This is a genomic window from Parasphingorhabdus sp. (genome assembly GCF_036964565.1).
GTDB lineage: Bacteria > Pseudomonadota > Alphaproteobacteria > Sphingomonadales > Sphingomonadaceae > Parasphingorhabdus.
The window spans coordinates 1-57,041 of record NZ_JBALTN010000014.1 but is presented as its reverse complement, the minus strand read 5'-3'; the positions used below and the strand labels follow the sequence as shown (position 1 = coordinate 57,041).

Genomic DNA, 57,041 nt, shown 5'->3' with positions numbered 1-57,041 from the left:
GATCCCGAACTGCCTGATGACCTCAATCTATTTCAGCGCGAGTGGCTGATTCAATTCCTAATTTCGGCATTGCTCGCAGATGCCTCGGCCAACGATCGTCCGCTGGCTGAATCCATCTCCGACCTGCTAGACGATGATCGGATTGAGGCGGTGTTTAGCGCCGTCATGGATGACGTATTTGGCGCCACGCCGCCGACGCCGCCCGATATCGACGACACACAAAACAGCGATGCCGACGATGACGGTTTCAGCGATGGTGTAAATCCCGCTGCCGGACTCGCCGGGGCGGGCCGTCCTGCTGGAGGGGGGCGGTTGCAGCAGGCCATGGTTCAGCAACTGGGCCGACCGATTGTTCGTGAGAGGCTTCGCGCGTTGGCAGCCCAATTGCTTGACGTCGATACTGAGGCATTCAGCGCCTGGCTTCGTCGCCTGATCTTAGAAACCCTCGGCGAGGCTATGCTTCAGGCATGTATCGCGGCGGCGCCCCGACAGGCAACTGTCGACACTTTGCTCGTCGATATTCGCGATGATGAGGAATCAGATGTCTCTAGCGTCTGGATCACGGAGACGACGCTTGGCGGCGCTGGTGTCCTTGAAGCCTTTGCCGATAGATTCGCTTCCGAGCCACGTCTGTTCTTCTCGGCGCTCGATGCGGCCCTGGCACCCAGCGATCTTGAGCTTGTTGATTGCGGGTTGCGCGAAATTCTTACGCTCACCATCAACGATGGCGAAATTGGCGAACAGATCGCGCGCCTCCGTGCCACCAATTCGCACAGTGAGCGCGCCATTTTGTGGCGCACATTGTCGCATAACCTCGCGCAGCGTGGCGGGATTGATCTCAGTCATGCGCTATCGATCTCGCTTAACAATCGATTGTTGCGTGCTGGCTCCGGACCACAACTCGACCAGTTGCTGCTCGATCTACAGAACCATTGGGACGCGACACAGGACCGGTTTGGCGTGGCAATCGGTTTGCGAGAATATGCCTACATCGCCAGCCGCGATGCTACGTTGTCGAACGCCGTTCGCGCGTTCTTAGCGGCAACGCTGCCAGCCGCCGCAATTGCTCAGGTCACAGTCTTATCAGCTATAACGAGCTTGTTGTGGCCGCGCGCCAACGAAGTACGCCAGCGCATCCTGCAATCTTACAACCCATTCCGTCAGACGCGGTCGACTGACCCTGCCGTAGTACGTCATCTGTTGCTCAGTCGGGCGATTGCCACGATCGCATTCAGCGATCCGGATTGGGAAAGACAACTTGCTCACGCCTTTGAAGCCCATGGAAGGGCGCGCCTGGTTGCTGCCGCGGGTGAAGCCGGACAGCTTCGAGCTGCGCTCGTCCAAATCTCAGCGACGCCGGCGAGCGTTGGCGTACTACAGTTCTTCCCGGCAATCGAGCGGGTCGAACGCTCGGACGGTAGAATCTTCGTGACTTTAACCTTGAGGGAGCAGGTCTGATGCCACATCCTTCGCGCGATCTCCATGGGCCAGCACAGTCGCGTGCGGTACGAGATCTGTTCCAGAGCCTGTTCGTCGCCGAACTCATCCATCCAAGCCCAAAGCTGTGGCTTTTCTTTGCCTGGATTAGTGATGTCGAAATCATCGACAATTCGTCGCGCGAATTTGCGGCACTGGAGCCTGATTGGCCAGCGGCTCCAATCCGACTGTCACAACTGCTGAGGGCACTTCTTGCGCGTGGCGTCCAGATCAGGCTGGTGATCCGCGAAGATGGCCACAATGACTATTTCATCGCGCGCTTGCAGACGCTTAAGTCGCGTTACGGCGATCAGATTAAATGGACCGTGGAGAAGAGCTTCCACGCCAAGGGACTGCTTGGCGCAGACTATTTCCTAAGCGGATCAATGAATCTCACGCTCAACGGCATTTCGATCAATGGTGAGCATCTTGTCCTGCGAACCGACCCGGCGGCGATCGCCGAGCAGTCGATCGAACTTGAATCGCGTTGGGAAGGCCAGATGACATGATGGGATCGAACCTCGATGCGGCCCGAGCAGTGTTAGGGGACCTCCTCGCCCTCCAACCATGCGCCGGCGTAGCTCCCGAAGTCGCGGCGCTATGCGCGGACGTCACCCAGACCGTGGTTGCCGAGGCATTTCCAGGCGCGCTCGTTCCCGTACTAGATAGCGCCGGGTCTATGCAAATTGATGTGTCGGCGCCGACCATTTCGGATTGGCGACGTCTAAAGCCCATCTTGTTGGCTTTCGCGGGGCCGACGCTTACCGGTTTCGATGGCGTGCCGGAGTCCTTCGACCCGGCTGATCTGGTAGGCGCCCGCCTCGTGCTTGGCGCGCCTGCGGTGACAGCGATCATGCGCTTGCCGATGGACGACCGCTCGCGCATCTCGGCATTGCGCGCGGTGCTCCGCGCGCGCGACACCCTCGCTCGCGCGCCTGAATTGCAGCGCTCGGCGCCGGTTCCGACCAGTTGGCTCCTCTCCCGTTTCCAGGACTATTTGAATGTCGGGCGGCGTGACGCAGCCACCGGCATCCTCGAGCGTCTCCGCAGTGAACTCCGTCTCGACGCACTTAACATCAAGTTTCTTGAAGTCCAGTTACTGGCTGCTTTCGACGATTGGTCTGGGATTGTTGCGCTTCCGGAGTTACCAAGCCTTTGCGTCGCGCGCAGGACGCCAGCGATTACTGTAATTCTCCTCGAGGCGCTGTATCGAACCCACATTGCGGGGCCATTCGACGCCGACAATGTAGAAGACACGCGTATTGCGTTCCAGGAATCGGTTCAGTCCTTCGTCCAGTCGATGCTGATCGCCGGTGCACCGGATTCGTTGCGTGAAGGCGGGTGGCGACTCCTTGGTCTTGAGGTGCTGTCAGATCCGAGCCGCCAGGACCTTGTCACGAATATTGCCGGGCGAGAGCAGGAATTGGGCTGGATCGCCGACATGCTGCCCGCGCCAGAGTCAGTGGCGCCGCAAGTACCTCATATTGTAGCACCACTCGATTCCGCACGCGAAGCATTGATACAGGCCGAAGCTATTGACAGTCTAGACCTGCTTGCTGAGGCGATGGCCGCAATGGCGCGCCTCGATCCGGACGAATTGGCGTTACTTCGCGAGACCATGCCCTTTCGCCCGATCGTGGAATCAACCGATGAATTTGCGAATGTTGTACCGCCGACAAACTGGATCGATTGGCTGGAGCGCGTCCCAGAACCAGCGTTTTCAAACGCTCTCGATGTCGCCAGCCGAGGCAAGGATGAATGGGAAATCAATGCGGCGGCGGGCGATCCGGTTGCGGTCCGGGCGCTCGTTGCAGCACTCGAAAAAGTTCAAACTGATGATCTCGCTGCCGAACGTTCCACCCAGGCGCTACCCTATATTGTTGCATGGTTGCAAAGGGACGTTGAATTCCCAAGAGCAGCACTGTCGCCGATATATGGCGGTCTGCTAACGCTTTTTGCTCTCGGTAGTGCGCGCGGCTCTAAGATCTATGAGTCCAGTCTGGTCCTTATTGAGGCGCTTCTGGGCTCCGGCCTGGACCAAAAAGCCTATGGCGAACTGATTGCCGACATCGACGAAATAGCCGGGGATGGCTTCGGTGTAGACATGATCTACTGGGTTGTCGAAATCGTCGAGAGTTTGATGAGCACAGCGGCGCCGGACGCAGGTGTCCGCGACGCCTTCCTTCACCGAATACTCGCTCGCATCGTTCCTATTTATGGCCGCCTGACACGCCTTCAGCGCATGGCCGTAAAGTTGTTATCGACCGAACTTGGCTGGTTGCTGCCGTCAACGACGGAAGCCGACGACGCACAGACGGATGATGGGCTTGATAACCGCTTGGCCGGCATGCGCATTGCAATCTATTCACTAACGGAGTCCTCAAGTAGGCACGCCAAAGCCGCTCTGGAAGAAATAACGGCAGACGTCATCGTTGATACCAATGCAGACCATGGTGGTAGCGCACGTCTGCGGGCACTTGCAGAAAATTCGGATCTCTTCGTCTTGACGTGGCTCTCGGCAAAACATGCCGCAACAGATTTCATCCGAGTTCATCGACGGGATCGACCGTTGATTTATGCTCAAGGTAAAGGATTCTCTAGTATCTTGAGGGCTATCGAAGATTATCTATTAGAAGCTGGCTAGCTTCTTACATCGATATTGGGCGCAAAGCTGCCGAAGCCTTCAACGCGGCACTAATAGTTTGCCATCACCCACATACCATTGGACTTTCCAGGCGCCGCAAGCATTGGTGTCGTCACTGAATCGCGGCCCCAATGCGCGGCCGATGCCCTGACCGGTGCCACCGGCAGGGCTATGGGTGGTGGGAGCAGCAAGGTGCTGTTCTGCCAAGGAGTACCACACCATGACCGATACAATTGAGAACAAGCCCGCCCCGAAGCTGTGGCGCGATATGGCACGCAGGCTGACACCAGCAGCAGAGGTGAAAGCTTCGACCTCCGCCCCCGATCCTAACGCCGAGTCTAAGCCAGTAAAGCCCGCCAGCAAGGCCAGCCTCATGCTCGGGATGCTTCAGCGAGCAGACGGAGCCACAATCTCTCAGCTCGTGGCTGCGACTGACTGGCTCCCACACACCACTCGGGCCGCGCTGACCGGTCTGAAAAAGAAGGGCTATCATGTTACCAGTATGAAAGCGGAGGGTGAGGAGCGCGTGTACCGCGTGGTGGCAGACTGATGGGACGACGCGCTTATGTCACGCTTGAGAGGCTTGCAGACATGCCGACCGAAGAACTGAGAGCCGAGTGGGCGCGGCGTTATGCCGTGCCTGCTCCAAATCTTTCACCAGATCAGTTGCGGCTCGGGATCGGCTACCGCCTGCAGGAGCAGAAGCTTGGGGGACTGAGACGTTCTACCCGGACGATGCTGCGGCGCATGGCGGCACGCTCGCAGGACGGCACCCCTATGGGCCCACCGCCCCGCAAGCTGACACCGGGCACACGGCTCGTTCGTGACTGGCACGGTGTTGGTCATAGTGTCACCGTGCTCGAGGATGGGTTCGAATATGATGGAAGGAGCTGGAGGTCGCTTACAGCAATCGCCAAGGCCATCACAGGTTCGCACTGGAACGGACCGCGGTTCTTTGGCCTGTCCGGCCCCAAGACATGAAACCGCTGCGCTGCGCGGTCTATACTCGCAAGTCGACCGAGGACGGGCTCGAGCAGGAGTTCAACAGCCTCGATGCCCAGCGGGAGGCCTGCGAGGCCTATATCCTAAGCCAGCGGCACGAGGGATGGTCGCTTGTCCCGGGCCGCTATGATGACGGCGGGTTCTCTGGCGGGAGCATGCTCCGTCCGGGACTCAAGGCGCTGCTCGCCGATATCGAAGCAGATCTCATTGATGTGATTGTCGTCTACAAGGTTGACCGCCTGACCCGCAGCCTCGCCGACTTTGCAAAGATCGTCGAACGGCTTGATGCCAAACAGGCAAGCTTCGTCTCGGTGACGCAGGCGTTTAACACTACCACCAGTATGGGAAGGCTGACGCTGAATGTCTTGCTGTCGTTCGCTCAGTTCGAGCGCGAGGTCACCGGCGAGCGAATACGCGACAAGATCGCTGCATCGAAAAAGAAGGGCATGTGGATGGGCGGGCCAGTACCGCTGGGATACCAGGTGATCGAACGCAAGCTGGTGCCCGTACCGGAAGAAGCAGAGCGTGTGCAAAGGATAATGCGGCACTATCTGCAGGTAGGAACAGTGCCCGCCCTGATCAAATGTCTGCGCCGCGAAGGCATTGTGACCAAGGTTCAGAACAGAACCAGCGGGCCGCATCGCGGCGGGATCCCCTTCGCACGCGGCAGTCTGTTCCATCTTCTGAAGAATCCGGTTTATCGCGGGAAGATCGTCCACAAGGGGCAAGTGTATGACGGCGAACACGAAGCGATCGTTGATGAGGAGTTGTGGGATGCGGTGCAGGCACAGCTCAGCCGAAAATCCCCGCCGCGCAGGCGCCCAACCAACGATCCGCAACAAGCACTGCTCCGCGGCCTGCTGATAGATCCCCACGGCCGGCCGATGGTACCAACCTATGCGACCCAGCGCACACGCCGATATGCGTATTATGAAACACGTAAAGACCTTGCTCGGCCCGAAAATCCATCAGCAACCCGGTTCGTGCAGGGGCAACTTGAGAGGCATCTTATCGTACACCTCACGGAGCTTCTGAAAGACGAGCATGCGCTCCGCCGACTGTCGGCTATCGAAGAAGCTGGGCAATTGCGGACGATGTTCGCGGCTGCCCAATTGCGTGCTAGCCGCCTCGCCCATAATAGTGAACGCGAAGCGATCATCAAAGACCTGATTGCGAGCTTGCAGGTAAGAGCTGGACATATCGATGTCACGCTGAAGGCCGAAGCCATCAGCGTGCAGACATGCGATCATCTTGCCTGGTGCATTCCCCTCCCGGAGCGAAAGCCGTTTCGCGAAGCGAAGCTCAGGATGGATGCAGAAGGCAATGGCTGCACACCCGATACAAAATTGATCCAGTTAGTCGCTGACGCATTTGATGCGCGGCAATTGATCATGAATAATCCGCAGCTCAGCATCAACCAGATCGCAAAGCAAGAAGGGCGCTGCCGCAAACAACTGACAAAGTTACTGAGCCTGAGCTGGCTCAGTCCCAGGATCATCGAATCGATGATGTCGGGCATCCAGCCGAAGACGCTCAATCGCACCATTCTACTCGAGATGACATTGCCCGCAGCATGGGTTGATCAGGAAGCCCTGCTCGGCTTCGATTCCTGAGCGCAGACATCCACTGCATCATCGTAACGCGGTGTGGGCGGGGAACTTCCAAACAGAGAATCTGGCACTTTTCAGCCACGCTCACAGCGAGGAAGCGGTGTCTCTCGCCCACGCTAGAGAGTTATGAAGCCGGAAAGGCCGCAGAACTGCGCGAGTTCAGCGATGTCGCATGCCCGAAGGCAAAGTTATAGGTGCTTGCCTGACTGTTTGGTGCGGTCGAGAAGACTCGAACTTCCACGGGATATTATCCCACAGCGACCTCAACGCTGCGCGTCTACCAATTCCGCCACGACCGCACTGTCTCTAGCTTGGGACAGCGTTGTCCCGGGTAGGCGCGTGCCCTTAGCAAAGGGGGTTCGCAGCCGCAACAGATATTCGTCTTCCCGCCATCTGCCCGTTAACCCGCGCCGCGCTTCTGTCCCGCAACCGCACAGCAGCGACGCCGGCCGGCCCTGTTTCGGCGAAAATGCAGATTGCTCCGGGTGTTAACCCTCTATTTACCTTGTTCGGCAGCCCCGGACCCGGCTTTGTTCCGAGCCATGGACAGCCTGCTTCCCATCCTGCTGCTGCTTGGCAGCGCGCCCGCCCCGCCGCCACCGGCCCCTTCTCCTGCACGGACCGAGGTGATGGCCAGCGCCCGGATCGTGCGCGCTGCGGTGGTCGATTTTGCAGCCCCGGGCCGCCGCGCCGCCGTCCGCATCATCCGCACGTCAGCGATCCACACCGATGCCGGCGGGCAGAAGCTGCAGCTGCAGGAATTTCACTGACCGCCCCGCCGGCGGCTTCAGTCCCGGTTTTCGTCGGCCCAGCCGACCTCGAGCTGGCTGGCGCCGCGCGGGACGTCCAGCTTGGCTTCGTTGAAGTTGATCTTCGCCCCTGGCGCCAGCGAGCCTGCCGGCGGCTTCATCTTCCAGCTGTAAACGATCCGGCCCCCGGCATCGCGCAGGATCACCAGCATCGGCGGCACCGACTGGTCGGTTATTGTCGGGTTAATGATCGTGCCGCTGGCGGCAAAATATTCGGTGCCGTCGGGCAGCGTCCGGCGGTCCTGCTTCTGGCTCAGCTCGATCAGCAGCGGGGTTTCCTCGGCTGCGGCAAATTGATAGCCGGACAGCCATTGCGGTGGCCCCAGCGTGTAGAGCGCGGCGCCCGCGGCCACCACCAGCAGGGCAAAGGCAACCGCTGCCATGGTCCACAGCTTGGCCGGATTGCGGCGCGGCTTGAACGGCGGCTCGTGCGCGAAACTGCTCGCTTCCGTGGCCCCGGCGGGGGCGACCGAAATCGGTGGCGGTGGCGGCGCGCGGGTGACCGGGGAGGCGGGCGCAGCCGGCGCCCAGTCGGAATCGACACCGGGCCGGTCCGCCGCCGGGAGCGGGGTCACCGCTTCGGCCGGCTGTTCTTCCGGCACCGGCGCTTCCTGATACCAGCTGTGGCGACAGGAGGCGCAGCGCACCGAACGACCGTTCGGCCCGATGGCGCTGTCGGGAACGAGATAGCGGGTTTTGCAAGCCGGACAGTTCAAAATCATGACACCCCTCTAAACACGGCATGGCGACAAACTGCAAGTGGCTGCATGACGGAATCGGGACCGGATCCGGTTTTTGCGCGTTTTCCTGCCGGAGCCCCCGGCGGCGCCCGACTGCGGAGTTGATTTGCAGGGTCTTCCCGGCCTATTGGTTCGGCGACCGGGCACGATTTCGCCGCGAATTGGGAATGTGAGAGCATGTTGGACGAAATTGTTCGATTTGAGAATGTCGGCCTGCGCTACGGCGCGGGGGCGGAAACGCTGGCCGATCTCAATTTCACGCTCTACCCCGGCAGCTTCTATTTCCTGACCGGTGCCTCGGGCGCGGGCAAGACCTCGCTGCTCAAGCTGCTCTACCTGTCGCAGCGCCCCAGCCGCGGCGTGATCCGGCTGTTCGGCGAGGATGCGGTGACCATGGCGCGCGAGCGGCTGCCCGGCTTCCGCCGCCGGATCGGCGTGGTTTTCCAGGATTTCCGCCTTGTTCCGCATCTCTCCGCCTTCGACAATATCGCGCTGCCGCTGCGCGTCGCCGGGGTCCGGGAAAAGGATCTCGAGGTGCCGGTGGCCGAGATGCTCGACTGGGTCGGGCTCGGGGACCGGTCCTCGGCGCGGCCGGCGACGCTGTCCGGCGGCGAACAGCAGCGCGTCGCCATTGCCCGCGCGGTGATCGGCCGCCCGGAGATTCTTGTCGCCGACGAACCGACCGGCAATGTCGATCCCGACATGGCGATCCGGCTGCTGCAATTGTTTGAGGCGCTGAACACGCTGGGCACGACGATCGTCGTCGCCACCCATGACATCCATCTGCTGAGCAAGGTTCCCGGCGCCCAGATGATGCGGCTGGAAAAGGGCCTGCTCGCCGACCCGACCGGTTCGCTGCGCTTTCCGCCGCAGCCCAAAGACCAGCGGCAATAGGCCGCCCGGCGCATGATCAAGCTGTTTGCCATCCCCGCCCATGACCGGCGCCTGATCCCCGAGGGCCGCCTGTCCGGTCCGATGCCATGGGTGATCGCGATCATGATCTTCCTCACCGTGCTCGCCGCCGGCGCCGGGCTCGCCATGACCCGGGCGATGGGCGATGTCTCGGACCAGCTGGCGAGCCGGGCGACGGTGCAGATCATCGAGGCCAATCCGCAAATCCGCGGCGATCAGGCCGCGGCGGCGGCGCAGCGCCTGCGCGCGATGCCGCTGGTCGACGAGGTCCGGGTGCTGCCGCCCGAGGAGATCGAGGCGCTGATCGAGCCTTGGCTGGGCAGCCGGGATCTGGCCGGCGACATCCCGCTGCCGGCGCTGATCGACCTGAAACTGGTCCGCGCGGGCAGCGAGTCCGACTATTCGGCGCTGCGCAGCGCGCTGGCGCCGGTCGCCCCGGACGCCCGGGTCGAGCCGAGCAGCGGCTATATCGCGCCGGTGATTTCGCTGGTCCGCTCCTTCCAGTGGATCGCCTTCGGGCTGGTCGCACTGCTTGCCCTGGCGACCGGCGCCGCGGTGATCATCTCCGCGCGCTCGGCCCTCAACACTCACAGCGAAACGATCGCCGTGGTGCATCTGCTCGGCGGCACCGACCAGCAGATCAGCCGCCTGTTCCAGCGGCGGATCGCGCTCGACGCCCTGCTTGGCGGCCTGATCGGCCTGGTCGGCGGTGCCGCGATCATCTGGCTGATCGGCACGCAGCTGACCGCGCTGGGCTCGGGACTGGTGGAATCGGTCGGCCTCGACTGGTGGAGCTGGTTGATAATTGCCGCGATTCCGATATTGGGGATGTTCCTTGCCATGATAACCGCCCGCTGGACGGTGATCGGCGCCCTGACGAAGATATTGTAACCCCGCTTCATGATCTTGCGCTTTTTCTCTTTCCTGCTGCTGCTGTGGATCATCGGCTTCGCCTGGTTTGCCATCGACCTGCCGCGCCCCGCGCCCGACGATTCCCATACCGGCTCGGTCGTGGTGCTAACCGGCGGCGCCGGCCGGATCGACCGCGCGCTCGACATCGTCACCGCCAAGAGCGCCGGCCGGCTGCTGATCTCCGGCGTCGATCGCGACGTCAAGCCGAAGGAACTCGCTGCCGAATATGACAGCGCCGGCGACCTGTTCGACTGCTGCATCGATCTCGGCTTTCAGGCCGTCGATACCCGCTCCAACGCGCTCGAGATTGCCCGCTGGGCGGCGCGGCGCGGCGACCGGTCGGTGCGGCTGGTAACCTCCGACTGGCACATGCGCCGCGCCCGGCTCGAGCTGGAGCGGGCGATGCCGCCCGATGTCCGGATCCTGTCCGACGCGGTGCAGACGCAGCCGTCGCTGGGCACGCTGTTTATCGAATATAACAAATATCTGATGCGCCGGCTGGCGGCGCTGGCAGGCGTCTGATGCTGGCCGTCATCCGCTCGCTGCTGTTCATGGCGATCTTCTACATCGGCTCGGTGCCGATCATCATCGCCACCTTCCTCGGCGCCTTCTTCTGGCCGCCGACCATCTATTACATGGCGCAATATTGGAGCCGCTATCATTATGTCTGCGCCCGCCTGATTCTCGGCATCCGCGTCGAGGTCAGGGGCGAGATCCGCAACGAGCCTCTGCTCTACGTGTTCAAGCATGAAAGCATGTTCGAGACGATCGACCTGCTGCGGCTGTTCGACAAGCCGGTGGTGATCGCCAAGAAGGAGCTGCTGGTCATTCCCCTGTGGGGCTGGATCGCCACCCGCCACGGCCTGCTCGGCATCGACCGCGACGGCGGCGGCGCGGCGATGCGCCAGATCATCAAGCAGGCGAGAAAGGCGGTCGCCGAGGGCCGCCCGATCGTGATCTTCGCCGAGGGCAGCCGCGCCCGCCACGGCGAACGGCCCGAGCTGCAGACCGGCTTTGCCGGCATCTACAAGATGATGGGCATCCCGCTGGTCCCGGTCGCGCTGAACAGCGGCATCGTTTCCCCGCGCGACACCTTCGTCCAGAAAAGCGGCGTCGTCACCTACGAGGTGCAGCCCGAGATCGAACCGGGCCTGGAACGCGACGACATCCGCGACCGGGTGCACAAGGCGATCAATGTGCTGAACGATTGAAGGGGCGCGGGGAAATTGTGCTAGCTTCCGGCCCTGTTATCTCTCCAATCCAACAAACCGGAACAGCGCCGTATATTCGCGCGCGTCGGCAGCGCGCAGGGCCAAGATATAGGCCGTCCGGCGGGCGCTGATGCTCTCCAGGTCGTGGCCCGCTTCCCAGTCAATGGGTGGATGATTGAAATGCCACCGGAGATACTGATCGGCAGCGATGCGGGCGTGGCGGCCATTTCCGTTGGCGAACAAATGGATCTTGACCAGCCGGTGATGGAAGCGAGCGCCCGCCTCTAGAGGAGCGTAGGTCGCATTTTCTGCCCAGAAGCGGGCGTCATCCAATAGCGCTCGCAACTGGACCGATATCTGGATCGGATCGACTCCGATATTTTTCTCCGTTAGCCGGAACGAGCCCGCCCATCGCCAGACGCCGCCAAAAAGTTGTCGATGCAATTCGCGGATGAATGCTTCGGTCAAGCTGTCTGTCATTCTTCTGCGGTTCAGCCACGCCAGCCCGCTTTGAACATTGACCTGTTCCAGATGATTGAGGTCGGCGCGGGTTGTGACATGCCTGAAGCGCAAGCCTTCCCGTTCATCCGGGTCAAGCGGGGTTGCGCCATCCGGCTCCTCGCCCGCTGGACTCATTCGGGTTCCCAGAAATCAGCAGGCGCCTCGCGTACAAGATCGCGGGCAATCTGCTCGATTTGTTCAGCCTGACGTTTTGGCCCGATAGCTTGGGCTTCCAGCGCCATATGTCGGCTGGCTTCATAGACCAATGCTTCGGCTTTTTTTCTTGCCTGTGCCTCGACAAGTTCTGTAACGCTGCCGGTCTCGGGAATAATGGCATAGACGAAGCGGCAGCCCATGGCCTTTGCCATCACGTCCATTGTGTGCAGGCTGACCACACGATCCCGCTCCGACCGCTCTGCTCCGGCAACGGTCGCTCGGCTGCGGCCGGTCATTCTGCCGAGCTGCGCGCCGGATATGCCAAGCGCCTTCCTGACCGTCGCGATCCATCCCTCGGGGGGCACCGAAAGATTGTGCGTGCTGCCAGAGGCGGCTGTATCGACGAGCCGTTGGCATTGCTGCTTTGCGACATTCCTTACTGACATCGTATGTTTATATCCAAACATAAAACATGATATGTATGATCATATACATACAAACATATTAAAATGTCAATATGCAGGCATACCGTGATCAATAGATTGGGCTTGTCCGCCGCAAGTGCCCCGAAATCCCCTGTTTGCCTAGATTGGTCCTATCGTTGCGTCGGGCAATGCCGCCAAATCCTGTGCCGTCATGCTCGTTTGCACATCGGCATCGCTCAAGCCGCCGCCTTGTGTGACAGTCAGGCCAGTTAGCGGGATTTCGACATAACGATCGGGTTCGCTGTCTTCGACCTCAACCAGCAGGGCGGTAACGGCGCCCGAAGCATCGCGGCGAACCTGTTCGACATCGCCCAGTTCGCTGCCGTCTGCGGCCACCAGATCGGCATCAAGCAACTGTCTTTCGGTCAGGCCCAGCGCCGCTATTTCATCGCCGGCAGCGGTGGCACTTTGTGCCGCCTGTTGCTCAAGACGATCCTCGGTTGCATCCGCTTGCCGCTCAGCTTCGGATTCGCAAGCGGCAAGCGCAAAGGCGGAAAGAGCGAGAATTGCGATTGATGAACGTGTCATTGGAAAACTCCATCGGGTTCGTACTTCCAAACCAACCGCTCGATGGTGTCTTGGTTCCCTGCAATGCCCCGCGCGGATCCTCTCCCTCTGATATCAGGCTGACGAGACAGGGCGAGCGCGCGCCAAAGCTGGCCGATCGCTTCGCGCCTTCGCGCGAGTCCTTCAAGCTCCCTCCCGATAAATGCTAGCGTCAAACTGCAGGCCGCCCCTACCGCCCCATATCCCGCTGAATCGTGCGGCTGGCCATATAGAAGTGGAAAATCGCCCACAGATACAGGCATTTGAACAGCACCATTGACCATCTGAGGCCATCGGCATTGGCTGTATCGCAGGCGGCCTGCGCGGCCGCCGTCAGATTGCTCGCCTTGCACGCCTCCAGCGTCAGCGCCGGATCCAGACCCGACAGGAAGGTGGCGTTCAATATCGTCGACAGGCCGCCGATCAGCGGCGGGCCGAGGCCGTAGCCGAGCAGGTTGACGATGAACAGGGTCACCGCCACCGCCGTCGCCCGCATCCGGCTGTCGACCACGCCGCTGGGCACCGCGTAGAGCGGACAGAGATAGGTATAGAGCAGCATCTGCCCGACCATCATCAGCGGCACCGCCAGCCACAGGGATTCCGCCAGATAGCCGGTGACATGCATCGGGATTACCCCGATCAGCGCGAACATCGGGATCAGCGCCAGCGCCTTCGGGAAGCGCTGGGCATATTTGTCCGCCAGATAGCCCGACATATAGGTGCCGATCGCCGCCATCAGCGCCAGCGCCATGGCGATCTTCACCGACGCGTCGAAGATCGACAGCTCGTGCGTGCGGATCAGGAAGGAGACGAAAAACTGGCCGACGCCATAATTGACGAACGAGGCGATGGTCACGCCCAGGGTGACGTGCCAGTAGGAGGGTTTCTGTGACAGGATCCGCAGCACTTCCCTGAACCCGACCTGCTCGCGGTTCTGCATCTCCGCCGGATCGGTATAGCCGCGCGGCGGCTCGGCGATGGTCAGCTTGACGATCGCCGCGACGATGATGCCGGGGACGCCGACGACGACAAAGGCGATCCGCCAGCCCTCGATATTCTGCCAGTCGAGCGCGTTCACCGCCCAGGTCCAGTTCCAGCTTGCCAGCATCGCACCGACGATCGGCCCGTCGAGATTGCCGACGATATAGCCGCCGAACACATAGGCCACCATGCCGCCAAGCGGAATGCCCAGCGCGTAGACCGATACCGCGGTCGACCGCTCGGCGGGGACGAAATAGTCGGCGATCAGCGAATTGGCCGGCGGCGAACAGCCCGCCTCGCCGATGCTGACGCCGATGCGGAACAGGAACAGGGCGATGAAGCTGAAGGCAAAGCCGCACAGCACGGTCATCAGGCTCCACAGGAACACCGATCCGGCGATGATCCAGACCCGGTGATGCTTCTCGGAGAAGCGCGCGATCGGAATGCCGACAAAGGTGTATAGAATGGCAAAGGCCGGCCCGCCGAGCAGCCCCATCTGCCAGTCCTCGACGCCAAAGCTTTCCTTGATCGGCTCGGTCAGGATGTTGATGATCGTGCGGTCGATGAAATTGAAGATATAGACAGTCAGCAGGATGCCGAGAATATAATTGCGGTAGCTCCTGCTGCCATAGCCGGCTTCCGGGGTGCCGCGGTCGGCGGAACGGGGGGTGCTGGTCGCTGTCGCTTCGGTCAAAGGCATATTCTCCTGGCTTCTCCCAACTGCTTGTTGCGCCGGGAATTTTTCTGGCAGGATACCGGATTTTGTCCGTTTGTATATTCGATTATTCCGTCACTGCGCGCACCAGGTCGGTGACCGGCTTGTCGCAGGGCTCATCAAAGCCCGTCCTGCCATATGCCGAACTCACCGCCCGGATCACGGTCTGGGCAAGCTGGTGGGTGAAACGGCCGGTAGCGGCGCCCAGGCGTGCGGCGATCTGCGCTCCCGATAATTCCCGGTTCCTACTCCTGAAACACCGCCTTGACACCGGGCTTGACCATCTGCGCCAGTCGCGCGGCGTCCCAGTTGGTCAGGCGAACGCAGCCATGGCTTTCCGCCCGGCCGATCGTGTCCGGCGCGCCGGTGCCGTGGATGCCGTAATGCGGTTTCGACAGGTCGATCCAGACCACGCCCACCGGGCCATTGGGCCCCGGCGGCAGCAGCTGTGCGTCCTTGTCGTCGCTGACATCCCAGAACAGTTCCGGATTATAGTGGAACTCCGGATTGTGGCTGACACCCTTGATTGTCCACTGGCCGATCGGCAGCGGATCGTGGCTGCTGCCCATCGTCGCCGGGAACTGGCCGATCAGCTTGCCATCGGCATCATAGGCCTTGAGCACGCCCTCGGACTTGTCGACCACCAGCTTGCTCGCCGTCGGCTGCTTCGATGCCACGCCGAGCTTCTGCAGGGTTGCCGACCAGTCGCGCTCGTCGGTTCCCGCCAGCGGAGCGACATCGGCGATATTGGGCACCCGGATGACCTTGCCGGCTCCGATCTTGGTATCGGGACTGTTCAGGGCGACCAACGCGTCTGGTGTGGTGTGGAAACGTTCGGCCAGCGCTTCCATCAGATTTTTATAGCCCAGTGTCGGCAGTTCCGCCTGTTTCGCCGCATCGTCGGGCAGATCGGGGAAAAACGGTCCCTTGGCAAAGGCCGCCGGGATCGTCACCAGCCGCGTTGCCGGCACATCACTCCACTCCTGCATGGCCGCCAGCGTCGGCTGGTCGAGCTTGCCGCTTTCGTCCAGGCCCCGGCTAAGCTGGAAAGCACGCAGCGCCGCGTCATAGGACTGGCCCTCCTCGCCGTCGATCACGCCGGGCGAAAAGCCGAGCCGGTCAAGCAGGACCTGCGCGCGCAGCACCGGCGTCTCTTCAAAGGCAACGGCCGGCCCCCCGGCATCGGCAAAATGCAGCGGATCGCCGGCCGAGGCCGAAGGCGCGCTCGCAGACTGGCCGTCCGGCGCGTCGTCGCTCTGGTCGGTTGAAAAACTGCACGCCGAAAGCAGCAGCAGGCCGGGTAGGCAGGACAGGATTTTCAATGGAGTTTCCTTAACGGGGTTTGCCGTCATCAACCGGCGACAGCCGCAGAGGTTGCTCACATTCTGCAAATATCTGAATAACTTGCCGGCCCGCCGATTTCATCTTCGTGGCTTGGTGGCTATTCCATCAACCGAGGGGGCGATACCGCCCGGCAGGTCTTCAGTCGTGCGTCCGGCCGAAGTCGGGAGCGGCGTCGTCCTGGCCTTCCTCGATGATCCGGCGGCGAATCGCCCGGGTCTTGGTGAACAGGTCGAACAGCTCGTCGCCCTTGTCCCAGCGGATCGCCCGCTGCAATGCGGTCAGGTCCTCGGAAAAGCGCTGCAGCATTTCCAGCACCGCTTCCTTGTTGGACAGGAACACGTCGCGCCACATCGTCGGGTCGGAGGCGGCGATCCGGGTGAAGTCGCGGAAGCCGCCGGCGGAATATTTGATCACCTCGCCGCGGGTCACGTCTTCGAGGTCGGAGGCGGTGCCGACGATCGTGTAGGCGATCAGATGCGGCAGATGGCTGGTCACCGCCAGCACCAGGTCGTGATGCTTGGCGTCCATGATCTCGATATTGGCGCCCAGCCTTTCCCAGAAGGCCTTCAGCCGCTCGATATCGCCCTCGTCGGCGTCGTCCGGCGGGGTCAGGATGCACCAGCGGTCGTGGAACAGCGTGGCGAAGCCGGCGTCCGGGCCGCTGTTCTCGGTCCCGGCAACCGGGTGGGCCGGGATGATCCGGGCGCCGGGCAGCGCAGCGGCCAGCGCCGCCTGCACGCTTTCCTTCGACGATCCGACATCGCTGACCACCGCATCACTCGGCAGGTCGGCGGCGATATCCGCGGCCACTTCGGCCATCACCCCGACCGGCACGCACAGGATCACCAGGCCGGCATCGGTCACCGCCGCGCCGGCGCTGTCGCTGACATCGTCGCAGAAGCCGAGCTCGAGCACCCGGGCGCGCACCGCCGGGTCGCTGTCATGACCGGTGATCCGCACCGACGGCATCGTCTGGCGCACCGCATGGGCGATGGAGGAACCGATCAGCCCGAGCCCGACAATCGTGATATTCGGGAAAGGCAGCATCAGCCGGCGGCTTCCAATATGTCTCGCAGGGCCTGGGCGACGCCGCGGGTCTCTGCCTCGGTGCCGATGGTGATCCTGAGGCCGTTGACCAGCCCCTGTCCGGGCAGCCAGCGCACCGCATAGCCCTTGTCCATCAGCGCCGCATTGGCCTGCTCGGCCGTGACCTGGCCCTCGAACAGCACCAGCAGGAAATTGGTATGGCTCGGCACCACGCGCAGCCCATGGTTGCCGAGCGCGCCCATCTCGTCGCTCAGCCACTGCCGCCATTTCGCATTATGCTCGCGGCTCATCGAAACGAAGTCTTCCGAAGCGAGCGCCGCGACCGCGGCCTGCTGGCCGGCGGTGGTGACATTGAACGGCAGCCGGATCCGGTTCATCGCGCCGATAATGTCGGCATGGCCATAGCCCCAGCCGATCCGCTCCGCCGCCAGCCCGTGGATCTTGGAGAAAGTGCGGGTGACCAGCACATTGGCCTCGCTCTCCGCCAGCTCCATCGCCCCGTCATCCTGGCCCTCGTCCATATATTCGGCATAGGCGCAATCCAGCACCAGCAGCACATGGCCCGGCAGCGCCGCGTGCAGCCGCGCGATCTCGGCGCGCGGCGCAAAGGTGCCGGTCGGATTGTTGGGATTGGCGATGAAGATCACCCGCGTGTTGCCGGTGACCTTGGCCAGGATCGCGACGACATCGGTGCCATAATCCCTGTCGTCGGCGATCACCGGCGTCCCGCCATAGCGCCGCGCCGCGATATCATAGACGGCAAAGCCATATTTGACATAGATGATCTCGTCGCCCGGCCCGCTGAACGCATTGGCGGCGAGATGCAGCACATCGTCGGACCCGGTGCCGCAGATGATCCGCGCCGGGTCAAGGCCATGCTTGGTCGCAATCGCCTCGCGCAGCTTCGTCGAACCGGGATCGGGATAGCGGTCGACCGATCCCGACGCGGCGTTCAGCGCCTCGCCCGCTGCCGGGCTGCAGCCGAGCGGATTCTCGTTGGCCGACAGCTTGACCAGCTTGCGCCCGTCGTCGCCGCTCGACTTGCCCGGCACATAGGGCGCGATCCCCATGATCCACTCTTTCGGTTTCGGTCCGTTCATTGGCTCTGCCCATAATGCTGTGATGATTACAGAGGCCGGACTAGCCATTGCGGCCCGCCAGTCAACCGCATTATCAATTGACGCTCGGGAATTCGCCGCTTAGCTGCCTTGATGATGACCGAAGATGAGCGTTTTGGACTGGACCGGTCGGTCCGCCTGCTGGGACCGTTGCTGCTGGACAGCGGCGCCAGCCTCGCGCCCGTCGAATTTGCCTATGAAACCTACGGCGAGCTGAATGCCGAGCGCAGCAACGCGATCCTCGTCTGCCACGCGCTGACCGGCGACCAGTATCTCGCCTCGACCCATCCGATCACCGGCAAGCCGGGCTGGTGGGAGCGGCTGGTCGGCCCCGGCAAGCCGGTCGACACCGACCGCCATTTCGTGATCTGCGCCAATGTCCTGGGCAGCTGTCTCGGCAGCTCCGGCCCGGCGACGGTCAACCCCGCGACCGAACAGCCCTGGGCGATGGATTTCCCGGTCATCACCATCGCCGACATGGTGCGGGCGCAGGCGATGCTGCTCGACCATCTCGGCATCGACCGGCTGCACGCGGTGATCGGCGGATCGATGGGCGGGATGCAGGCGGTCAGCTGGGCCGCGCTCTATCCCGAGCGCGTCGCCTCGGCCGTCATCATCGCCTCCGCCGCGCGGCACAGCGCCCAGAATATCGCCTTTCACGAGGTCGGCCGGCAGGCGATCATGGCCGACCCGCGCTGGCGCGGCGGCGCCTATTATGCCGATGACGACCCGCCGAGCAGCGGCCTCGCGGTCGCCCGGATGGCGGCGCATATCACCTATCTCTCGGAAGCCGGCCTGACCGAGAAATTCGGCCGCCGCCTGCAGGACCGCGACGCCAAGACCTTCGGCTTCGACGCCGATTTCCAGGTCGAGAGCTATCTGCGCCACCAGGGGATCAGCTTCGTCGACCGCTTCGACGCCAACAGCTATCTCTACATCACCCGGGCGATGGACTATTTCGACCTCGCCGAGGCCCATGGCGGGGTGCTCGCCAATGCCTTCCGGGGTTCGAAAACCCGCTTCTGCCTGATCAGCTTCGACACCGACTGGCTCTACCCGACCAGCGAAAGCCGCGCGATCGTCCACGCCCTCAACGCCGCCGGCGCCGAGGTCAGCTTCATGGAACTGTCCAGCCCCTTCGGCCACGACAGCTTCCTGCTGGAAAATCCGGAGATGAACGGTATCGTCGACGGCTTCCTGAAAGCGGGAGAGGGAAAATGACCAAAGGTCCTCTCATGTCCTGTCTCTTGCGGAACTATTTGCACGCGCGAAGCCGCGAAGCCGCGAAGGTTGATCAGAGCATGATGTTCTTCGTGCCTTCGCGGCTTCGCGCGCACAAATCTTCGGCCTCCCGCTTCATCGAGCGCGTAGCATGACCAGACTCCGCCCCGACCTGCAGATCATCGCCGACAATATCGCCCCCGGCAGCCGGGTGCTCGATATCGGCTGCGGCGACGGCGCGCTGATGGCGGCGCTGCGCGACCAGAAGGGCTGCGACGCCCGCGGGCTGGAGATCGACCCTGCCAATGTCGCCAGCGCCGTCGCCAAGGGCCTGTCGGTGGTCCAGGGCGATGCCGACACCGACCTCGCCGCCTATCCCGACGCCAGCTTCGACTATGCCGTGCTCAGCCAGACGCTGCAGACCACCCGCCGACCCGACATGATGCTCGAGCAGCTGCTGCGGGTCGGCAAGCAGGCCTTCGTCAGCTTCCCCAATTTTGCCCACTGGCGCATCCGCACGTCGCTGCTGGTCGGCGGCCGCATGCCGGTCACCCGCCTGATCCCGCAGACCTGGTACGACACGCCGAATATCCACCATGTCACCATCGCCGATTTTCGGGCGCTGGTGCAGGAGGGTCGCTATGCGCAGGAGGGGCAATGGTTTCTCAGCGGCGACAAGCTGACCAGCAAGGCAGCGGCCAATCTGCTCGCCGAACATGCGGTGTTCTTGCTCAGGGGGTGAGGATGTGCTCCGGCATCAAGTGCGGAGCACAACCGTCATTGCGAGCAAAGCGAAGCAATCCAGGGCGACAATCGCGCCTGACGGAAATTTATCCCCGCTGCACCTCTTCCAGCCCCCAGGCCGCCACGATCGCCAACCCGCTCATCGCCGCCATGATCGCCAGCACGACTGCGCCGCCAAACCAGCTGGCGACCAGGCTGAACAGCCCGCCGGCGAGCAACAGCAGCCCGATCACCGTGTTCGACAGCGCGGTATCGGCGGCGCGGCTATCCTGATCGGCCATGTCGACCAGATGCGTCGACCGGCCCAGCCGCACGCCCTGATAGGCGATCATCAGCCCGAACAGCAGCACCGGCATGATATAGCCCCCCGCCAGCGCGCCGGCGAAGGCGAGCCAGCTGGTCGCGGTCAATATGCCTGCAGCGACCAGCGCGGAGAAGACCAGCACCTTGCGGCTCGACCGGTCCGACAGGCGGCCCCAGACAAAGCTGCTCAGCAGGCTGGCGAGCGCCGAGGCAAGCACCAGAAAGCCGAGCCGGTCATAGCCTTCGCCGGCTTCGCTGCCGACCGCGATCATGAACGGCGGGGCCAGCGCGGTGGCGGTCAGCAGGCCGCGGGTCAGGATGAACCGGGCGAGCTGCGGATCGTCGCGCAGATAGGCAAGATTGGCCAGCGCCTCCTTCAGCGCGTTCTTCCCGCCTTCGGTGGCTCCCGCCTTTTCCTTCAGCGTGGCGAACAGCGCGGCGCTGGCGACCCAGGCCGCACCGGCCAGAAACAGGCCGCCGGTGACCAGCAGCATCCGGTCGAGCAGCTCGAAGGACAGCGCCAGCGCATAGCCGATGACGGTGACCGCCGCGATCGATCCGGCCAGCCCGGTGGCGGTGCCGCGCCGCGACCGGTCGACGGTCTTGCCGAGCACATCCTTGTAGCAGACCGAACAGACGCTGCGCGCCAGCGCCAGGATCGCCAGCGCGACGATGATCGCCCAGCCGGCTCCCACACCGGTCAGGCCGATCGCGACCAGCCCGATCGCGGCCGCAGCGATGCCCTGCACCGCGGACCCCGCAGCCCAGGCCCATTTTCGGCGCGGCAGCCGCCGCAGCGCCCCCGCGGTCAGCAGCTGCGGCAGCAAGGCACCCGCCTCGCGGACCGGCACCAGCAGCCCGATCAGCGCCACCGGCGCGCCCAGCGAGGTCATCAGCCAGCTCAGCACCAGCTTCGGATCGACCAGCCCGTCGGCGCTCTTGGTCAGCGCCAGCGCGCCGACATGCTTGAAGAAATTGCCCGGCTCCTGCTGGCAGGCGCTCTCCGGAATATCCGCGCACACCCGCCCCTCGTCATCGATGATGATCGCCTGAAACGCCTTGTCGGTGGTGGAGCGGCTCGCCATGGCCGGAATTTAGGGGATTAGCGCTCGCGTGTCGTGCTGAACTTTAGGTCAGGATTGCGCTCTTCCTGATAACCGACATCCCAGGCCGACTTGGCGAGGAACACCAGATTGTCGTCGCGGTCGCGGGCCAGCGAACTCTGGTTGATATTGGCAAAGGCGTTTAGCGTCGCGTCTTCACCGCTGATCCAGCGTGCGGTTTCGAACGGCGCCTGTTCCAGATAGGCGTCGACCTTATATTCCGCCTCCAGCCGCGATACCAATACCTCGAGCTGCAGCTGCCCGACCACACCGATGATCCAGTTGGCGCCGAGCTCGGGATAGAAGACCTGGACCACGCCCTCTTCCGACAGGTCATCCAGCGCCTTGCGCAGCTGCTTGGTCTTGGTCGGATCGCGCAGGATCACCCGGCGCAGGATTTCCGGGGCAAAATTGGGCAGGCCGGTGATCCGGACCTGGTTCTTCTCGGACAATGTGTCGCCCACGCGCAGCGTGCCGTGATTGGGGATGCCGATGATATCGCCCGGTTCCGCCGTGTCGGCAATTTCGCGGTCCTGCGCGAAGAACAGGATCGGCGAGTGGATCGCGATCGGCTTGCCGAGGCCCGAAGGTGTCAGCTTCATCCCCCGCTTGAACTCGCCCGAACACAATCGCATGAAGGCAATCCGGTCGCGGTGCTGCGGGTCCATATTCGCCTGGATCTTGAAAATGAATCCGGTGACATCGTCGCTTTCCGGATCAATCGGCGCCGGTTCGGCCGGTTGCGGGCGGGGGCTGGGGGCATAGTCGGCAATCGCGTCGATCAGCTCCTCCACCCCGAACTGCTTGAGCGCGGAGCCGAAATAGACCGGGGTCAGGTCACCGTTCTGATAGGCCTCGAGATCAAAGCCGCTATAGCCGCCCTGCGCCAACTCGCCTTCGCTGGTCAGCCGCTCCAGCGCGGCTGCGCTCAGAGCTTCGGCCAGCTTCGGATCATCGAGACCCGCAAATTGCTGGGTCACGCCGTCATATTGCTTGCTGCTGCCGGTCGGCTGGTGCAGCTGGTTGCGCTGCAGGTCATAGACGCCCTCGAACTGCCCGCCCATGCCGGTCGGCCAACTCATCGGGCAGACGTCCAGCGCCAGCTTGTCGGCGACCTCGTCGAGCAGCTCGAACGGATCGCGGCCTTCGCGGTCGACCTTGTTGACGAAAGTGATGATCGGCACGCTGCGCATCCGGCAGACCTCGAACAGCTTCAGCGTCTGCGCCTCGATCCCGCTCGCGGCGTCGATCACCATGATCGCGCTGTCGACCGCGGTCAGCGTGCGATAGGTGTCCTCGGAAAAATCCTCATGGCCCGGCGTGTCGAGCAGGTTGAAGACAATGCCATTGCGCTCGAAGGTCATGACGCTTGAGGTCACCGAAATCCCGCGCTGCTGCTCGATCTTCATCCAGTCCGACCGCGCCCGCCGGTTATCACCCCGCGCCTTGACCTCGCCCGCCAGATGGATCGCGCCGCCTTTCAGCAGCAGCTTCTCGGTCAGCGTCGTCTTGCCCGCATCGGGGTGGGAGATGATCGCGAATGTGCGGCGTGGTTTGCTCATTTTTCTTCACTTTTCTTTCCCGCGCAGCGGGAGTTGTAGTCCAAATTTGTCACGCGAAGCCGCGAAGACACGAAGAGTTTCTGATAACCGCTAATTCTTTGCGCCTTCGCGGCTTCGCGTGAAACCAAAAGAATTCGGGTGCAGCTAAAGCTGCAATCATTTGCTAAGACTAGCCCCTCAATTGCGCACCCAATTTGCCGGCACTGGCAACGACCTTGTCCGAAAGCGCCTTCAGATCGTCTTCGGTCAGGGTAGCGTCCGTCGGCTGCAGCGTCACTTCCACCGCCAGCGACTTCTTCCCCTCACCGACGCTCGGCCCCTCGAACAGATCGAAAATCCGCGCATCGGTGATCAGCTTCTTGTCCGCGCCCTTGACCGCGCGCACCAGATCATCCGCGGGCAGGGCGGCGTCGACGATGAAGGCAAAGTCTCGGGTCACCGCCTGTAGCGCCGGCGGCGCAAAGGCGTCGCGCATATGGCCCGCTTTCTTCTTCAGCGGAATCGCTTCGAGGAAAATCTCCGCGCCGACCGCTGCGCCCTTCAGGCCCAGCGCCTTGGTGACCGAGGGGTGTAGCGCGCCATAAGCGGCCAAAATCTTCTTCGGGCCAAGCCGCAGCGTGCCGGACTGGCCGGGGTGATAGGCATTGCCGTGCCCAGAATCATCAAAGCCGAAATCCATCAGCTTGTCGACAGGCGCACCGGCCGCCTCGAGGATCGCCAGCACCTCCGCCTTGGCGTCATAGGCGTCGAACCTGCTCGCCGCGCCGCCCTGCCAGCTGCGCGCCGACTTCTCGCCGGTCAGCACCAGACCGATGGTCGGATGTTCGCTGCTTTCGAGATAGCGGCGGCCGACCTCGAAGAGCCGGATCGACGCTGCGCCGCGCGCGCTGTTGCGCCTGGCAGCGGCAATCAGCCCGGGCAGCAGGCTTGGCCGCATCACCTTCAGATCCTCGCTGATCGGATTGGCCAGCGCCCATGTGCCGCCGCCGACCGGCGCGGCTTCCTTTTCGGAAATGAAGCTCCAGTTGACCACCTCGTTCAGCCCGCGCGCCGCGGCAGCGCGTCGCGCCTTGCGCTCGGCCAGCTGTTCCGGCGAGGCGGTAGGCGTGGCGACACCGGGTTTGCGGGGCAGCGGGGTCGACGGAATCGTGTCGAGACCTTCGATGCGGATGATTTCCTCGACAATATCCTGCCAGCCCTGCACATCGCGGCGCCAGGTCGGAATGGTGATGGTCCAGTCATCGGCAATGGTGAAACCCAGCGCCCTGAGGATCGTCTGCTGCCGATCAGCAGCGACATCAATCCCGCCGAGCGCGAGGCATTGCGCCGGATCATAGGCGACGGTGCGCGGCTCGGCAGGCGGCGTTCCGGCGCGGGTGATGGCGCTGGCGGTGCCGCCGCACAGGTCGAGGACGAGCGCGGTCGCGATTTCGATGCCATCGTCGAGGAAGGCCGGATCAACGCCGCGTTCGAACCGCTGCCGCGCGTCGCTGGTCAGCATCAGCTTCTGGCCGGTCCTGGCTATATTCTCGGGGGTAAAATAGGCGCATTCGATCAGCACCTCGGTCGTGTCCTGGTCCGAACCGGTGTTCGCACCACCCATGATGCCGCCAATATCATGGGCGCCATTGTCATCGGCAATCACGGTCATGCTCTCGTCGAGCGTGTATTCATTGTCGTTGAGCGCGAGCACGGTCTCGCCCGGCTTCGCCTTGCGGGCAACCAGACCGCCAGCGAGCTTGTGGACATCATAGACATGCAGGGGCCGCCCGTGATCGAGCATCACATAGTTGGTGATATCGACCAATGTGTTGATCGGCTTCTGACCGGCCGATTTCAGCCGCGCCTGCATCCAGGCCGGCGATACGCCATTGCTCACGCCTTTGACCGTGCAAGCGTGGAAAGCGGGGCAGCCGTCGGCATCGTCGGTGCGGACATCCGGGCCACTGCCGGTGCGGGCGATGGTGGCGATGTCCAATGGCTTCAATATGCCAAGACCCGCCGCCGCGAGATCGCGCGCAATTCCGCGGACGCCCATGCAGTCCTGGCGGTTGGGGGTGATCGAGACATCGAACACCGGATCGTCGAGCCCGGCATAGTCGGCGTAGCTGGTGCCAACTTTAGCGGCAGCATTTTCTGGCAGTTCGATGATTCCGTCATGGTCGTCGCCCAGCTCCAGCTCGCGGTAGCTGCACATCATGCCGAAACTCTCTACATCCCGGATTTTCGCGGGTTTCAGCGTGAAATCGCTGCCCGGAATATAGGTTCCCGGAGGTCCGAAAACGCCGATCATCCCGGCCTTCGCGTTCGGCGCCCCGCACACCACCTGCCACGGTTCCGCGGCACCATCATCAACTTTAAGCAATTGCAACTTGTCGGCATTCGGATGCGGCGCCGCTTCGAGGACTTTGGCCACGCGGAACGGGCGCAACGCATCTGCCGGATTTTCGATTCCCTCGATTTCCAGGCCAATGCTGGTCAGTTTCTCGGCGATCTCGGTGGCGCTTGCATCGGTTTCGAGATGCGCTTTCAGCCAGGACAGGGAAAATTTCATGCGCCCACTCCTCCGCTCAGCGTCGGAACATCCAGCGCGTTGAAACCGTAGTGATCGGCCCAGCGCAGATCGCCGTCGAAGAAGGCGCGCAGGTCGTCCATGCCATATTTCAGCATCGCCAGCCGGTCGATCCCGCAGCCAAAGGCAAAGCCCTGCCAGACATCCGGATCCAGCCCGCAATTGCGGATGACATTGGGATGGACCATGCCGGAACCCAGTAGCTCCATCCAGCCGCCATTGGGCCCATGCGGATCACCGCCGATGATTCGCCGACCATTTTCAACCGAAAAACCCAGATCGACTTCCGCCGATGGCTCGGTGAACGGAAAATAGCTCGGGCGCAGGCGCAGCTCAATATCATCACGCTCGAAATAGGCGCCGAGGAACGTCTCCAGCGTCCATTTGAGATGGCCCATATGAATGCCTTTGTCGATCACCAGGCCCTCGACCTGGTGGAACATCGGCGTATGGGTGGCATCACTGTCCGAGCGATAGGTGCGGCCTGGAGCGATAATGTAGATCGGTTCGCCAGCACCCTCAGTCTGCCTGGCAACATCCATCATGGTGCGGATCTGCACGGGGGACGTGTGGGTGCGCAGCAGTTTCGGCATGCCGATGTCATCGGTCTGCGGAAAATAGAATGTGTCGTGCATCGCCCGCGCCGGATGGGTGTCCGGAATGTTGAGCGCGGTGAAATTGTGCCAGTCGTCCTCGATCTCGGGTCCGGTGGCTACGGAAAAGCCGAGATCGGCGAATATTTCAGCCAGTTCGTCCATCACTTGCGACACCGGATGGATGCTGCCCTTCGGCGCCGAAGGTGCAGGCAAAGTCAGGTCGAGTTTTTCGGTCGCGAGCTTGGCGTCCAGAGCCGCCGTTTCCATCGCATCCTTGCGGTTGGTGAGCGCATCTGCAACCGCCTGCCGCGCGCCGTTGATTTTCGGACCCTGTTCCTGGCGCTCTTCCGGTGTCATCTGGCCAAGGGTTTTGAGCAGTAGCGAGATTTCGCCCTTCTTGCCCAGCGTGGCCAAGCGGATCTCCTCCAGCGCGTCACCGTCGGATGCAGCGTCAATCTGCTCCAGATATCTGTCCCTGATCGCGTCGATGTCGCTCATGATAATGTCCCGTTTGATCTCGGTGCCGGTCTAGCAAGCCCTGTGAAAAACCCAATAAAAAAGCGCCGCGAGATTGCTCCCCGGCGCTTTCTTGAATGTCTGAAAATGCTTAGGCTTTCGCCAGGGCATCCTGCGCCTGTTTGATGATGCCGCTAAACACAGCGGGTTCATTCATCGCCAGGTCGGCCATCACTTTACGGTCCAGCTCAATCCCGGCCAGCTTGGTGCCGTGGATGAAGACGCCATAGGTCAAGCCTTCGGCGCGTACCGCAGCATTGATACGCTGGATCCAGAGCGCGCGGAAAGCCCGCTTCTTGACCTTGCGGTCGCGATAGGCATATTGACCGGCTTTTTCGACGGCCTGCCGCGCGATGCGGATGGTGTTCTTGCGACGGCCATAATAGCCCTTCGCCTGAACCAATAATCTCTTATGTTTTGTACGAGTGGTCGTACCCCGTTTTACACGTGCCATATTCTATATCCTGTAAGTTAGAGAGTCGCTGCGGCGGGCTTAGCCCAGGCCGTATGGCGCCCATTTCTTGACTGTCCGAGCATCCGCATCACACAATTTCTTGGTGCCGCGGTTCTGGCGGATATATTTGCTGTTATGGCTCATCAAACGGTGGCGCTTGCCGGCTACGCCGTGCTTGACCTTACCGGTTGCGGTGATCTTGAAGCGTTTCTTCACACCACTTTTGGTCTTCAACTTGGGCATTTTGGTCTCCTCTAGATGGTACCTTTACGGACACATGTGGCAGCCCAACACTGGCCAGTGCGTCACATCGGAACGGCGGCTTTAGCGGGATTCGCCGGAATTGCAAGGATTATTGCGGTACGATGCCGTCAATGATGGCAGGCAATCGCCTCCAGCACATCGTCGACCCGCGCCTGGTCACCGATCGCCAGCACATGGCCATCGGATTCGGCGTGCAGCGGCTCGCCGTTCCAGTCGCACATCATCCCGCCGGCGCCGTCAACAATCGGGGCGAGGGCGGCGAAATCATGCAGCTTCAGGCCCGCTTCGCAGACCACATCGACATGGCCGCTGGCGACCAGGCCGTAATTGTAGCAGTCGCCGCCATAGATGATCTTGCGCGGCGCGACCTTGCCGGCCAGACCCATGAAATGGTCGGCATCATGTTCGTCAAACTGGTGCGGCGTGGTCGTGGCAAGGACGGCATCCTTCAACTCGCGGCAGCGCGCCGATTTTGCCGGCTGACCGTTAAAGGTTGTCGGGCGACCCACCACGCCAATCCAGCGCTCCCTGCCAATCGGCTGGTCTATGATACCGATCAGCGGAAAGCCGTCCTGCATCAGCGCGATCAGGGTGCCGAAGATCGGCCGCCCGGCGATGAAGCTGGTGGTGCCGTCGATCGGATCGAGCACCCATTGCCGGGACGCGCCTTCGTTGCGTGGGCCATATTCCTCGCCGATGATGCCGTCATCGGGGCGCTCGGCTTCGATGATGGCACGCATCGCCGCCTCCGCCGCGCGGTCGGCCTCGGTCACGGGGCTGGCATCGCCCTTGGCTTCCTGTTCGAATTTTGCCCGGTAGAATGGGCGGATGGCTTCGCCGGCGGCGTCGGCGAGTTTCTGCGCGAGATCGATGTCCTTGGGAGTCATAGCGGGTCGGTTTTCCTTGTGGCGGGTCGCCAGGCCCAGAGATAGAGGATCAGGCCGGTGATGATGAACAGGGCGCAGCCGGACAGGACCCAGGCATTGGCATACCAATATTCGCCCCAGGAAAATTCCCCGGCCATGATTTTCTTCCAGCCGTTGAAATGCTGCATGCCGGCGACGATCGCTCCCAATATCGCCAGGATGGAGGCAATCCACCGGTTCAGCCAGTGCATCGGGTTGACCATCAGCAGCAAGCCAAGCAGCCCGATGACCGTCCTTTGCAAGCGGCAGTAGGGACAGACATAGACCCAGTCCGCCCACTCCGTGATCCAGGCGAACAGGGAGATGGCGATCGCCAGCAGAGCGATGTGCATGCGATATTTCAGCAGAAGCTCAAAACTGGGCATTGCCGTCTCCGGTTGGAGGACATTTCGTCGTGACTAGTCGAACAGGCTGCTCACCGAGCTTTCATCCGCGATGCGTTTGATCGCTTCGCCCAGCAATGGTGCGATTGGAAGGATCCGGATCCTTTCCGAATTCAGCGCCGATTGCGGAGCCTTGATCGTGTCGGTGATGATCAATTTGCGCAGCGACGAATTGTTGACCCGTTCCACCGCCTTGCCCGACAGCACGCCGTGGGTGATATAGGCGGCGACATCGGTTGCGCCGGCCGCGATCAGGGCATCGGCGGCATTGCACAAAGTACCGGCGCTGTCGGCAATGTCGTCGATCATGACGCAGAAGCGGCCCTCGACATCACCGATGATATTCATCACCTCCGAGACGCCGGCGCGTTCGCGGCGCTTGTCGACGATCGCCAGCGGCGCGTTGTCCAGCCGCTTCGCCAGCGCCCGGGCGCGGACCACGCCGCCGACATCGGGCGATACGACCATGATATCCTTGTCGCCGTGGCGCGATTTGATATCTTCGCTGATCACCGGCGCACCATAGAGATTGTCGGTCGGAATATCGAAAAACCCCTGGATCTGGCCAGCGTGGAGATCGACGGTCAATACCCGGTCGGCACCCGCTTCGGTAATCAGATTGGCGACCAGCTTGGCCGAGATAGGTGTGCGCGGGCCGGGCTTGCGGTCCTGACGGGCATAGCCGAAATAGGGAATGACGGCGGTGATGCGCTTGGCCGACGCGCGGCGCAGCGCGTCAATGCTGATCAGCAATTCCATCAGATTGTCATTTACGGGGTGACTGGTCGACTGGACGACAAACACATCCTCGCCGCGCACATTTTCGTGGATCTCGATGAAAATCTCGTCATCGGCAAAGCGCTTGACGCTGGCGTCGGTCAGCGAGATGCCGAGATAGTCTGCGATTGCCGTGGCGAGCGGCAGGTTGCTGTTGCCGGACATGAGTTTCATATTGCGTTCCCCGATACAGTAGTCCGCAAGACTCGCCAGCGGCACCCCATGACAATTTCGTGACCCTGTTAGACAGGTGGCTGCCAAATCAAAAGACCGTATTTGCGTTAATTTCGATTGCCCCTCCCATTGCGGCTTTCTATCAGAGCGCCATGACCGACCGCTTGACCATCACCATGGCGCAACTGACGCAAAGCGTCGGCGATCTGCGCGGCAATGCCGATGCAATGATTGCAGCCCATGGCGGCTCTCCGGACAGCGACCTGATCGTTTTTCCCGAATTGCAGCTAATTGGATATCCGCCGGAGGATCTGGTGCTGAAGCCGGCCGTTTGGGAGCGGGCGGAAGCGGAACTGAACCGGCTGGCGGCGGCAACCGCCGGGCCGGGGCCGGCGATGCTGGTCGGATCGATTTTTCGCGAGGATGGAAAGCTCTATAACGGCGTCGCGCTGCTTGAGGGCGGGCATGTCAGGGCCACCCGCTACAAGGTGGAATTGCCTAACTACGGCACCTTTGACGAAAAGCGATTGTTTGCGTCCGGCCCCTTGTCCGACCCGATCGATTTCAAGGGCTGCAAGATCGGCCTGCCAATATGCGAGGATGTCTGGTTGCCGGCGGTGTGCGAACATCTAAAATCGCGGGGCACGGATCTGTTTATCTCGGTCCACGGCAGCCCCTATGAAGTGGAAAAGGACGACAAGCGTCTCGGTCAGGTCGCGACGCGCCGGGTCGAGGAAACCGGGATTCCCATGCTGTTCCTGAACCGGGTTGGCGGCCAGGACGAGATTGTCTTTGATGGCGCCAGTTTCGTGCTCAACGGCGACGCGGCCCTGATGCACCAGCTGCCCGACTGGGACGAGACAATAGTCGACACCCACTGGACGCGCGCCGACGGCCGGTGGACCTGTGCGCCCGGCGACATTCATCAGCTCGATGATCATCCTGCCGATATCTACAATGCGATGATCGTTGGTCTGCGCGACTATGTAAACCGCAACCGGTTCCCCGGTGTGATCCTCGGCCTGTCGGGCGGCATCGACAGCGCGCTTTCTGCGGCCGTTGCGGTGGACGCGCTGGGTGCGGACCGGGTATGGAACGTGATGATGCCATCGCGCTTCACCTCGCAGGACAGCCTGGATGACGCCGAGGGCTGCGCCGAAATGCTGGGCACGCGGCTGGACACGATCCCGATCAATCCGGCGGTCGAGGGTTTCGACGCGATGCTGGAGGACAGTTTTGCCGACCGCACTGTCGATATCACCGAAGAAAATATCCAGTCGCGGATTCGCGGGGTCACGCTGATGGCGCTGTCGAACAAGTTCGGGCACATGCTGCTGACCACCGGCAACAAGAGCGAGATGAGCGTCGGCTATGCCACCATTTATGGCGATATGGCGGGGGGCTATTCGGTGCTCAAGGACGCCTATAAGCTGACCGTGTTCAAGCTTTCCAGATGGCGCAACAGCAACAAGCCTAGTCTCGGTCTTGGCCCCGATGGACCGGTGATGCCGGAACGGGTGATCAGCAAGCCGCCCAGTGCGGAGCTGCGCGACGACCAGAAGGACAGCGACAGCCTGCCCGATTATGAAATCCTGGACCCGTTGCTGCATGGCCTGATCGAGGAGGAACTGTCGGTCAATGACCTGGTGGGCCGGGGATTTGACCGGGAAACGGTGGTGCGGATCGAGCGGTTGCTCTATATTGCCGAGTACAAGCGGCGTCAGGCGCCGCCCGGGGTCAAGCTGGGCACCCGCAATTTTGGCCGTGACCGGCGCTATCCGATCACCAATGCATTCAGGACCGTATGACCATCAGAACCCGCTTCGCTCCGTCCCCGACGGGCCATCTTCATGTCGGCAATATCCGCACCGCGCTGCACAACTGGATGTTCGCCCGCAAAGAGGGCGGCACATTCCTTTTGCGGCTTGATGATACGGATGCCGAGCGCTCGAAAGAGGAATATGTCGAGGCAATCCGTGCGGATCTGGCGTGGTTGGGGCTGGCCGCGGACGACGAACAAAGACAGTCGGTGCGCTTCGCCCGCTACGAGGAAGAATTCGGCAAGCTGAAAGCCGCGGGGCGGGCCTATCCAGCTTATGAGACCGCCCAGGAACTGGACCTGAAGCGCAAGATCCAGCTTGGCCGCGGCAAGCCCCCGATTTACGACCGCGCGGCACTCGATCTGACCGATGCCCAGCAAGCCGACCTGGAAGCGCAGGGGCGCAAGCCGCATTGGCGCTTCAAGCTCGATCACGACAGTCCGATCACCTGGGCCGACCGCATTCGCGGCGAGCAGCATTTCGATCCGGCGCTGCTGTCCGACCCCGTCATTCGGCGGGAAGACGGCAGCTGGCTCTATATGCTGCCTTCGGCCATCGATGATGTCGACATGGGAATCACCCATGTGGTGCGCGGCGAGGACCATGTCGCCAACACGGCGGTGCAGATCCAGATGTTCCACGCGCTGGGTGCGGAGCCCCCGGCGTTCGCGCATGAAGCCCTGCTGGTCGGTACCGAGGGCAAGCTTTCCAAGCGGCTGGGATCGCTGGGGGTCAGCGCCTTTCGCGAGAAACATATCGAGCCGCAGGCGATCATCGCTCTGCTGGCGCGGATCGGGACGAGCGACCCGGTCGAGCCGATCGCCGATGTGGACATGCTGGTCGCGACCTTCGATTTTGCCCGTTTTGGCCGCGCGCCGGCACGGTTCGACGAAGAGGAGCTGGCGCAGCTCAACCAGAAGATCGTGCATCTGCTCGACTATCCGGCGGTGAAAGACCGGCTGCCCGAGGCGATGGATGCGGCGGCGTGGGCGGTGATCCGGCCGAACCTGCACGACATGGGCGATGTCGATCAATGGTGGCAGGTGGTGACGGGTCCGGTTTCCGCGCCCGAAATGCCGCCCGAAGACAAGGCATTCCTGTCGGACGCCCATGCAGAATTGGAGGGATTGGAGGCTTCCGATGCGCTCTGGAAAACCCTGACCGAGGCGCTCAAGGAGGCGACCGGACGGAAGGGAAAGCCGCTGTTCATGCCGCTGCGACAGGCGCTGACCGGCCTAGACCACGGTCCGGACATGAACGCCTTGCTGCCCCTGATCGGCAAGCAGGCTGCCCTCGCAAGACTGGCCCAGGCCGCCGCCTGACAGCCGCTGCCGGGCGGGCGAGGGGGCGTGAACAGATTGTTTGCAACGCTTGATGTAATGGTATAACATTACAATCGGCGAGAGGCCAGATAGCCAAACGGGCACGGGCCCCTCCGCCATTGTCGAGGATGGTTGAGAGGATATGATCATGAGCTATGTTTCAGTCTACGAAAACAACACGCCCCGCTCAAAGGGCCTGCTGCTGGCCGGCGGGGTTCACGCGGTCATCATTGCCGCAGTGATCGCGATGCCGGGAATAGAGGTGCCGGACCGGTTCAACGGGCCGTTTACCGCCATTCCGATAGCGAAGCCCCAGCCGCCCGAGCCGGTGATCGAGGACAAGGAGCCCGAAACCAAGCCGGCCGGCGAGAAGCTGCAAAAGCTGCCGCAGCGTCCTGCGGTGGATATTGGCACCAATTCCGGCGTCCCGGAGAGCAATTACGCTGAATTCAGCATCGGCGCGGGGTCGTCGGGAACGGACGGGTTCATCCCGATCGAACCGATCAGGATCACGCCGGACCCGGTGATCGTCGATGCCCGGCTGAACAATCGCTATGCCGCGCAGTTCCAGCCCGCCTATCCGACCGGCCAGTTGCGCCGCGAAGCCGAGGGCGTGGTCAGTGTCCGGGTACTGGTCGGAAGCGATGGCCGGGTCAAGCAGATCGAACTGATCGATTCGCCGCACGAGGATTTCTGGCTGGCAACCCGCAAGCAGGCGCTGCGCAGCTGGCGGTTCGAACCGGCAACCAGGGACGGAACGCCGGTGGAAAGCTGGCTGACGCTGAAAGTCCGCTTTGAAATCAACAGCTGACCGGTGATCCGGGTGACCCGCCGGGTGTTTCCCGCGCAAATTTGCGGGAAGGGCTGGTCATCCGGACGCGGCCGCACTATTTGAGCGGCATGGGAATGTTAAAAGATGCATCGGTGAGCGGCGGTTTTGGCGACCTGATCGCTGTCTTTCGCCAGAGCGAACCGGGCGAGCGCCTGGTTCCCGCGCTGCTGGCCTTCGCCTGTACCGCGTTCATTCTGTTCCTTTTCTACCTCGATCCGAAGGTCAACACCTACACCTACGTGCCGCAGGAAGTGATCTATGTCGAAAACTGGACGACCGACCGGACCGACGAGGAAATCCTCCAGGACCGCTGGGAGGTTCAGTGCCTGAAGGACAAGCTGGAACAGGAACGGCGCGAGGCGATGAAGGAACTGGGGCGGATGTCGGGCATGGACGTCGAGCAGATCGAACGCGAAGCCGAAGCCGCCCGCGCAGCGCGCGGCGATGTCGAAGTGGAGCGGCCAGCCGGACTGCAATGCTGACCGGAGCCGGCGACGCCCGCTATATGGCGGCGGCGCTGGAATTGTCGCAGCGGGGTCGCGGACGCACCGCTGCCAACCCCAATGTCGGCTGCCTCATCGTCAAGCATGGCGTCATCCTGGGACGCGGCTGGACCCAGCCGGGCGGACGACCCCATGCCGAGGAAATGGCGCTGGCGCAGGCGGGAGCATCGGCCAAGGGCGCCGACATATATGTGACCATGGAACCCTGTGCCCACCAAAGCACGCGCGGACCGACCTGCAGCCTTGCGATTATCGAGGCCAGGCCGAGCCGGGTGATCGTCGCGACGCTGGATGCCGACGAGCGCACCCGGCGGCGGGGGATCGACCGGCTGGGCGACGCCGGCATTCCGGTCTCGGTGGGGATCCGGGAACGGGAGGCCCGCCGCGCGATGGCCGGTTTCCTCTGCCGCCTCGAAAAAGGGCGTCCGTTTGTGACGCTGAAACTGGCGCTGTCGCTGGATGGCTGCATTGCCATCGCCGATGGCTCGAGCCAGTGGATCACCGGCGACCGCGCCCGTGCGCATGCCCATCTGGAGCGGGCGCGCAACGATGCGATCCTGGTGGGCGCCGGCACCGCCCGAGCGGACCGCCCGGGGCTGGACGTGCGGCTCGACGGACTGGCCGACCGTTCGCCGCAACCGGTGGTGCTGGGCAGCGACAAGGAGCTGCCGGCGCACTGGCTGCAGATCGACCGCACGGAAGCGATTGCCGAGCTGCCCGATGTCAACTGGCTGCTGGTCGAAGGCGGTGCCAGAACGGCGGCTTCGTTCCTGCAGGCGGGCCTGGTCGACCGGCTGCTGCTCTATCGCGCGCCGATCATCATCGGCGGCGGCCTGCCGGGCGTTGCCGATATCGGGCTGGAAAAGCTGGGCGCCGCGCACGGCCAGTGGCGGCGGGTCGACCAGCGCGCGCTGGGTCAGGATATGCTTGAGATATATGACCGCGCCGCCTAGGTTCGGCTTCATTCACAGCAAATAGGATCGTCCATGTTCACAGGCATTGTTTCGGATATCGGCACCATCGAATCGGTCGATCAGCGCGGTGATCTGCGCGTGACAATCAAAAGCGGCTACGACATGGGCAGCGTCGACACGGGGGCGTCGATCGCCTGCTCGGGGGTGTGCCTGACGGTCGTCGACAAGGGCACCGGCTGGTTTGCGGTCGACGTTTCGGGCGAGACGCTGTCGTGCACGGCGGAGGGACTGTTTGCCGCCGGCCGGGCGATCAATCTGGAGCGGGCGCTGAAGGTCGGCGACGAACTGGGCGGGCATATTGTCACCGGTCATGTCGACGGGGTCGGGCAGGTCGTTTCCTGCACGGCTGCCGGCGATTCCCGCGAAGTGGTGATCCGGGTGGCTGCGGAGCTGGCGCCCTATGTCGCGGCCAAGGGGTCGATCACGGTCGACGGCGTGTCGCTGACGGTAAACGCGGTCTCCGACACGGACACGGGCACCCAGTTCACGCTCAACATCATACCGCATACGGCGCAGGTCACCACGCTCGGCGAACTGGAGCCGGGGCAGACCGTCAATCTGGAAATCGACATATTGGCGCGCTATCTGGCGCGGATGGAACAGGTCCGGGCGCTGGCCTGAAGCGACCAAGCGAACCTTCGGAAACCATGATGAACGGCAACCAGAGGGCCGATGTGGATTGCCGCGCTGGGTTCAGGTCCCCTTTTTGGCGCAAAGGACCGTTAGTCCCGAGCCTGTCGAAGGACGCTTAGCGGCGGGAAGCGTGGGTCGACAAGCTCACCACTGACGGAGAAAAAGCGTCATTTACTGCGGCAAGCTTCGGCTATCCGCGAGGACGGCGGTCTATCACCCGATCAGAACGGCAGCCACTGCTGCTTCTTGCTGAATTTCATATAGCCGACATTGGCCCCGAGCCGGAGACCCGCGCCCAGCCGCACAGGGATCAGCACCTTGTCGCCGCTGCGCAGGTAGCTGACGTGGAAGCCGCCGATGAAATAGGCCGCGCCTTCGCCCGCCGGGAAGCGCTGATACAGGTCTTCGCTGTCGTAGAGATTATAGACCAGAACGAAGGTGTTCGCCGCATTGCCGCCGACATCGAAGCCGATCGACGGCCCGGTCCAGTAGACCGGCCGCTCGCCCTCGATCTTGTGGTAGAGCTTGCCCGATCCGTAGCGCAAGCCGACGATGAACGCGCCGCTGGCCTCGCGGCCGGCGATATAGGCGTTGGGCCGCCCCTGCTTCTTCAGAATATCCTCGATCACTTCGGCCAGGCCCTTCGCGCCCTTGCCGAACACCCCTTCGGCGGCGCCGATCAGGTCGTCGTCCTGATAGGTGGTGCTGTCATCGACCGGCGTGCCGGTGGCGGCGCTGGGCGATGAATCATAGGGCGTGACGATGTCCGCGTTGAGATCGCTGTCGACCGGTGCGTTGTTCACGGTCGCCGGATTGGCATTGGCCGGATCGAAATTGCCGTCATAGTCGGGCGCGGCCAGATCGGCGTCGATCGCGTCATTCGGATCGACATTCTGGACCTGGGCATAGGCCGGCGACAGGGATGGTGCAGTGGCGAGCGCCATTGCCGCAAATATTCCCAGTATCTTCTTCGTGCACAAGGGTAACATGGGTTAACTCCCTTCCCATTACCAGCCAGTAACGGCTCTCGTCTGTTGGACATGACCGTGCAATGAACGCACGACGAACTGAGTCGATTCTGCGGCAGTGCGAGTCCCTGCGCCGGAACCGCGCGATCGGTATTTTTCCGGACCCATGCAAGGCTGTCCATTTTTCCCGTTGCAGCGTGCGCCTTGCAACGTTATAGCGCCATCTCTAGCCAAGCTGCGTGGACACGTGGGTGAGCGGCTGAAACCACCTCCTTGCTAAGGAGACAAGCCTTTACGGGCTTCGAGGGTTCGAATCCCTCCGTGTCCTCCACATTTGCCTAGATTTCTGCCGAAAAAAGAAGGGAAGGGCGATCGCGTCCCTCATTTTGTCCCTCACTAGGCAGAGCATTGATGGGGATATAGAAAGTGAGCACACTTCTCAAACATTCCGGCGATCAGAGAATCAGTGATTACCTTAAGCTATCGCGATGTCCGCATTGTGCAGTTGCTCAGCCACTTTTGCCGCAAGTTTTCCATTCAGGGAAGGCTGTTACGAGGGGAGACGGTGCTGCTGCTTCGTTTTGGGCAGTCCATGCATGTACAAATTGCGGATCGATGGTAACAGCCAAGGGAATGTCTGGATGGGGCGGAGCAGGCCAGCCAACGATCGTTGCCATTTTCCCGGATGGGACTAGCGCGCACCAAGATTTACCTGAGTCAGCTCGTATATTTTTGGATCAGGCATATAGCTCCCTTGATGCACCTGACGCTGCCGCGGTGATGGCTGGCAGCGCTGTGGACAGTATGCTCAAAGAGATGGGTTTGGAGACCGGCAGTGTGTACAATCGCATCAATGAGGCATTAGCTCAAAATATTATCACACAGGGCATGGCTGATTGGGCTCATTCGGTGCGGTTAGGAGCTAACCGACCGCGACATGCTGACAAAGACAGGCCGCATGTAACGCAGGAAGAAGCACGGCAATCGGTAGAATTCGCTGAAGCGCTTGGGCAATTCCTGTTTGTCCTGACTGCTCGAATTCAGCGGGGTCTCAAAGATGCAACTGGCGATGACGCGGAGTAGTGCTGCATGAGTGATGCAGATCTCTCTTTTTCGCAACGCCACGGTTTGGCCGATATCCCTCCGCAAATGGTCCTTGGCGAGATCGACAACCATGTCAGAGCAAGAATATGGAAACTCGTTAGAGACTCGGTTCTCGGCGAAAAAGTTGGTTCTTATTTCGGACCCGACTGGACACAGATGTGGGAAGAATGGTGTATTAAAGCTGACAATGAATTCTTTCTCACAAACTCCTTTGGGTTTCACGACACATTACAAGTCGTGAGATCGCTGGTAGTGGAATCGCCGTACAATTTGATTTTGGATTTCATAGAATTCATCCGTAACCATGACTCATGTCCGTTTGATCTGCGGTATGAGCTACCCAATGTATTGATAGAATGTCGATCGGCTTATCGCTTTGTTGGACGATTCATTCTTCCAATCTCGGATGAACATGAAATTCAAGGGGCAGAGACTGCATTTGCCGAAATCCAATTGACCGATGCGCAAGGTGTAAAGAGTCATTTGAACAGAAGTGCCAAAATGCTTCGAGATGGGGACTGGGCAGGCTCAATTAGAGAAAGCATAACTGCCGTGGAGTCCGCCGCATTAAATGCCGCTCCCGGCACACGAATGCTAAAAACTGCATTGAGTGAACTCGGCAATAAAGGTCATCTAAAGCACCAGGCCCTTCAGGATGCGCTTAACAAACTTTACGGGTACACGTCGGACCAACAAGGCATTCGCCACGCTTTGGTTTTCGAAGGAGAAGCCAATGTAGATGAGGCGGAGGCGGTCTTCATGTTTGGAGCTTGCGCTTCATTTGTTTCCTATCTGCTGAAAATCTCCAACGCTGAGCGTTGAGCGCTGGCGTTTCACGGGTCCTACCTGTTCAATCTTTGTTCCCTATGCGCTGGGGGACCCCGTTTTTCGCGCCTTGCCGCTATTCATGGGTATCGAATAGTTACAAGTTACAGTTCAAATTTGTTGGTTTCTGGCCGAAAATAGGCTATGCAATTCCCGTTGTGGCAGACAATTAAAAGGGATAGACCCTATGTCACAGACCACTCAGTTTCCCGCTTTCCTGCAACTCCAATATGACGAAAACGGCGCAACCGCGAAGTTTGAACGTGATATTCGTTCAGCGGCGCAATCGGCTGAGACAAAATTCAAAGCTTCCGCTAGTGCGATTGATAAGGCGCTGGATCTGTTTAAGAAAAAGCCAGCGGGTCGCTTGCGGTGGACCGGGACACACCGTTCTCGATCGACCAAACGCCGGTGGTCAACACCATCAATTATCAGACAGACCAATTGGTAAGTTGGCTGCAGGCGATCGCAAAGAATACAGGGGTGTCGCTCGGGACCAGCGGCGGCGGTGGCGGCGGAACTTCCGAACCCTTCAACCGCAATGTGGTGAACTTCTAAGTGACACCGCCGCTCCGAGCAAAAGTTCGAAGCGGCGGCTTTCCGCGAGTTGTGGCTACAATCGCGAATTTTCGTCCGTGCGGAAAACCCAAACCGCACGGACGCGCCGATGGAAGAAGGACCAACCATCGGCAAACTCGTTAAGGGTGCGGCAATTTTACCGTCCTCGATATCTTGCGACCTGTAAGATCGAATGACCGTTTGCCCTGTTCCAAAGCTTGAATTAGCTCCGGATGCACTTCCACGACGCGACCCCATAGATCAGGAAAATGCTTTGCAATTTCCACAATCGAAGCGTTCAATTTATGTCGAAGATCATGGATTGTTTTGTTCGGCAAACATGCGCCAAGCGCTTCGAGATCGGCATAAACTTTCGACAGGTGGTTCAATATCTCTTTGGCAGTCTCATCGAGAGCATCAGATATCTCCGTGGACAGACCGGATAACCGGGTGCCCAATCGCGCCTTGCCCACCCAGTGTTTTGCCTTTTTTCGTAACTCGGACTTTGGAAATAACCCCGCGTTCGTTCAACACTCGCTCGAGGGCATGAACAGAACGAACTTCAAGATAGATCTTAAATATCTCCCTGACAACGCACGCTTCGCCATTGTTGACTTTCAATATGCGGTCGGTACCGGGTTTGTCGTAGCCAAGCGGCAGCGTTCCTCCCATCCACAGGCCTTTGGCCTTTGAGGCGGCTATCTTGTCGCGGATGCGTTCACCCGTCACTTCGCGCTCAAACTGCGCGAAGGAGATTAACACATTGAGGGTAAGGCGTCCCATGCTGCTGGTTGTATTGAATGATTGGGTAACGCTGACAAAGCTCATTTCATGACGATCGAATGTTTCAACCATGCGAGCGAAGTCAGCCAGGCTGCGGGTCAGTCGATCGATCTTGTAAACGACCACAACGTCTATCTTTCCCAGAGCAATATCTGCAAGCAAGCGTTTCAACGCAGGGCGTTCCATTGAACCGCCTGAATAGCCGCCATCGTCATAACGATCAGGTAACAGCTTCCAGCCTTCGCTCGCCTGGCTTTTGATAAAAGCCTCTCCTGCTTCGCGCTGAGCATCAAGGCTGTTGAAATCTTGCTCCAAACCGTTTTCAGTGCTTTTCCTTGTGTAAATTGCACAAGATTTTGGCTCAGGCTTCATACCTTGGGCTCACGAAGCCCGAAGAATCGCGGTCCGTTCCAGCGCGTACCCGCAATCGCAGTGGCAGCGGCTGATAGGCTGTCATAAATTTCACCATCATGGCTGAAACCGTTTTCGGTAACTTCGACTTCAACCATTCGGCCCTTCCAAATACGCCCCAGTTTGGTGCCGATACCGAGTGACAAACCTTCTGCTTTGGGTGCAGGTGCGCGCGCGAGTTCTTTCCGCGTCAAAGGCCCGAGACCACCCTGGATTGAAGCCTGTATGCGCCACGCAAGCATAAGTCGGAACAGTGTGGGAGAACGCAATGGCGGCGGGGAGCCATAATTTTTCTTCCAAATTCCAAACAACGCGTCTAAGTCCAGAGCATCCAGTGTCTCGACTATGTCGAGATCCGGACGGCTCATTTCGCCGCATCCATTTGGCGGTCGTGTGAGCCAACTAGTTTTTCGGAAATAATTATTAGCACACGATTATGGCAAGCTCCCGATACACCGCCCTGAACCAAATGAGATTGCCCTCTCAAAGCGTCGCAATCGCAGCTATTTCCAGGCACGGCTATTCTCCATTGGTCAACTAGACCAATGCCAACATTGCGCGTTAAATCCAGTCGAAACGTGATGAAAATGCTGTGTTTCCGGGAGCATCATTCACTTTTTCGAGTGTTTTAGGTGTTGAGTCTCGGATCTTTGGAATAAGAGCTGCCTTATCCTGAATGCATTATGGAAAAACCTAAGCCCTGTTTTTACGGATAGCCATCATCGGTCTGTTGGATTAGAGACCCATCGCACTGAAGTCTGTATCTTAAACAGATTGCAAAATTGAAAATATGAAATCTGCCAAAAGAAAACCGGGTAACATAACCAACAGATTATCAGCGCCAGCATCGCGTTTCTATGCGTTTGTTGCCTTCTTCGTGATCGTTTTTTTCACTGGTGGTGGTTCGCGGGATGATATTCAATCACTGCTTGTGCTGCGGCCTCTCGCGATTCTATTTTGCGCCTATGCGCTGACCGTCAAGGCCCCGGAGCATTGGAAGGGGCGGATGTTTCCGCTTTGTATCGCAGGTGCGTTACTGGCTCTAATGGTCCTTCAACTGATACCATTACCCCCTTCTGTCTGGACCGCATTGCCCGAACGCCAGATATTTGCCAACATTGCTGATATCGCAGGGATTGAGCAGCCATGGCGGCCCTTGACCTTGTCACCGTCGAAAACGCTGAACAGCCTGTTCGCGCTCGCAGTCCCGATTGCCGCGATGATGCTCTATCTCAATCTTGACAGAGATTATCGAAGAGGCGTTGTACCGGTGCTGATAATTCTCTGTGCAATCGGCGCGCTATGGGCAATTTTCCAGGTCATCGGTCCTGCACGCGGGCCGCTATATATATACCGGATAACCAATTTTGGAGCGGGCGTTGGCCTTTTTGCCAATCGCAATCATCAGGCCGTAATACTGGCCAGCTCGATTGTGATGCTGGGCTCGTACGCAGGTTCCTTGAAGCCCCATAGCAAGCAAGCCGCCCTGAAATTTTCCGCTTCGATTGCGACCATTCTTGTCTTCGTCCCGCTCATTTTTATAACTGGATCCAGAGCGGGATTGCTGTTGATGGTACCGGCGCTGCTTCTGGCTTTGTTTTTGGTGTATTTTGGCGGATATTATCCGGGAGCAGGCTCAAGAAAAAGGCGATCCGCTTCCTCAAAAAGCAATCTGCTGTCTGGACGGCGGGTGATATTGGCGATCGGCATTGTGGCAATCTCGGGAATGGCGATGGCGTCGATCCTGCTCTCCCGCTCACTAGCCTTTGACCGGCTGTTCAGTGGCAACGATGTCGAAGAACTGCGTTGGCAGATATTACCGACACTTTTCACAATGCTAAAAGACTATTTGCCCTGGGGGAGCGGGTTCGGATCGTTTGAACATGTCTACAAGATTTACGAGTCTCAGGAACTGTTACGACCAACCTATTTGAATCAGGCCCATAATGACTGGCTTCAATATCCCATTGAAGGCGGGGTTCCGGCTCTGCTGATCGCGATCTGCACTATTATATGGTTTGTCAGGCGCTTGTGGATAGGGGTAAAAAACTGGCGCAGTTCGAATCCTGCCAAATATAGCGTATTGATGTGTCTTGCAGTCATCTTGTTTTTGCTGGCCGCGAGCATCGGCGATTATCCCTTGCGCGTTCCTTCTATAATGGCGGTATTTGCGGTTCTGGTCTGCGTTTTCAACGATGCTATATATTCTGTTCAGTGGCGCGACAGCAACCAGCGCTAGATGAGTTGGGCAAATTGTCCTCGAATGAGCATTATCAGGCTATAACCGGTTTACGTGCCAAATCGCTTCGTCTAACGGAGGTCAACAAGTAGTGGAATATATTGAACCATGATCAAATACTTTTCAGTCTTGCTGATGGCGATTTTTCTTACGTCTTGTGCAGGCCAAACCGTATTGGGCGGCAGTCCCGCTGTGACCGTCGTTTCCAGTGAGGCCCTGCCGGAGCCTACCCGCGTTGACCTGGTGAGCTCCAATCGGCCCTATTTGATCGGGCCTTTCGACAAGCTCAAAATTGATGTCTTCGGGATCGAGGATTTGAGCAAGGAAGTGCAGATTGATGCCAGTGGCCGATTGTCCTTTCCCCTGATCGGCGTGGTCGAGGCCTCTGGCCGAACGCCAGGGGAGCTTGCCGATGAAATCGAGAACCGCCTCCAGGGACGCTATGTTCGCAATCCCGAGGTCACCGTCAATCTGGAAGAAACTGTCAGCCAGGTAATCACGGTGGACGGGCAGGTTGACAAGCCGGGACTCTATCCGGTCATTGGCCGGATGACTCTCATGCGCGCGGTGGCAACCGCAGGCGGTGCCGGAGAATTTGCGAAACTGAACGACGTCGTGATTTTTCGGACCGTGGATGGCCAGCAGTTGGCGGGTCTCTATAATTTGAAGGCTATACGCCGCGGAAACTATAGTGATCCTGAGGTTTTTGCTAATGACGTAATCGTGGTTGGAGATTCCCAAGCCCGCCGATTGTTCCAGCAACTCATCCAGGCCTCCCCGCTTTTGACAACGCCGCTAATCATCTTGTTTCAAAATAGATGATGTAGCGTAAGGCATTGAAAAATTAGATGGACACTATGATCGACAAAAACGAGCCCGTGCCAATCGGCTATGAACCCTATGACGATGTGGTGCATGAAACGCCGATATTGATGCAATATTGGCAGGCCGTGTTGCGCCACAAGATCGCGATTACCGCAATTATTGCTGTCTGCGTGACGATTGGCATCATCGTCACCTTGTTGATGACGCCCTATTTTACCTCAACGGCCCGTATCGAAATTAGCCGCGAACAGGACAAGGTAACCAATGTTGAAGGGGTAAATAGCTCGGATGTAGCAGGCCAGAATCTTGAATTTTATCAGACACAATATTCTCTGCTCGAATCCCGTTCGCTGGCCGAGCGGGTTGTTCGCTCCAGAAATCTGGCAAAGAGGGACGAGTTTTTCGAGACTTTTGACGTTGATCCGGACGATTCCGGTATTTTGTCTGCCACTCCCAAGGCGCAGACCGCGGCGCAGAGAAATGAACGCCTCAAACTGGCGACCGATCTTTTGCAGGAACATGTCAGCATCTCCCCTATCCGGGGGTCCAGTCTGGTTGACGTAAGCTTTGAAAGCCCCAACCCCAATCTGTCCGCTGAAATTGCCAATGCGTGGATTGAGCAATTTATAGCGTCCAATCTTGACCGTCGCTTCAATTCGACGGCGGATGCGCGAAAATTTCTGGAAGAGCAACTGGCCGAACTCAAACAGCGGCTGGAGGATTCCGAGCGCAGCCTGTCGGGCTATGCCGACAACAAGGAAATCATAACCCTGTCGTCCGAGCAGACAGCAGAGGGAAAAACGGTGTCCCAAAAGACTCTGGCGTCAGCGAATCTGGAAGCACTGAATGCTGCTTTGGCAATTGCTATTGCGGATCGTATAGCCGCGGAAAGTGAAGCGAATGGGAGAGCTGGCAACAAAAATGCTCTGACCAATATTGCGCTCAATAATCTTCGAGAAGAACGTGCAAGAGTTCAGTCAGAATATGCCAAGCTTATGGTCCAGTTTGAACCCGAATATCCTGCTGCAAAAGCGCTGGCCTCGCAAATTTCGGCGTTGGACAAAAGTATTGCAATTGAAGAAGCACGCTCCCGCACGGGGACATCTGCCCGCTATCAGGAAGCGCTGGATCGGGAGCAACAGCTCCGCGCTCAGGTCAATCGCTTGAAAAATGAATTCAGCGGTGAGCGGCGCGATTCCATTCAATATAATATCTTCCAGCGCGAAGTGGATACCAATCGACAACTCTATGACGGTCTGCTGCAGCGCTACAAGGAAATCGGCGTCGCCGGTGTTGGCACAAATAATATTTCTGTGGTGGATCGCGCGCAGCCTGCTGAGAGCCCGTCCAGTCCGAAGCTGCTGCTCAATGTCGCGCTGGCAATACTTGCCGGCCTTGGCCTGGCAGCGGCCTATGTATTCGTGATGGACCAGATCGATCAAACGGTGAAGGATCCCGCCGATCTTAAATCCAAGCTCGGCATCGCGCCGCTGGGGTCGATTCCGGATTTCGAGAAAGAGGATATATTGGCGAGCCTGTCCGACAAAAAATCCGTTGCCTGGGAGGCCTATCTTTCCATACGAACGAGCCTGGCTTTCCTGACGGACCATGGCGTGCCACGATCTTTCCTGCTTACCAGCACGCGGCCCAATGAAGGCAAGAGTACGTCTGCCTTTGCCCTAGCGGCTGTTTTGGCGAGTACCGGAAAGCGCATCCTGCTCATCGATGGTGACATGCGCAATCCGTCGCTACATCAAATGCTCGGCATCAAGAATAGTGCGGGCCTGAGCAACAGCCTGTCTGGCACGGATGACCTCGCCCAACTTGTCCATCAAAAAACCGCACATGGCTTCGACGCAATGACCGCCGGGCCGATACCGCCCAATGCGGCAGAGCTTTTGAGCAGCACACGGATGCGTGACCTGGTCACGAAACTGAGCGACACCTATGACACGGTCATCATTGACGCACCGCCCGTTCTGGGATTGGCCGACATTCCGTTGCTTGCAGACGCGGTAGAGGGTGTCATCTACACGATTGAGGCCGGCGGTGTGAAAATGCGGGGTATTCAGTCGGCCATCCAGCGTGTCCGCAGTTCCCGCGCCCATATCTTTGGTGGGATTGTTACCAAGGTGCAGCCGCAGCATTCTGGCTATGGCTATGGCTATGCCTATCAGTACAGCTATGGGAACAAAGCCGCGGCAGAGGCTTGACGATCTTCTGAGGAGCTAGGCTGCTATGTTGAAAAATGGCATCATATGGATTGTCGGACTGGCGATCGCACTGGCTTCCGGGCTAGCTGCTGTGGGCGCGATTGTGAAGAGCCAGGCTCCCGAACTTGCAGTATCCCTGCAGCCTGCAAATGGTTTTGCCTTCGACACGCTGGCATCCAATTCTCTAAAAGCTGCCGTCGCGGCAAATGACGGCCGGTTTCCGAACAGTGTTGATCCGGTTGCAGCGAGCTTTGCGAAACGGGCTTTTGTGTCAGAACCGGTAACTCCCGAAGCGATCGCAGTGTTGGCATTAGGCAGTACCGAAGGGAAAAAGCGTGAACTCATGCACGAAGCGCTTGCGCTTTCGCGTCGCCAACAACTGGTCAATGGCTGGATGATTGTAGACGCCGGGACACGGGAAGATATTCCGGAGATCCTGAATCATTATGACACGATGCTGCGCACCAGTTCTTCTGCCGCTTCGGTTGTCATCCCGACGATGGCCAGGGCGCTCACGAACAGGAATTTCGTTGAGCCGTTTGCGGGGCTCCTGTCAAAAAACCCGCCCTGGGCCAGTGGATTTTGGGGGGCAGTGGTCACAACTCCAGAGGCCATTGAAAATGCCGCCCAACTGCGGGGAATGCTTTATGCAGCCGATGATTCAAAAGAGATTTACCAAGACGCAAATCTGATTTACGCGCTCGTCAACAATCAGCAATTTGGGTCCGCAGAAAGTTTATATCAGTTACTGGCAGGCCAAAGAAAGGAAGCATCGCTTCTGAAAAACGGTTTGTTTGAGCGTGAACCCGAATACCCGCCACTGGATTGGCAGCTGTTTTCCAATGGCGAATATGGCGCGGCTGTTGCAGGTGGCAATCTGCAACTAAGTGCGATCCCTAGTTCGGGCGGGCTTTTTGCAAGGCAGCTCGTTAAGCTCCCGTCGGCAATCCTGAAAATGTCAGTAAAATCCAACACCAGCATTCCCAAAGACGCGAATATCTCCATCGACATAAGATGTGGAGAAACTCTGGATAATGCCCCTCGGCCGATAAGGATTGCTTTGACAGATAAACTGACGCGACAGCAAATTAGTAACCAGCGGTCCGGGTGCAGCTTTTACTGGTTTGATGTCGTGGGGCGCTCTGCGGAGGGTGGCGATGGATTTGATGTTGTGATTGAATCAGTATCGTTGCAGCGGCAACCTTAAATTTCAATTTTCCCAATATTGTAGCGAGCTTTCTTTTTGGTTTGGTAGGCTGATTATATGTGAGACGGATTAAAAATTATGAGTAAGCGATTATTGGACCTTTGCCTCGCGATTCTGCTTTTTATTCCAGCTTCTTTTCTAATTTTTTTGGCAGCAATATGGATAAAATTGGACAGTCCGGGGCCAGCGCTATTTAAACAAACAAGAGTAGGCAGAAACAAAAAGCCATTTGTGATGCTGAAATTGAGAACAATGCGAAACGACACTGGGGATCGCGCATCTCACGAAACTTCCGCTTCGCAGATCACTAACGTTGGAAAATATCTAAGAAAAACAAAGATTGATGAGCTGCCACAGATTTGGTCAGTTCTGCGGGGTGATATGAGTTTTGTAGGCCCAAGGCCCTGCCTTCTCGTTCAAGAACAGTTGATTGCAGAGCGTGCCAGCCGAGGTGCATTTGCCGTAAAGCCGGGAATTACAGGTCCCGCCCAACTTAACGGAATTGACATGTCGACGCCCGAGAGGCTAGCGGAAGCAGATGCTATTTATATTCAAAATATGTCCTTTGTTACGGATCTAAAATATATTTTCATGACTGCCCTAGGCGCTGGTGCTAACGATGCAGTTGGCAAACCATGAATGCCCCCCTTTTTTCACAATGAGTGGGTTGGTGCATATCAATTCATCAAAAGAGCATCCCAAAATCCATTTAATTTCAGGAGTATAAGGCCTTGAGTACCATTAAAAAGATCGCCCTAATCACAGGTATTACGGGTCAGGACGGAGCCTATCTCGCGCGGCTTTTACTCGAAAAGGGCTATGAAGTACATGGTGTCAAGCGCCGGAGTTCATCGTTCAACACGGTCCGGATTGAAGATATTTATCAAGATCCTCATGTTGCAGGAACTAATTTTCATTTACATTATGGCGACATGACTGACAGTACAAATCTAATCAGAATCATTCAGGAAGTAACGCCAACCGAAATATACAACCTGGCTGCTCAGAGTCATGTTCAGGTCAGTTTTGAGACGCCCGAATACACAGCCAATTCTGATGCGATAGGCACCTTGCGACTTCTTGAAGCCATGAGGATACTGGGGATGGAAAAAAGTTGTAAGTTTTACCAAGCTTCAACATCAGAGCTTTATGGCCTCGTACAAGAAGTCCCGCAGAGTGAAACCACACCTTTCTATCCCCGATCGCCGTATGCGGCGGCCAAACTTTATGCCTATTGGATTGTGGTGAATTATCGCGAAGCTTATGGCATGCATGCCTCTAACGGCATTCTGTTCAACCATGAAAGCCCGCTTCGTGGGGAAACTTTCGTTACGCGAAAAATCACCCGGGCCGCAGCAGCCATTAAGCTTGGGCGGCAGGATAAATTATTTCTTGGCAATCTGAACGCAAAGCGCGACTGGGGTCATGCAAAAGAATATGTCCGGGGCATGTGGTTAATGATGCAACAAGATGAGCCCGATGACTTTGTCCTTGCGACTGGAGTAACCACGGAAGTACGAAAATTTGTGGAGTGGGCATTTGAAGATGTCGACATAATACTTCGTTGGGAAGGTGAAGGCGCCGAAGAGAAAGGATATTGCCAAGAAACCGGACGTTGTCTCATAGAAGTTGATGCACGATATTTCCGACCTACGGAAGTCGAGTTGCTGCTAGGGGATCCCAAAAAAGCAAAGGAAAAACTCGGCTGGGAACACATGACATCAGTTCGCACATTGGCACAGGAAATGGTTCAGGCCGACCTGGAGATCATGCGGTCATCTCCAATTCTGAACAATGCTTAAACCAAAATTAGGTCGGCAATTGATCTAGATTCCAATTTGTGGACATGATTATGATGAAATTATTAAAAAGGACTCTCAATAAGCTCGGTTTGGATATCAAGCGAAAAAAGTCGCCGGAGCAAAATATCTTCTCTCTACTTTGTGCTTTAAAGGTCGACAGAGGATTTTCGTTAGAAAGACATTTCCTTAATCACTGCATTGAAAATTTCCATGAAAGCAAAGCGCAGCTTATGCAGGATTTGATGGTAGATTTTTTTTACGATAACAAGCCGGGTGTTTTCTGCGAATTCGGCGCGACCGATGGAGTTTCGTTATCAAACACGTGGTTTTTGGAGAAAAAACGTGGTTGGAGCGGCATACTTGCGGAGCCAGCGAAAAAATGGCAGCAGTCTCTAGTAGCAAACCGTCCCAATTCAAAAATTGATTATCGCTGTGTCTATTCAGTTTCAGATGAAATAGTTAAGTTCTATGAAACTAATGACGGTATTTATTCAACTATTAATGAATTCATTGATAACAAAGACGCTCTACAAAGTGAACGGCAAAATTTTGAGACATACGATGTCAAAACTGTTTCTCTGGAGCGCCTTTTGATCGACCACGCTATCGCAAATCTCGATTTTCTTTCAGTTGACACCGAGGGGTCAGAATTCCTCATACTGAAGGAATTCGATTTTAGCCGTCATGCAATAAATATAATATGTGTCGAACACAATTATCTCGATAATAGAAAAAATATTTTCCAACTACTCTCTGATAATCAATATGTTCGTATATTTTCCGACTTATCTCTTTTTGATGATTGGTACGTCCGAAAGGATTTCCTGAATAGGAAGTTAAGGCATCTGAATCTTATCTGAATAGGATTGATTGAGCGATTTTCGAATGGAAGTAATTGTGAAAAAAGTTAACGCCAAAACAGTTTGGGTAGCCGGGCACCGAGGTATGGTTGGGAGTGCTATTCACCGGCAGTTGGTGGAAAAACATTACAACGTAATCACTGCTGGCCGGGGGGAACTAGATCTGATCGATCAGACGTCTGTACGCGAGTGGGTCGCTGAGAAAAAACCGGATGCTGTGGTTCTAGCAGCCGCAAAAGTAGGCGGCATTCTTGCCAACGATACATATCCTACTGATTTTCTGTATAATAATTTAATGATTGCATCAAATGTGATCGAAGCTTCTCATCGGGCAGATGTAAATCGGCTTCTTTTTCTGGGGTCCTCTTGTATATATCCGAAATTTGCAGAGCAACCGATCAAGGAGGCGGCGCTGCTGACCGGCTCTTTAGAATCAACAAACGAATGGTATGCCATTGCTAAAATTGCTGGCATCAAAATGTGTCAAGCGTTCCGGAAGCAGCACGGTCGAAATTATATATCGGCAATGCCAACCAATCTTTATGGACCGGGTGACAATTTTGATCTCCAGACGAGTCATGTGCTGCCGGCCCTTATTCGCAAGGCACATGATGCAAAACGGGAAAATGCCGAGAGCATCACAATCTGGGGGACCGGATCGCCACGTCGCGAATTTCTGCATGTGGATGATTGTGCGAGCGCATGTGTGCTGTTGCTAGAAAACTATTCTGGATACGAGCACGTAAATGTCGGATCGGGAGAGGATGTTACGATCTTGGAGCTGGCGCAGACCGTTTGCGACATAGTCGGATTTTCAGGAAAGATCGTGCACGACCTTTCCAAGCCTGATGGCACTCCGAGAAAGCTGATGAGTGCAGACAAACTGCGCTCGATTGGCTGGAGGCCATCAATCAGCCTGAACGATGGCATTGCAAGGGTGTATGATGCATTCCTCGAACAACTCTCCACCAGTTGATGACTGCTTAGGCATATGACTTCTCCTCCAATTTTAATGATGGGCGGCCAAAGTGCCCTTGGCATGCATCTGCGCCAGTTGCTGCCGGCGTCTACCATCTGTTATTCCCGTCCACCGCCGATATCAAAAAATGAAGTTCAGATTGCGGATTATTCGGATTTGCCGTCGGAAGCGATGGAGAATACGAAAGTCACAATTAACCTGATCGGAGCAGCTAGGGGGTCAGTGGAGGAGTTGACTTATCTGAATGCGGAGCTGCCGGTTCAGTTGGCTGTGAAAGCAAAAGCTGCTGGCGTAGATCAGTTTGTACATATTTCATCCTTTTCTGTTTTTGGAAGCGAACAAAATATCGCTCGCGAGACCCTTGCTGTTCCTACTACGGCGTATGGAATGACGAAAAAAATTGGAGAAGATCGACTTCTTGCACTTGCTGATAGGGACTTCAAGTTATCCATCCTGCGATTACCAATGCTTTATGATCTCCATTCTCCAAGCAAATTGCAGCAAATGATCTTTCTGTGGAAGCGGCTCGGCTTTCTTCCCGTCCCAGCTAAAAAGGTGCAAAGGTCGATGATGCATTACATGCTGGCCGCTCAAGTGGTGAAATATGTTTGCGAAAATGAAATTGAAGGCGTCCATGCTGCTGCCGATCCGGTCCCCTTTGATTTTTCTCAGGCAAGACAGAAAATTCTTCTTGAACACCCGGGAAGATGGGGAATGCTGGCACTACCCTTCTGGATATTTTACCCTCTTAAGCTGTTCCGGCCGGACATTTACCGGAGCTATTGTAGGTACAATGTTTTATCTGATAACGCTAATTTAGCAGTTCAAGCCGAATTAGATTCCCGGCTTTATAAGGATATTAGGTCTATTCCGTCGATGACCTGGCCAAGAAATGGGTTATCGTAAAATCATGCAGCGGAAGTTATGGGTCATATCGGAACTATACTATCCTGAAGAAACCTCGACAGGCTATTTTCTCACAAGGATAGCGGAAGGGCTCGCTGATGACCACAATGTTCACGTCATCGCCGCCCAACCCTCTTATAGCGAACGCGGGATAAAAGCGCCCGCTCTGGAAGAAAGAAGCGGAACGGTCATAAATCGTATTAGGTCAACCAATTTTAACAAGGACTTGTTTTTTGGACGACTATTGAATTCAATTACATTTGCATCATCGGTATGTTGGTTCGTCGTCAGAAATTTTCGGCATGGCGATCAAATATTGATGGTCACAAACCCACCGACCTTGCAGCCTCTCATTTCGCTGATCGCGAACATTAAGAGATGCAGCAGCTATTTGCTGGTGCACGATGTCTATCCTGAAATTCTTGTTGCAACTAAACTTGTAGCAGCAAATTCGTTTCTCAGAAAAGCGATGGCCTACCCGATGGACGGTTCGCTTAAAAAATTCGACCGGGTGATAGCCATTGGCAGGGACATGAAAGAACTGCTGGCAACAAAAATGCCCGATGCACAGGCTAGCAAAATAGCAATTATCACTAATTGGGCGGATGTTGATGAAATAAATTATATCCCCCGGATTGAAAACCGATTTGCGCTCGAAAATCAACTTGTGGATAAAATTGTTGTTCAGTTCTCCGGTAATATTGGCCGGACGCATGATGTGGAAACCGTATTGCACGTGGCGGAATCATGCACGGGGCGGAACGATATAGTCTTTCTTTTTGTCGGCTATGGCAAAAAAAGTGGGGCGATCCGGCAGGCAATAAAAGATAAAAACTTGGAAAACGTAATGCTTTTGCCACGGCAACCACGACAGCGGCTTGCTGAAATGTTGTCTTGTTCAGACGTGACCATAATATCTTTGGCCGAAGATATGCTGGGTCTTTCCGTACCAAGCCGTATGTATAATGTCATGGCGGCATCGCGACCCATTATAGCGCTAGCGAACCCAGCATCAGAAATTGCGCGGTGTGTTGAGGAAGAGGATGCGGGATGGGTTGTCAAACAAGATTCAACGGCTACTGCTAAACTGACAGAAATAATTTGTAGGCTGCACTCAAAGGATTTTCGTCGAACAGCGCAAACAAAGGGACAAAATGGAAGATCCGCGGCTGAAGCCAATTATCAATTTTCTCATGTGATCGAACAATACAAGACGATTTTAAAGAACTGAAAATTATAACTTCGATGACAAATAAGATGAACAGGAAAGTCCGGTCAAGAACTGTGCGCCATTTCGCTAGGGAGAATTTTAGCGATTCTATGGTCATGATTGCTCTGTTTGGAATGATGGCGATTTATGGCCCATCTTTTGAACTTGGCGGACAGTTTCGCTATATAGAAGTATTATTGGTCGCTATATTTATTCTCAGTATCAACACTGTTTTTAGAGATCTCGATAGTATAACCAGATTACTGATACCCTTGTTCCTTTTAACTGCAATTTCTCAGATTATTTCAGATTTGTATAATAATGTCCCCTTAGGTTCCACCATAGGCCGGGTCGGCACTTTTGTTCTTTTTGTTATTGTTCTTGTCACCGTGAAACGATTAGCGAATAACGACTTTGGGCGCATGCGGTGGATGTTGTTTGGTTACGCCCTGTCTTGGGTTTTTATCTATTTCGTAGGAACCGACGCAGCGCCAAATTACCCCGACAGTCCTTGGCGTCTCGGGCTTGGTTGGGCCGCGACAATGGCAGTTTGCCTTGTAATCACGCTGCAACCCAGATTGAACATTGTATCCGGCTTGTTGTTGCTGGGAATGTCTCTAGTTCACATCATACTTGGCAGCCGCTCAATTGCGATTTTTGCTCTATTCGCAAGTGCCGTCACGTTTTGGACAATTTTTTCTGGAGCGGACAGGCCTGCAACACTCCAATGGCGTAAGATTGCGACTGTTTCTGTAATTCTCATCTTCGGAATAGTCCTGGGTTATCAGGCGCTATTGTCAGCTACCGAAAAAAGTCTGTTTCCCGATGAAGTGCAGCAGCGAATGCAAGCGCAGGTTTCCAGCCCATACGGCCTCGCAGCTACGTCTCGTCCTGAAACCGCCGCGGCTTTGAAGGCAATAGCAAAGAGACCGATTATTGGCTTTGGGTCGAAAGCATATGATAATGAAATTTGGGGCTACTACATAGATGTGTTGAACTCGAATTACCTTTCCTACGGCAATTACACCGCAATCTACAAAGATAGTTTCTATCAGGAATGGGATGCCGGATTGCCTTCACATAGCCATCTATTTGGGGCATGGGTGGATGCAGGCTTTTTTGCAATTCTATCATGGCTTGCTGTCCTGGTTCTCGCGTTTTATGCAATTTTGTCGTCCATCACTTGGCGAAACACCCTAACGCCGCTGATCATCTTTATCGGCAGCACGACGATATGGGATGTGCTGTTTTCGCCTGGCCCGCACCGGATGGACATGGCATTACGGATCATGATCCTAACCTATGCTGTTCAGTTGATAAGAAACCAATCAGTCCAGCCCCCTGTCGCACATACGCGCCACAGAAAAAGAGTCCGATCTTACAGAAAGAGTTTCCACAGGCGTTAGCAGCGCCTGAAATTGCTTTACAGGAATTGAAATGCGCATAGCGATAACATCATCTATGGGGGAGCCCTCGGATCCGAAGACATGGTCTTCTGCACCCGCGAATCTGTCCCGCGCCTTGCAAGCTCAAGGCGCGGAGATGGTGTTTGTGAACAGCGCGGTGGTATCCAAATTTGACAAGATGGCAATTGCTGCGACTAGTATTCTGAACAGGCACAGTCTAGGTCATTTTTCACGCTTCCCGGCGGCGCGCGCGAAAATGGCGAGGCATGTTACAGAGCGCGCGCGCGCGGCGCAGGCCGAGCATATATTGTGCTGCACCTCTCTGGATGCTCCGGTCACGACCGACATCCCATATTCTCTATGGATCGACGACAGCTGGCATTTGCATCATGAAGGACGCTTATCGCCTGGATTTAGCCCGAGCACCGTAGCAATGCTCGATGATCTGGATCGAACCGCGTTTCAGGGGGCACATAAAGTCCTGACATTCTCTCATTATCTGCGGAATGATATTATCTCTCATTACGGAATCGCTCCGGACCGGGTTGTCGCGGTGGGATGTGGATCGGGCGAACTATCACCGTTCCACGAAGAGAAAAGCTACCAGGATGGCCACCTTCTTTTCGTTGCAAAGCATCAATTTGACATCAAGGGCGGCGCTCTCCTTTTGAACGCTTGGCCGCTAATCCGAGAAGAACGACCGCAGACACGGCTCATCATCGTCGGCAATGAAGATGGTCTGTCCCGGGCAAAGAATATCACCGGGATAACCGGTCACGGCTTTGTGTCGCGTGAAGAATTGACCCGGCTTTTCTATGGCGCCGCCATGCTGGTTCAGCCGATGCTTGGCGACCCATGGGGGCAAGTCTATCTGGAAGCGATGAAAGCAAAGGCCATAGTAGTATCGTTAAACCAAGCCGCGCTTCCTGAACTTTCCGACAATGGCCGTCTGGCGGTTCTTATTGATCAACCAGATCCCCAACTTCTTGCGGATGCTGTCCTTGCAACATATCATCGAAATCAGAATGAGCTAAACCAAATTGCCGTCGAAGCTCAGAAGCTTGCAACAGAAAGCTTCTCTTGGAGCGCGGTAGCAGACCGTGTGCTTGAGGCTATTTCTCAGTAAGTTTTTTGCGTTCTCGTACAATGTTTTCACATAACACCCGTCCCAACCTAGGTATTGCTGAATGAATCTCTGGAAAGGTCTGCAATATAGCCTCTTCTCTCGGACTTCGATCGTAGTTCTTGAAATGATAATTATCTCATTTCTGGCGTTTTTGAATTTTGCAGTTGTGGTTCGTATAACAAGTTTGGAAACAGTTGGTTTATGGCTATTGTTGAGTTCGATATTAGGAATTTCTCGTGCAGCTGATATTTGGTCCCGCGGATTAAGTAGTTATGTAGCTGAAGCTAGAATTAAAGAAAATGACAGAGAAGCCGTAAGTTATGTCACCACGGCAGCAATTACAGGAGCGGCCGGATATTTTATTGTCGTATGCGTTGCTTTACCATCTCTATACTTTGTAACGCCCATGCTCGTGGATGAGCAATATCATACGACTGTACGATTTATATTGCCACTTATGGCTATAGCGTTCTGGCTGACATCAATGTCAGCGGTTTATCAGCTAGGCTTTCTAGGCTTCATGGCCCCAGGTTACAAAGCGGTACAAACCATTTTGGGTAGTCTTACATTTCTTATACTCACAATAGTATTGACACCTGAGTATGGAATTGTCGGATTAATTGTTGCGCAAATTATTCAAGCACTTTTTATGCTCGTTTTCGCAATTTTTATTTTCCATAATTCTCTCGCTCCAACAAATAATTTGCAATTTTGGGATTCAAAAAAATTCAAACAACTTGCTTTATTTGGCGCCAGCGCAACAGGAATAGGCGTCCTTCAGATGGTAACGGAGCCTATATTACGTCTGCTTGCAAACTATTTTGGTGGACTGGCCTTTGTGTCAATCATCGATTTTGCATCACGCCTTATACAAGTTGCGCGCAATATCGTGGGATCAATTGGGCAAAATCTAATTCCCAGTTTTGCCAGTCAGACAAATTTTAGGCAAAATGAACAGGCACGATATTTTAGGGTTAGTATGGATGTAATTTTCTGTCTATCAGTTGCTTGCCTGACTATCGCGGTAGGTATTTCGCCGCTAGTTGGAATTTTAGTGTTAGACTTATATAATGGTAGTGCTCAGCAATTTACGTCCATTTTTGCAATTGGCTGGCTAACCAATTTATTGGTTTCGCCAGCCTATTTTTTATTGTTTGGCCGACGGCAGGTAGGTATTCTGTTGAAATTCCAGTTGATTATGTTGCTAGGCATGATCGGCTTTGGCACGCTTGGCGGGTTTTTCGGAGGGTTGACTCTCTCATTGTTAGGGGCAATGACCGGCGTAATAATTTCATCAGTATATCTAATAGCAACTGTGACAAAGATGTTGTTCTCTATTGATAATATTGTTTCTTGGTTTACGCCAAGATACATGTTAATGATTGTACCACTGTTGTGTTCATTGTGGATCGTAAATGTCCCTATTCGGTTTATGAACGTTGGCGCATTGCATAGCGCGATAATTATAGGATTTCTTACGACCCTCCTAGCTGGAATTTTCTTTCCATATAGAAAATTCTTTTTGATGCTAAGTGAATTAGACAAGCAAGGCGCTGATTAGGGTGGGAAATAGAACTTTTCGAATATCCAAAAGCATTCCGGGTTTAGTCACAATTCAAAATTTGATATTTTCAACTGTCCAGCATTAGGTTAGGTGACGTGACCCCTTAAAACTCCTCCAGAAGTGATTAGAGTCCGGTCCAAGAAAGGACGGACGAATGAAGCGGATAC

At 57.6% G+C, this 57,041-nt stretch carries 55 protein-coding genes and 2 tRNA genes (1 of these 57 running past the window's edge); 36 read left to right on the top strand and 21 right to left on the bottom strand.

Translation table 11 applies throughout. The features are described from left to right. The 6 genes from dpdJ to V7650_RS16495 form a co-directional block, all read left to right on the top strand. On the top strand, positions 1-1,458 hold the 3' end of the coding sequence (gene dpdJ, locus V7650_RS16520; protein ID WP_335657309.1) for a protein DpdJ. It extends 3,129 nt beyond the left edge of the window; the window shows 1,458 of its 4,587 coding nt (coding positions 3,130-4,587); its start codon lies beyond the left edge, outside the window; its stop codon occupies positions 1,456-1,458. After that, positions 1,458-1,985: a phospholipase D-like domain-containing protein DpdK gene (dpdK, locus tag V7650_RS16515; protein ID WP_335657308.1), complete on the top strand. Its 528-nt coding sequence runs from the start codon at positions 1,458-1,460 to the stop codon at positions 1,983-1,985. Before dpdJ ends, dpdK begins: the two co-directional genes overlap by 1 nt. Continuing rightward, positions 1,982-4,120 carry a protein DpdD gene (gene dpdD / locus V7650_RS16510; RefSeq protein WP_335657307.1) on the top strand — a complete coding sequence of 713 codons (2,139 nt, stop codon included), beginning with the start codon at positions 1,982-1,984 and terminating at the stop codon, positions 4,118-4,120. The genes dpdK and dpdD overlap by 4 nt, the downstream gene beginning before the upstream one ends. A 220-nt stretch (positions 4,121-4,340) precedes the next feature. Beyond that, a complete protein-coding gene (locus V7650_RS16505; RefSeq protein WP_335657306.1) occupies positions 4,341-4,670 on the top strand; it encodes a DUF3489 domain-containing protein in 330 nt (109 codons plus the stop codon). Beyond that, the gene (locus V7650_RS16500; protein ID WP_335657305.1) at positions 4,670-5,101 is read left to right on the top strand and encodes a DUF2924 domain-containing protein; all 432 of its coding nucleotides are present in this window, start codon (positions 4,670-4,672) and stop codon (positions 5,099-5,101) included. Before V7650_RS16505 ends, V7650_RS16500 begins: the two co-directional genes overlap by 1 nt. Beyond that, positions 5,098-6,735, top strand: a complete 1,638-nt coding sequence (locus V7650_RS16495) for a recombinase family protein (RefSeq protein ID WP_335657304.1) — start codon at positions 5,098-5,100, stop codon at positions 6,733-6,735. The genes V7650_RS16500 and V7650_RS16495 overlap by 4 nt, the downstream gene beginning before the upstream one ends. A 208-nt stretch (positions 6,736-6,943) precedes the next feature. Here V7650_RS16495 and V7650_RS16490 read toward each other — a convergent pair. Continuing rightward, a tRNA-Leu gene (locus tag V7650_RS16490) sits at positions 6,944-7,031 on the bottom strand. A gap of 243 nt (positions 7,032-7,274) precedes the next feature. Between V7650_RS16490 and V7650_RS16485 the strand changes: the two genes are divergently transcribed. Continuing rightward, complete coding sequence (locus V7650_RS16485; RefSeq protein WP_335657303.1) at positions 7,275-7,502, top strand: hypothetical protein; 228 nt, start codon at positions 7,275-7,277, stop codon at positions 7,500-7,502. A 17-nt stretch (positions 7,503-7,519) separates the two neighbouring features. On the opposite strand, the gene V7650_RS16480 is transcribed toward V7650_RS16485, so the two are convergent. Continuing rightward, positions 7,520-8,263 carry an MJ0042-type zinc finger domain-containing protein gene (locus V7650_RS16480; RefSeq protein WP_335657302.1) on the bottom strand — a complete coding sequence of 248 codons (744 nt, stop codon included), beginning with the start codon at positions 8,261-8,263 and terminating at the stop codon, positions 7,520-7,522. Between the two features lie 198 nt (positions 8,264-8,461). On the opposite strand from V7650_RS16480, the gene ftsE reads away from it, so the two are divergent. Genes ftsE through V7650_RS16460 form a run of 4 tightly spaced genes read left to right on the top strand, consistent with a single transcriptional unit; the run spans position 8,462 to position 11,316 of the window. Then, positions 8,462-9,175, top strand: a complete 714-nt coding sequence (gene ftsE / locus V7650_RS16475) for a cell division ATP-binding protein FtsE (RefSeq protein ID WP_335657315.1) — start codon at positions 8,462-8,464, stop codon at positions 9,173-9,175. Positions 9,176-9,187: 12 nt separating this feature from the next. Continuing rightward, complete coding sequence (locus V7650_RS16470) at positions 9,188-10,084, top strand: cell division protein FtsX (protein ID WP_335657301.1); 897 nt, start codon at positions 9,188-9,190, stop codon at positions 10,082-10,084. Positions 10,085-10,093: 9 nt separating this feature from the next. Further along, a complete protein-coding gene (locus tag V7650_RS16465) occupies positions 10,094-10,627 on the top strand; it encodes a YdcF family protein (RefSeq protein ID WP_335657300.1) in 534 nt (177 codons plus the stop codon). Next, a complete protein-coding gene (locus V7650_RS16460; RefSeq protein WP_335657299.1) occupies positions 10,627-11,316 on the top strand; it encodes a lysophospholipid acyltransferase family protein in 690 nt (229 codons plus the stop codon). The genes V7650_RS16465 and V7650_RS16460 overlap by 1 nt, the downstream gene beginning before the upstream one ends. 36 nt (positions 11,317-11,352) lie before the next feature. On the opposite strand, the gene V7650_RS16455 is transcribed toward V7650_RS16460, so the two are convergent. The 7 genes from V7650_RS16455 to hisC form a co-directional block, all read right to left on the bottom strand. Then, on the bottom strand, positions 11,353-11,952 hold the full coding sequence (locus V7650_RS16455) for a mobile mystery protein B (protein WP_335657298.1): 600 nt from the start codon (positions 11,950-11,952) through the stop codon (positions 11,353-11,355). Beyond that, positions 11,949-12,419: a mobile mystery protein A gene (locus tag V7650_RS16450; RefSeq protein WP_335657297.1), complete on the bottom strand. Its 471-nt coding sequence runs from the start codon at positions 12,417-12,419 to the stop codon at positions 11,949-11,951. Before V7650_RS16450 ends, V7650_RS16455 begins: the two co-directional genes overlap by 4 nt. A 138-nt stretch (positions 12,420-12,557) precedes the next feature. Further along, positions 12,558-12,986 carry a PRC-barrel domain containing protein gene (locus V7650_RS16445; protein ID WP_335657296.1) on the bottom strand — a complete coding sequence of 143 codons (429 nt, stop codon included), beginning with the start codon at positions 12,984-12,986 and terminating at the stop codon, positions 12,558-12,560. Between the two features lie 208 nt (positions 12,987-13,194). After that, positions 13,195-14,679: a spinster family MFS transporter gene (locus V7650_RS16440; protein WP_335657295.1), complete on the bottom strand. Its 1,485-nt coding sequence runs from the start codon at positions 14,677-14,679 to the stop codon at positions 13,195-13,197. 266 nt (positions 14,680-14,945) lie between these two features. Beyond that, entirely contained in the window at positions 14,946-16,052 is a 1,107-nt protein-coding gene (locus V7650_RS16435) for a L,D-transpeptidase family protein (RefSeq protein ID WP_442955322.1), read from the bottom strand. Between the two features lie 130 nt (positions 16,053-16,182). Further along, positions 16,183-17,091, bottom strand: coding sequence for a prephenate/arogenate dehydrogenase family protein (locus V7650_RS16430; RefSeq protein ID WP_335657294.1), 909 nt, complete (start codon positions 17,089-17,091; stop codon positions 16,183-16,185). Continuing rightward, positions 17,091-18,191, bottom strand: coding sequence for a histidinol-phosphate transaminase (gene hisC, locus V7650_RS16425; protein WP_335657293.1), 1,101 nt, complete (start codon positions 18,189-18,191; stop codon positions 17,091-17,093). The genes V7650_RS16430 and hisC overlap by 1 nt, the downstream gene beginning before the upstream one ends. A gap of 114 nt (positions 18,192-18,305) precedes the next feature. On the opposite strand from hisC, the gene metX reads away from it, so the two are divergent. Together metX and metW are read left to right on the top strand one after the other, a co-directional pair. Next, positions 18,306-19,430 (top strand): homoserine O-acetyltransferase MetX, encoded by a 1,125-nt coding sequence (gene metX, locus V7650_RS16420; protein WP_335657313.1) that lies wholly within the window; start codon positions 18,306-18,308, stop codon positions 19,428-19,430. Between the two features lie 151 nt (positions 19,431-19,581). Continuing rightward, on the top strand, positions 19,582-20,172 hold the full coding sequence (metW, locus tag V7650_RS16415; protein ID WP_335657292.1) for a methionine biosynthesis protein MetW: 591 nt from the start codon (positions 19,582-19,584) through the stop codon (positions 20,170-20,172). Positions 20,173-20,260: 88 nt separating this feature from the next. Here metW and V7650_RS16410 read toward each other — a convergent pair whose 3' ends face one another. From V7650_RS16410 to V7650_RS16370, 9 genes are all read right to left on the bottom strand, one after another. Then, complete coding sequence (locus V7650_RS16410) at positions 20,261-21,562, bottom strand: hypothetical protein (protein WP_335657291.1); 1,302 nt, start codon at positions 21,560-21,562, stop codon at positions 20,261-20,263. Between the two features lie 17 nt (positions 21,563-21,579). Beyond that, positions 21,580-23,142 carry a peptide chain release factor 3 gene (locus tag V7650_RS16405; RefSeq protein ID WP_335657290.1) on the bottom strand — a complete coding sequence of 521 codons (1,563 nt, stop codon included), beginning with the start codon at positions 23,140-23,142 and terminating at the stop codon, positions 21,580-21,582. 169 nt (positions 23,143-23,311) lie between these two features. Further along, positions 23,312-25,696, bottom strand: a complete 2,385-nt coding sequence (gene pheT, locus V7650_RS16400) for a phenylalanine--tRNA ligase subunit beta (RefSeq protein ID WP_335657289.1) — start codon at positions 25,694-25,696, stop codon at positions 23,312-23,314. Beyond that, positions 25,693-26,808 (bottom strand): phenylalanine--tRNA ligase subunit alpha, encoded by a 1,116-nt coding sequence (pheS, locus tag V7650_RS16395; RefSeq protein ID WP_335657288.1) that lies wholly within the window; start codon positions 26,806-26,808, stop codon positions 25,693-25,695. Before pheS ends, pheT begins: the two co-directional genes overlap by 4 nt. Positions 26,809-26,917: 109 nt before the next feature. Next, positions 26,918-27,280, bottom strand: coding sequence for a 50S ribosomal protein L20 (rplT, locus tag V7650_RS16390; protein ID WP_335657287.1), 363 nt, complete (start codon positions 27,278-27,280; stop codon positions 26,918-26,920). Between the two features lie 39 nt (positions 27,281-27,319). Continuing rightward, on the bottom strand, positions 27,320-27,523 hold the full coding sequence (rpmI, locus tag V7650_RS16385; RefSeq protein WP_066741203.1) for a 50S ribosomal protein L35: 204 nt from the start codon (positions 27,521-27,523) through the stop codon (positions 27,320-27,322). A 128-nt stretch (positions 27,524-27,651) separates the two neighbouring features. Next, complete coding sequence (hisN, locus tag V7650_RS16380; protein ID WP_335657286.1) at positions 27,652-28,431, bottom strand: histidinol-phosphatase; 780 nt, start codon at positions 28,429-28,431, stop codon at positions 27,652-27,654. Continuing rightward, on the bottom strand, positions 28,428-28,835 hold the full coding sequence (locus V7650_RS16375) for a hypothetical protein (RefSeq protein ID WP_335657285.1): 408 nt from the start codon (positions 28,833-28,835) through the stop codon (positions 28,428-28,430). The genes hisN and V7650_RS16375 overlap by 4 nt, the downstream gene beginning before the upstream one ends. A gap of 33 nt (positions 28,836-28,868) precedes the next feature. Next, entirely contained in the window at positions 28,869-29,804 is a 936-nt protein-coding gene (locus V7650_RS16370; RefSeq protein ID WP_335657284.1) for a ribose-phosphate pyrophosphokinase, read from the bottom strand. A 152-nt stretch (positions 29,805-29,956) separates the two neighbouring features. Between V7650_RS16370 and V7650_RS16365 the strand changes: the two genes are divergently transcribed. The 6 genes from V7650_RS16365 (at position 29,957) to V7650_RS16340 (ending at position 35,876) form a co-directional block, all read left to right on the top strand. Next, positions 29,957-31,612 carry an NAD+ synthase gene (locus V7650_RS16365; protein ID WP_335657283.1) on the top strand — a complete coding sequence of 552 codons (1,656 nt, stop codon included), beginning with the start codon at positions 29,957-29,959 and terminating at the stop codon, positions 31,610-31,612. Beyond that, positions 31,609-32,946: a glutamate--tRNA ligase gene (gltX, locus tag V7650_RS16360; protein WP_335657282.1), complete on the top strand. Its 1,338-nt coding sequence runs from the start codon at positions 31,609-31,611 to the stop codon at positions 32,944-32,946. Before V7650_RS16365 ends, gltX begins: the two co-directional genes overlap by 4 nt. Positions 32,947-33,094: 148 nt before the next feature. After that, positions 33,095-33,757: an energy transducer TonB gene (locus V7650_RS16355; RefSeq protein ID WP_335657281.1), complete on the top strand. Its 663-nt coding sequence runs from the start codon at positions 33,095-33,097 to the stop codon at positions 33,755-33,757. Between the two features lie 95 nt (positions 33,758-33,852). Beyond that, positions 33,853-34,260 carry a hypothetical protein gene (locus V7650_RS16350; protein ID WP_335657280.1) on the top strand — a complete coding sequence of 136 codons (408 nt, stop codon included), beginning with the start codon at positions 33,853-33,855 and terminating at the stop codon, positions 34,258-34,260. Further along, positions 34,254-35,234 carry a bifunctional diaminohydroxyphosphoribosylaminopyrimidine deaminase/5-amino-6-(5-phosphoribosylamino)uracil reductase RibD gene (gene ribD / locus V7650_RS16345; protein WP_335657279.1) on the top strand — a complete coding sequence of 327 codons (981 nt, stop codon included), beginning with the start codon at positions 34,254-34,256 and terminating at the stop codon, positions 35,232-35,234. The genes V7650_RS16350 and ribD overlap by 7 nt, the downstream gene beginning before the upstream one ends. 33 nt (positions 35,235-35,267) lie before the next feature. Next, positions 35,268-35,876 (top strand): riboflavin synthase, encoded by a 609-nt coding sequence (locus V7650_RS16340; protein ID WP_335657278.1) that lies wholly within the window; start codon positions 35,268-35,270, stop codon positions 35,874-35,876. Positions 35,877-36,109: 233 nt separating this feature from the next. Here the strand turns inward: V7650_RS16340 and V7650_RS16335 are convergent, their stop codons facing one another. Further along, positions 36,110-36,877, bottom strand: a complete 768-nt coding sequence (locus tag V7650_RS16335) for a DUF1134 domain-containing protein (RefSeq protein WP_442955321.1) — start codon at positions 36,875-36,877, stop codon at positions 36,110-36,112. Positions 36,878-37,097: 220 nt separating this feature from the next. On the opposite strand from V7650_RS16335, the gene V7650_RS16330 reads away from it, so the two are divergent. From V7650_RS16330 to V7650_RS16315, 4 genes are all read left to right on the top strand, one after another. Further along, positions 37,098-37,187, top strand: a tRNA-Ser gene (locus tag V7650_RS16330). Between the two features lie 284 nt (positions 37,188-37,471). Continuing rightward, positions 37,472-37,939 (top strand): DUF4145 domain-containing protein, encoded by a 468-nt coding sequence (locus tag V7650_RS16325; RefSeq protein ID WP_335657277.1) that lies wholly within the window; start codon positions 37,472-37,474, stop codon positions 37,937-37,939. Between the two features lie 6 nt (positions 37,940-37,945). Next, entirely contained in the window at positions 37,946-38,782 is an 837-nt protein-coding gene (locus V7650_RS16320) for an AbiJ-NTD4 domain-containing protein (RefSeq protein ID WP_335657276.1), read from the top strand. Between the two features lie 375 nt (positions 38,783-39,157). Beyond that, positions 39,158-39,343, top strand: a complete 186-nt coding sequence (locus V7650_RS16315; RefSeq protein ID WP_335657275.1) for a hypothetical protein — start codon at positions 39,158-39,160, stop codon at positions 39,341-39,343. 417 nt (positions 39,344-39,760) lie between these two features. Here V7650_RS16315 and V7650_RS16310 read toward each other — a convergent pair whose 3' ends face one another. Both V7650_RS16310 and V7650_RS16305 read right to left on the bottom strand, forming a co-directional pair. Beyond that, the gene (locus tag V7650_RS16310) at positions 39,761-40,498 is read right to left on the bottom strand and encodes a recombinase family protein (RefSeq protein WP_335657274.1); all 738 of its coding nucleotides are present in this window, start codon (positions 40,496-40,498) and stop codon (positions 39,761-39,763) included. Further along, positions 40,495-40,905 (bottom strand): DUF2924 domain-containing protein, encoded by a 411-nt coding sequence (locus V7650_RS16305; protein ID WP_335657273.1) that lies wholly within the window; start codon positions 40,903-40,905, stop codon positions 40,495-40,497. The genes V7650_RS16310 and V7650_RS16305 overlap by 4 nt, the downstream gene beginning before the upstream one ends. 422 nt (positions 40,906-41,327) lie before the next feature. Here V7650_RS16305 and V7650_RS16300 point away from each other — a divergent pair, with 422 nt between their 5' ends. From V7650_RS16300 to V7650_RS16240, 13 genes are all read left to right on the top strand, one after another. Continuing rightward, positions 41,328-42,776, top strand: coding sequence for an O-antigen ligase family protein (locus V7650_RS16300; protein ID WP_335657272.1), 1,449 nt, complete (start codon positions 41,328-41,330; stop codon positions 42,774-42,776). A 108-nt stretch (positions 42,777-42,884) separates the two neighbouring features. Next, positions 42,885-43,598 (top strand): polysaccharide biosynthesis/export family protein, encoded by a 714-nt coding sequence (locus tag V7650_RS16295; RefSeq protein WP_335657271.1) that lies wholly within the window; start codon positions 42,885-42,887, stop codon positions 43,596-43,598. A gap of 35 nt (positions 43,599-43,633) precedes the next feature. Beyond that, positions 43,634-45,814 carry a GumC family protein gene (locus V7650_RS16290; protein ID WP_335657270.1) on the top strand — a complete coding sequence of 727 codons (2,181 nt, stop codon included), beginning with the start codon at positions 43,634-43,636 and terminating at the stop codon, positions 45,812-45,814. A 25-nt stretch (positions 45,815-45,839) separates the two neighbouring features. Beyond that, positions 45,840-47,021, top strand: a complete 1,182-nt coding sequence (locus V7650_RS16285) for a hypothetical protein (RefSeq protein WP_335657269.1) — start codon at positions 45,840-45,842, stop codon at positions 47,019-47,021. A 78-nt stretch (positions 47,022-47,099) separates the two neighbouring features. Beyond that, complete coding sequence (locus tag V7650_RS16280; protein WP_335657268.1) at positions 47,100-47,660, top strand: sugar transferase; 561 nt, start codon at positions 47,100-47,102, stop codon at positions 47,658-47,660. A gap of 101 nt (positions 47,661-47,761) precedes the next feature. After that, positions 47,762-48,823, top strand: coding sequence for a GDP-mannose 4,6-dehydratase (gene gmd, locus V7650_RS16275; RefSeq protein WP_335657311.1), 1,062 nt, complete (start codon positions 47,762-47,764; stop codon positions 48,821-48,823). A 50-nt stretch (positions 48,824-48,873) separates the two neighbouring features. Further along, the gene (locus V7650_RS16270; protein WP_335657267.1) at positions 48,874-49,683 is read left to right on the top strand and encodes an FkbM family methyltransferase; all 810 of its coding nucleotides are present in this window, start codon (positions 48,874-48,876) and stop codon (positions 49,681-49,683) included. A 25-nt stretch (positions 49,684-49,708) separates the two neighbouring features. Next, positions 49,709-50,659, top strand: a complete 951-nt coding sequence (fcl, locus tag V7650_RS16265) for a GDP-L-fucose synthase (RefSeq protein ID WP_442955323.1) — start codon at positions 49,709-49,711, stop codon at positions 50,657-50,659. A 15-nt stretch (positions 50,660-50,674) separates the two neighbouring features. Further along, the gene (locus V7650_RS16260) at positions 50,675-51,568 is read left to right on the top strand and encodes a sugar nucleotide-binding protein (RefSeq protein WP_335657265.1); all 894 of its coding nucleotides are present in this window, start codon (positions 50,675-50,677) and stop codon (positions 51,566-51,568) included. Next, positions 51,555-52,799: a glycosyltransferase family 4 protein gene (locus V7650_RS16255; RefSeq protein WP_335657264.1), complete on the top strand. Its 1,245-nt coding sequence runs from the start codon at positions 51,555-51,557 to the stop codon at positions 52,797-52,799. The genes V7650_RS16260 and V7650_RS16255 overlap by 14 nt, the downstream gene beginning before the upstream one ends. 95 nt (positions 52,800-52,894) lie before the next feature. Continuing rightward, positions 52,895-54,184, top strand: coding sequence for a hypothetical protein (locus V7650_RS16250; protein WP_335657263.1), 1,290 nt, complete (start codon positions 52,895-52,897; stop codon positions 54,182-54,184). 31 nt (positions 54,185-54,215) lie between these two features. Continuing rightward, positions 54,216-55,310, top strand: a complete 1,095-nt coding sequence (locus V7650_RS16245) for a glycosyltransferase family 4 protein (RefSeq protein WP_335657262.1) — start codon at positions 54,216-54,218, stop codon at positions 55,308-55,310. A 61-nt stretch (positions 55,311-55,371) separates the two neighbouring features. After that, positions 55,372-56,871 carry a hypothetical protein gene (locus V7650_RS16240; protein WP_335657261.1) on the top strand — a complete coding sequence of 500 codons (1,500 nt, stop codon included), beginning with the start codon at positions 55,372-55,374 and terminating at the stop codon, positions 56,869-56,871. Positions 56,872-57,041 lie beyond the last annotated feature (170 nt).

Excerpts from the sequence above, each read along its gene's own strand:
- dpdK (WP_335657308.1), top strand. The coding sequence starts at position 1,458 with ATGCCACATCCTTCGCGCGATCTCCATGGGCCAGCACAGTCGCGTGCG.
- dpdD (WP_335657307.1), top strand. The coding sequence starts at position 1,982 with ATGATGGGATCGAACCTCGATGCGGCCCGAGCAGTGTTAGGGGACCTC.
- V7650_RS16505 (WP_335657306.1), top strand. The coding sequence starts at position 4,341 with ATGACCGATACAATTGAGAACAAGCCCGCCCCGAAGCTGTGGCGCGAT.
- V7650_RS16500 (WP_335657305.1), top strand. The coding sequence starts at position 4,670 with ATGGGACGACGCGCTTATGTCACGCTTGAGAGGCTTGCAGACATGCCG.
- V7650_RS16495 (WP_335657304.1), top strand. The coding sequence starts at position 5,098 with ATGAAACCGCTGCGCTGCGCGGTCTATACTCGCAAGTCGACCGAGGAC.
- V7650_RS16485 (WP_335657303.1), top strand. The coding sequence starts at position 7,275 with ATGGACAGCCTGCTTCCCATCCTGCTGCTGCTTGGCAGCGCGCCCGCC.
- V7650_RS16480 (WP_335657302.1), bottom strand. The coding sequence starts at position 8,263 with ATGATTTTGAACTGTCCGGCTTGCAAAACCCGCTATCTCGTTCCCGAC.
- V7650_RS16470 (WP_335657301.1), top strand. The coding sequence starts at position 9,188 with ATGATCAAGCTGTTTGCCATCCCCGCCCATGACCGGCGCCTGATCCCC.
- V7650_RS16465 (WP_335657300.1), top strand. The coding sequence starts at position 10,094 with ATGATCTTGCGCTTTTTCTCTTTCCTGCTGCTGCTGTGGATCATCGGC.
- V7650_RS16460 (WP_335657299.1), top strand. The coding sequence starts at position 10,627 with ATGCTGGCCGTCATCCGCTCGCTGCTGTTCATGGCGATCTTCTACATC.
- V7650_RS16455 (WP_335657298.1), bottom strand. The coding sequence starts at position 11,952 with ATGAGTCCAGCGGGCGAGGAGCCGGATGGCGCAACCCCGCTTGACCCG.
- V7650_RS16450 (WP_335657297.1), bottom strand. The coding sequence starts at position 12,419 with ATGTCAGTAAGGAATGTCGCAAAGCAGCAATGCCAACGGCTCGTCGAT.
- V7650_RS16445 (WP_335657296.1), bottom strand. The coding sequence starts at position 12,986 with ATGACACGTTCATCAATCGCAATTCTCGCTCTTTCCGCCTTTGCGCTT.
- V7650_RS16435 (WP_442955322.1), bottom strand. The coding sequence starts at position 16,052 with ATGACGGCAAACCCCGTTAAGGAAACTCCATTGAAAATCCTGTCCTGC.
- V7650_RS16430 (WP_335657294.1), bottom strand. The coding sequence starts at position 17,091 with ATGCTGCCTTTCCCGAATATCACGATTGTCGGGCTCGGGCTGATCGGT.
- hisC (WP_335657293.1), bottom strand. The coding sequence starts at position 18,191 with ATGAACGGACCGAAACCGAAAGAGTGGATCATGGGGATCGCGCCCTAT.
- metX (WP_335657313.1), top strand. The coding sequence starts at position 18,306 with ATGACCGAAGATGAGCGTTTTGGACTGGACCGGTCGGTCCGCCTGCTG.
- metW (WP_335657292.1), top strand. The coding sequence starts at position 19,582 with ATGACCAGACTCCGCCCCGACCTGCAGATCATCGCCGACAATATCGCC.
- V7650_RS16410 (WP_335657291.1), bottom strand. The coding sequence starts at position 21,562 with ATGGCGAGCCGCTCCACCACCGACAAGGCGTTTCAGGCGATCATCATC.
- V7650_RS16405 (WP_335657290.1), bottom strand. The coding sequence starts at position 23,142 with ATGAGCAAACCACGCCGCACATTCGCGATCATCTCCCACCCCGATGCG.
- pheT (WP_335657289.1), bottom strand. The coding sequence starts at position 25,696 with ATGAAATTTTCCCTGTCCTGGCTGAAAGCGCATCTCGAAACCGATGCA.
- pheS (WP_335657288.1), bottom strand. The coding sequence starts at position 26,808 with ATGAGCGACATCGACGCGATCAGGGACAGATATCTGGAGCAGATTGAC.
- rplT (WP_335657287.1), bottom strand. The coding sequence starts at position 27,280 with ATGGCACGTGTAAAACGGGGTACGACCACTCGTACAAAACATAAGAGA.
- rpmI (WP_066741203.1), bottom strand. The coding sequence starts at position 27,523 with ATGCCCAAGTTGAAGACCAAAAGTGGTGTGAAGAAACGCTTCAAGATC.
- hisN (WP_335657286.1), bottom strand. The coding sequence starts at position 28,431 with ATGACTCCCAAGGACATCGATCTCGCGCAGAAACTCGCCGACGCCGCC.
- V7650_RS16375 (WP_335657285.1), bottom strand. The coding sequence starts at position 28,835 with ATGCCCAGTTTTGAGCTTCTGCTGAAATATCGCATGCACATCGCTCTG.
- V7650_RS16370 (WP_335657284.1), bottom strand. The coding sequence starts at position 29,804 with ATGAAACTCATGTCCGGCAACAGCAACCTGCCGCTCGCCACGGCAATC.
- V7650_RS16365 (WP_335657283.1), top strand. The coding sequence starts at position 29,957 with ATGACCGACCGCTTGACCATCACCATGGCGCAACTGACGCAAAGCGTC.
- gltX (WP_335657282.1), top strand. The coding sequence starts at position 31,609 with ATGACCATCAGAACCCGCTTCGCTCCGTCCCCGACGGGCCATCTTCAT.
- V7650_RS16355 (WP_335657281.1), top strand. The coding sequence starts at position 33,095 with ATGAGCTATGTTTCAGTCTACGAAAACAACACGCCCCGCTCAAAGGGC.
- V7650_RS16350 (WP_335657280.1), top strand. The coding sequence starts at position 33,853 with ATGTTAAAAGATGCATCGGTGAGCGGCGGTTTTGGCGACCTGATCGCT.
- ribD (WP_335657279.1), top strand. The coding sequence starts at position 34,254 with ATGCTGACCGGAGCCGGCGACGCCCGCTATATGGCGGCGGCGCTGGAA.
- V7650_RS16340 (WP_335657278.1), top strand. The coding sequence starts at position 35,268 with ATGTTCACAGGCATTGTTTCGGATATCGGCACCATCGAATCGGTCGAT.
- V7650_RS16335 (WP_442955321.1), bottom strand. The coding sequence starts at position 36,877 with ATGTTACCCTTGTGCACGAAGAAGATACTGGGAATATTTGCGGCAATG.
- V7650_RS16325 (WP_335657277.1), top strand. The coding sequence starts at position 37,472 with ATGGTAACAGCCAAGGGAATGTCTGGATGGGGCGGAGCAGGCCAGCCA.
- V7650_RS16320 (WP_335657276.1), top strand. The coding sequence starts at position 37,946 with ATGAGTGATGCAGATCTCTCTTTTTCGCAACGCCACGGTTTGGCCGAT.
- V7650_RS16310 (WP_335657274.1), bottom strand. The coding sequence starts at position 40,498 with ATGAAGCCTGAGCCAAAATCTTGTGCAATTTACACAAGGAAAAGCACT.
- V7650_RS16305 (WP_335657273.1), bottom strand. The coding sequence starts at position 40,905 with ATGAGCCGTCCGGATCTCGACATAGTCGAGACACTGGATGCTCTGGAC.
- V7650_RS16300 (WP_335657272.1), top strand. The coding sequence starts at position 41,328 with ATGAAATCTGCCAAAAGAAAACCGGGTAACATAACCAACAGATTATCA.
- V7650_RS16295 (WP_335657271.1), top strand. The coding sequence starts at position 42,885 with ATGATCAAATACTTTTCAGTCTTGCTGATGGCGATTTTTCTTACGTCT.
- V7650_RS16290 (WP_335657270.1), top strand. The coding sequence starts at position 43,634 with ATGATCGACAAAAACGAGCCCGTGCCAATCGGCTATGAACCCTATGAC.
- V7650_RS16285 (WP_335657269.1), top strand. The coding sequence starts at position 45,840 with ATGTTGAAAAATGGCATCATATGGATTGTCGGACTGGCGATCGCACTG.
- V7650_RS16280 (WP_335657268.1), top strand. The coding sequence starts at position 47,100 with ATGAGTAAGCGATTATTGGACCTTTGCCTCGCGATTCTGCTTTTTATT.
- V7650_RS16270 (WP_335657267.1), top strand. The coding sequence starts at position 48,874 with ATGATGAAATTATTAAAAAGGACTCTCAATAAGCTCGGTTTGGATATC.
- fcl (WP_442955323.1), top strand. The coding sequence starts at position 49,709 with ATGGAAGTAATTGTGAAAAAAGTTAACGCCAAAACAGTTTGGGTAGCC.
- V7650_RS16260 (WP_335657265.1), top strand. The coding sequence starts at position 50,675 with ATGACTTCTCCTCCAATTTTAATGATGGGCGGCCAAAGTGCCCTTGGC.
- V7650_RS16255 (WP_335657264.1), top strand. The coding sequence starts at position 51,555 with ATGGGTTATCGTAAAATCATGCAGCGGAAGTTATGGGTCATATCGGAA.
- V7650_RS16250 (WP_335657263.1), top strand. The coding sequence starts at position 52,895 with ATGATTGCTCTGTTTGGAATGATGGCGATTTATGGCCCATCTTTTGAA.
- V7650_RS16245 (WP_335657262.1), top strand. The coding sequence starts at position 54,216 with ATGCGCATAGCGATAACATCATCTATGGGGGAGCCCTCGGATCCGAAG.
- V7650_RS16240 (WP_335657261.1), top strand. The coding sequence starts at position 55,372 with ATGAATCTCTGGAAAGGTCTGCAATATAGCCTCTTCTCTCGGACTTCG.